General features: G+C 55.3%; 50 protein-coding genes and 1 pseudogene (1 of these 51 running past the window's edge). 27 read left to right on the forward strand and 24 right to left on the reverse strand.

Annotated features, from left to right (window positions below; genetic code table 11):
- Positions 1–246: 246 nt before the first annotated feature.
- A pseudogene (locus ACMV5I_RS13355) lies at positions 247–378 on the forward strand (transcriptional regulator); the annotation flags it as partial.
- Between the two features lie 89 nt (positions 379–467).
- Here the strand turns inward: ACMV5I_RS13355 and ACMV5I_RS13360 are convergent.
- From ACMV5I_RS13360 to ppiA, 4 genes are all read right to left on the reverse strand, one after another.
- A complete protein-coding gene (locus ACMV5I_RS13360; RefSeq protein WP_024482720.1) occupies positions 468–1,994 on the reverse strand; it encodes a helicase HerA-like C-terminal domain-containing protein in 1,527 nt (508 codons plus the stop codon).
- 211 nt (positions 1,995–2,205) lie between these two features.
- Complete coding sequence (gene btsR, locus ACMV5I_RS13365; RefSeq protein ID WP_414824561.1) at positions 2,206–2,931, reverse strand: two-component system response regulator BtsR; 726 nt, start codon at positions 2,929–2,931, stop codon at positions 2,206–2,208.
- Positions 2,931–4,616 (reverse strand): LytS/YhcK type 5TM receptor domain-containing protein, encoded by a 1,686-nt coding sequence (locus tag ACMV5I_RS13370; protein WP_414824562.1) that lies wholly within the window; start codon positions 4,614–4,616, stop codon positions 2,931–2,933. Before ACMV5I_RS13370 ends, btsR begins: the two co-directional genes overlap by 1 nt.
- 296 nt (positions 4,617–4,912) lie before the next feature.
- Positions 4,913–5,482: a peptidylprolyl isomerase A gene (gene ppiA, locus ACMV5I_RS13375; RefSeq protein WP_021181682.1), complete on the reverse strand. Its 570-nt coding sequence runs from the start codon at positions 5,480–5,482 to the stop codon at positions 4,913–4,915.
- A 311-nt stretch (positions 5,483–5,793) separates the two neighbouring features.
- Here ppiA and ACMV5I_RS13380 point away from each other — a divergent pair, with 311 nt between their 5' ends.
- The 6 genes from ACMV5I_RS13380 (at position 5,794) to tsgA (ending at position 11,600) form a co-directional block, all read left to right on the forward strand.
- Positions 5,794–6,099, forward strand: coding sequence for a PTS sugar transporter subunit IIB (locus ACMV5I_RS13380; protein WP_024482723.1), 306 nt, complete (start codon positions 5,794–5,796; stop codon positions 6,097–6,099).
- Between the two features lie 16 nt (positions 6,100–6,115).
- A complete protein-coding gene (locus ACMV5I_RS13385) occupies positions 6,116–7,441 on the forward strand; it encodes a PTS sugar transporter subunit IIC (protein ID WP_202671856.1) in 1,326 nt (441 codons plus the stop codon).
- 25 nt (positions 7,442–7,466) lie between these two features.
- Positions 7,467–7,805: a PTS lactose/cellobiose transporter subunit IIA gene (locus ACMV5I_RS13390; RefSeq protein ID WP_037411230.1), complete on the forward strand. Its 339-nt coding sequence runs from the start codon at positions 7,467–7,469 to the stop codon at positions 7,803–7,805.
- On the forward strand, positions 7,802–9,112 hold the full coding sequence (locus ACMV5I_RS13395; protein ID WP_261461325.1) for a 6-phospho-beta-glucosidase: 1,311 nt from the start codon (positions 7,802–7,804) through the stop codon (positions 9,110–9,112). Before ACMV5I_RS13390 ends, ACMV5I_RS13395 begins: the two co-directional genes overlap by 4 nt.
- 89 nt (positions 9,113–9,201) lie before the next feature.
- Positions 9,202–10,182 carry a LacI family DNA-binding transcriptional regulator gene (locus ACMV5I_RS13400; protein ID WP_121608431.1) on the forward strand — a complete coding sequence of 327 codons (981 nt, stop codon included), beginning with the start codon at positions 9,202–9,204 and terminating at the stop codon, positions 10,180–10,182.
- Between the two features lie 233 nt (positions 10,183–10,415).
- On the forward strand, positions 10,416–11,600 hold the full coding sequence (gene tsgA / locus ACMV5I_RS13405) for an MFS transporter TsgA (RefSeq protein WP_024482728.1): 1,185 nt from the start codon (positions 10,416–10,418) through the stop codon (positions 11,598–11,600).
- Between the two features lie 119 nt (positions 11,601–11,719).
- On the opposite strand, the gene ACMV5I_RS13410 is transcribed toward tsgA, so the two are convergent.
- Positions 11,720–13,003 carry a cytosine deaminase gene (locus ACMV5I_RS13410; RefSeq protein ID WP_021181689.1) on the reverse strand — a complete coding sequence of 428 codons (1,284 nt, stop codon included), beginning with the start codon at positions 13,001–13,003 and terminating at the stop codon, positions 11,720–11,722.
- Positions 13,004–13,290: 287 nt separating this feature from the next.
- Between ACMV5I_RS13410 and nirB the strand changes: the two genes are divergently transcribed.
- From nirB to cysG, 4 genes are all read left to right on the forward strand, one after another.
- Positions 13,291–15,840 (forward strand): nitrite reductase large subunit NirB, encoded by a 2,550-nt coding sequence (gene nirB / locus ACMV5I_RS13415; RefSeq protein ID WP_024482729.1) that lies wholly within the window; start codon positions 13,291–13,293, stop codon positions 15,838–15,840.
- Positions 15,837–16,166 (forward strand): nitrite reductase small subunit NirD, encoded by a 330-nt coding sequence (nirD, locus tag ACMV5I_RS13420; RefSeq protein ID WP_024482730.1) that lies wholly within the window; start codon positions 15,837–15,839, stop codon positions 16,164–16,166. Before nirB ends, nirD begins: the two co-directional genes overlap by 4 nt.
- A gap of 252 nt (positions 16,167–16,418) precedes the next feature.
- Complete coding sequence (gene nirC / locus ACMV5I_RS13425; protein WP_414824564.1) at positions 16,419–17,219, forward strand: nitrite transporter NirC; 801 nt, start codon at positions 16,419–16,421, stop codon at positions 17,217–17,219.
- 53 nt (positions 17,220–17,272) lie between these two features.
- Positions 17,273–18,676 (forward strand): siroheme synthase CysG, encoded by a 1,404-nt coding sequence (cysG, locus tag ACMV5I_RS13430; protein ID WP_414824565.1) that lies wholly within the window; start codon positions 17,273–17,275, stop codon positions 18,674–18,676.
- A 122-nt stretch (positions 18,677–18,798) separates the two neighbouring features.
- Here the strand turns inward: cysG and trpS are convergent, their stop codons facing one another.
- The 12 genes from trpS to pilM all read right to left on the reverse strand — a co-directional run bounded on the left by trpS (position 18,799) and on the right by pilM (position 29,123).
- Entirely contained in the window at positions 18,799–19,803 is a 1,005-nt protein-coding gene (gene trpS / locus ACMV5I_RS13435) for a tryptophan--tRNA ligase (protein WP_414824566.1), read from the reverse strand.
- 2 nt (positions 19,804–19,805) lie between these two features.
- Entirely contained in the window at positions 19,806–20,504 is a 699-nt protein-coding gene (locus ACMV5I_RS13440) for a phosphoglycolate phosphatase (protein ID WP_121608426.1), read from the reverse strand.
- Positions 20,497–21,174 (reverse strand): ribulose-phosphate 3-epimerase, encoded by a 678-nt coding sequence (rpe, locus tag ACMV5I_RS13445; protein ID WP_024482734.1) that lies wholly within the window; start codon positions 21,172–21,174, stop codon positions 20,497–20,499. The genes ACMV5I_RS13440 and rpe overlap by 8 nt, the downstream gene beginning before the upstream one ends.
- 26 nt (positions 21,175–21,200) lie before the next feature.
- The gene (gene dam, locus ACMV5I_RS13450; RefSeq protein WP_021807471.1) at positions 21,201–22,022 is read right to left on the reverse strand and encodes an adenine-specific DNA-methyltransferase; all 822 of its coding nucleotides are present in this window, start codon (positions 22,020–22,022) and stop codon (positions 21,201–21,203) included.
- A gap of 84 nt (positions 22,023–22,106) precedes the next feature.
- Positions 22,107–23,099, reverse strand: a complete 993-nt coding sequence (locus tag ACMV5I_RS13455; protein WP_414824568.1) for an SPOR domain-containing protein — start codon at positions 23,097–23,099, stop codon at positions 22,107–22,109.
- A gap of 281 nt (positions 23,100–23,380) precedes the next feature.
- The gene (gene aroB, locus ACMV5I_RS13460; protein WP_414824569.1) at positions 23,381–24,478 is read right to left on the reverse strand and encodes a 3-dehydroquinate synthase; all 1,098 of its coding nucleotides are present in this window, start codon (positions 24,476–24,478) and stop codon (positions 23,381–23,383) included.
- Positions 24,479–24,572: 94 nt separating this feature from the next.
- Positions 24,573–25,094 carry a shikimate kinase AroK gene (gene aroK, locus ACMV5I_RS13465; protein ID WP_005271698.1) on the reverse strand — a complete coding sequence of 174 codons (522 nt, stop codon included), beginning with the start codon at positions 25,092–25,094 and terminating at the stop codon, positions 24,573–24,575.
- A gap of 552 nt (positions 25,095–25,646) precedes the next feature.
- Complete coding sequence (gene hofQ / locus ACMV5I_RS13470) at positions 25,647–26,894, reverse strand: DNA uptake porin HofQ (protein WP_202728358.1); 1,248 nt, start codon at positions 26,892–26,894, stop codon at positions 25,647–25,649.
- Positions 26,894–27,250 (reverse strand): hypothetical protein, encoded by a 357-nt coding sequence (locus tag ACMV5I_RS13475; RefSeq protein WP_414824570.1) that lies wholly within the window; start codon positions 27,248–27,250, stop codon positions 26,894–26,896. Before ACMV5I_RS13475 ends, hofQ begins: the two co-directional genes overlap by 1 nt.
- A complete protein-coding gene (locus ACMV5I_RS13480) occupies positions 27,243–27,752 on the reverse strand; it encodes a hypothetical protein (protein WP_414824571.1) in 510 nt (169 codons plus the stop codon). The genes ACMV5I_RS13475 and ACMV5I_RS13480 overlap by 8 nt, the downstream gene beginning before the upstream one ends.
- The gene (locus ACMV5I_RS13485) at positions 27,745–28,281 is read right to left on the reverse strand and encodes a PilN domain-containing protein (protein ID WP_414824572.1); all 537 of its coding nucleotides are present in this window, start codon (positions 28,279–28,281) and stop codon (positions 27,745–27,747) included. The genes ACMV5I_RS13480 and ACMV5I_RS13485 overlap by 8 nt, the downstream gene beginning before the upstream one ends.
- Positions 28,281–29,123 carry a type IV pilus biogenesis protein PilM gene (gene pilM, locus ACMV5I_RS13490; RefSeq protein ID WP_414824573.1) on the reverse strand — a complete coding sequence of 281 codons (843 nt, stop codon included), beginning with the start codon at positions 29,121–29,123 and terminating at the stop codon, positions 28,281–28,283. Before pilM ends, ACMV5I_RS13485 begins: the two co-directional genes overlap by 1 nt.
- 121 nt (positions 29,124–29,244) lie before the next feature.
- Here pilM and mrcA point away from each other — a divergent pair, with 121 nt between their 5' ends.
- Positions 29,245–31,803, forward strand: a complete 2,559-nt coding sequence (gene mrcA, locus ACMV5I_RS13495; RefSeq protein WP_414824574.1) for a peptidoglycan glycosyltransferase/peptidoglycan DD-transpeptidase MrcA — start codon at positions 29,245–29,247, stop codon at positions 31,801–31,803.
- A gap of 104 nt (positions 31,804–31,907) precedes the next feature.
- Here mrcA and nudE read toward each other — a convergent pair whose 3' ends face one another.
- The gene (gene nudE, locus ACMV5I_RS13500) at positions 31,908–32,462 is read right to left on the reverse strand and encodes an ADP compounds hydrolase NudE (RefSeq protein ID WP_021807462.1); all 555 of its coding nucleotides are present in this window, start codon (positions 32,460–32,462) and stop codon (positions 31,908–31,910) included.
- Between the two features lie 448 nt (positions 32,463–32,910).
- Here nudE and ACMV5I_RS13505 point away from each other — a divergent pair, with 448 nt between their 5' ends.
- The 5 genes from ACMV5I_RS13505 to pckA all read left to right on the forward strand — a co-directional run bounded on the left by ACMV5I_RS13505 (position 32,911) and on the right by pckA (position 38,936).
- Positions 32,911–35,043: an intracellular growth attenuator family protein gene (locus ACMV5I_RS13505; RefSeq protein WP_414824575.1), complete on the forward strand. Its 2,133-nt coding sequence runs from the start codon at positions 32,911–32,913 to the stop codon at positions 35,041–35,043.
- 84 nt (positions 35,044–35,127) lie between these two features.
- Positions 35,128–35,808, forward strand: coding sequence for a GMP/IMP nucleotidase (yrfG, locus tag ACMV5I_RS13510; protein WP_021807460.1), 681 nt, complete (start codon positions 35,128–35,130; stop codon positions 35,806–35,808).
- On the forward strand, positions 35,805–36,212 hold the full coding sequence (gene hslR / locus ACMV5I_RS13515) for a ribosome-associated heat shock protein Hsp15 (RefSeq protein WP_024482747.1): 408 nt from the start codon (positions 35,805–35,807) through the stop codon (positions 36,210–36,212). Before yrfG ends, hslR begins: the two co-directional genes overlap by 4 nt.
- 25 nt (positions 36,213–36,237) lie before the next feature.
- Entirely contained in the window at positions 36,238–37,116 is an 879-nt protein-coding gene (gene hslO / locus ACMV5I_RS13520; protein ID WP_024482748.1) for an Hsp33 family molecular chaperone HslO, read from the forward strand.
- 200 nt (positions 37,117–37,316) lie between these two features.
- Entirely contained in the window at positions 37,317–38,936 is a 1,620-nt protein-coding gene (gene pckA / locus ACMV5I_RS13525) for a phosphoenolpyruvate carboxykinase (ATP) (protein WP_261288934.1), read from the forward strand.
- A gap of 186 nt (positions 38,937–39,122) precedes the next feature.
- On the opposite strand, the gene envZ is transcribed toward pckA, so the two are convergent.
- Together envZ and ompR are read right to left on the reverse strand one after the other, a co-directional pair.
- Positions 39,123–40,493, reverse strand: coding sequence for a two-component system sensor histidine kinase EnvZ (gene envZ / locus ACMV5I_RS13530; RefSeq protein ID WP_024482751.1), 1,371 nt, complete (start codon positions 40,491–40,493; stop codon positions 39,123–39,125).
- Positions 40,490–41,209: a two-component system response regulator OmpR gene (gene ompR, locus ACMV5I_RS13535; protein WP_004709363.1), complete on the reverse strand. Its 720-nt coding sequence runs from the start codon at positions 41,207–41,209 to the stop codon at positions 40,490–40,492. The genes envZ and ompR overlap by 4 nt, the downstream gene beginning before the upstream one ends.
- 378 nt (positions 41,210–41,587) lie before the next feature.
- On the opposite strand from ompR, the gene greB reads away from it, so the two are divergent.
- From greB to ACMV5I_RS13555, 4 genes are all read left to right on the forward strand, one after another.
- Positions 41,588–42,070, forward strand: coding sequence for a transcription elongation factor GreB (gene greB, locus ACMV5I_RS13540; RefSeq protein WP_021181715.1), 483 nt, complete (start codon positions 41,588–41,590; stop codon positions 42,068–42,070).
- Positions 42,071–42,195: 125 nt separating this feature from the next.
- A complete protein-coding gene (locus ACMV5I_RS13545; protein WP_202810005.1) occupies positions 42,196–44,526 on the forward strand; it encodes a Tex family protein in 2,331 nt (776 codons plus the stop codon).
- A 171-nt stretch (positions 44,527–44,697) separates the two neighbouring features.
- Positions 44,698–45,405 carry a DUF1266 domain-containing protein gene (locus ACMV5I_RS13550; protein WP_121608416.1) on the forward strand — a complete coding sequence of 236 codons (708 nt, stop codon included), beginning with the start codon at positions 44,698–44,700 and terminating at the stop codon, positions 45,403–45,405.
- On the forward strand, positions 45,402–48,125 hold the full coding sequence (locus ACMV5I_RS13555) for a DUF805 domain-containing protein (RefSeq protein WP_414824576.1): 2,724 nt from the start codon (positions 45,402–45,404) through the stop codon (positions 48,123–48,125). The genes ACMV5I_RS13550 and ACMV5I_RS13555 overlap by 4 nt, the downstream gene beginning before the upstream one ends.
- 51 nt (positions 48,126–48,176) lie before the next feature.
- On the opposite strand, the gene ACMV5I_RS13560 is transcribed toward ACMV5I_RS13555, so the two are convergent.
- Positions 48,177–49,868 (reverse strand): Hsp70 family protein, encoded by a 1,692-nt coding sequence (locus ACMV5I_RS13560; RefSeq protein ID WP_414824577.1) that lies wholly within the window; start codon positions 49,866–49,868, stop codon positions 48,177–48,179.
- A gap of 300 nt (positions 49,869–50,168) precedes the next feature.
- Here ACMV5I_RS13560 and ACMV5I_RS13565 point away from each other — a divergent pair, with 300 nt between their 5' ends.
- From ACMV5I_RS13565 to ACMV5I_RS13580, 4 genes are all read left to right on the forward strand, one after another.
- A complete protein-coding gene (locus tag ACMV5I_RS13565) occupies positions 50,169–50,711 on the forward strand; it encodes an RNA 2'-phosphotransferase (RefSeq protein ID WP_414824579.1) in 543 nt (180 codons plus the stop codon).
- Positions 50,712–51,312: 601 nt separating this feature from the next.
- Positions 51,313–51,537, forward strand: a complete 225-nt coding sequence (feoA, locus tag ACMV5I_RS13570; RefSeq protein WP_024482757.1) for a ferrous iron transporter A — start codon at positions 51,313–51,315, stop codon at positions 51,535–51,537.
- Between the two features lie 75 nt (positions 51,538–51,612).
- Positions 51,613–53,925 (forward strand): Fe(2+) transporter permease subunit FeoB, encoded by a 2,313-nt coding sequence (feoB, locus tag ACMV5I_RS13575; protein WP_121608413.1) that lies wholly within the window; start codon positions 51,613–51,615, stop codon positions 53,923–53,925.
- Complete coding sequence (locus ACMV5I_RS13580; protein WP_024482759.1) at positions 53,925–54,164, forward strand: FeoC-like transcriptional regulator; 240 nt, start codon at positions 53,925–53,927, stop codon at positions 54,162–54,164. Before feoB ends, ACMV5I_RS13580 begins: the two co-directional genes overlap by 1 nt.
- 43 nt (positions 54,165–54,207) lie before the next feature.
- Here the strand turns inward: ACMV5I_RS13580 and ACMV5I_RS13585 are convergent, their stop codons facing one another.
- Positions 54,208–54,492 (reverse strand): YdgH/BhsA/McbA-like domain containing protein, encoded by a 285-nt coding sequence (locus tag ACMV5I_RS13585; protein WP_021181721.1) that lies wholly within the window; start codon positions 54,490–54,492, stop codon positions 54,208–54,210.
- Between the two features lie 300 nt (positions 54,493–54,792).
- A complete protein-coding gene (gene bioH / locus ACMV5I_RS13590; protein WP_414824580.1) occupies positions 54,793–55,563 on the reverse strand; it encodes a pimeloyl-ACP methyl ester esterase BioH in 771 nt (256 codons plus the stop codon).
- An 86-nt stretch (positions 55,564–55,649) separates the two neighbouring features.
- Here bioH and gntX point away from each other — a divergent pair, with 86 nt between their 5' ends.
- Both gntX and nfuA read left to right on the forward strand, forming a co-directional pair.
- Entirely contained in the window at positions 55,650–56,333 is a 684-nt protein-coding gene (gene gntX / locus ACMV5I_RS13595; protein ID WP_414824581.1) for a DNA utilization protein GntX, read from the forward strand.
- Positions 56,334–56,391: 58 nt separating this feature from the next.
- On the forward strand, positions 56,392–56,967 hold the full coding sequence (nfuA, locus tag ACMV5I_RS13600) for a Fe-S biogenesis protein NfuA (protein WP_414824582.1): 576 nt from the start codon (positions 56,392–56,394) through the stop codon (positions 56,965–56,967).
- Between the two features lie 72 nt (positions 56,968–57,039).
- On the opposite strand, the gene malQ is transcribed toward nfuA, so the two are convergent.
- A protein-coding gene (gene malQ, locus ACMV5I_RS13605) for a 4-alpha-glucanotransferase (protein WP_202728345.1) crosses the window boundary here: on the reverse strand, positions 57,040–57,671 show its 3' portion. The gene runs 1,450 nt beyond the window's last position; the window shows 632 of its 2,082 coding nt (coding positions 1,451–2,082); the start codon falls outside the window, past its right edge — the gene reads right to left on this strand; it ends in the stop codon at positions 57,040–57,042.

Consider the following 57,671-nt stretch of genomic DNA (forward strand, 5'->3'; position numbering starts at 1 on the left):
AAAAACGTTTTTTGCCAAGTCGATACCAAGAGTCGATACTTTCATTTGGACGCTCCTGCTGTTGAGGTTAGACACTCAAATTGTGGCACATTGCGATGCCGTGGTAGGAGCGTCCATCTCATTATCCCTGCGCTCAACGGTCGGTTAACCTGCAAGACTCCCACCAGCCTCAAGCTTAGGATGGGGCTGTGAGGAACACCATGATTGAGTACCTACATTAGAATTACGGATCACTGGAGATTTGTTATGGCCGCAAAAAGCAAATTCAAAAGTCCTGCGCTTGAGGCGATCCATAGTGCCGCTTCCGGGTTACTCAGCGTTGGAGCTATCTCGCAGGAAGCAATGCGTAGCTTCGATCAAACCTGCGTTAGTCGTGTCAAGAAGGCTTGAGACTGCTGACAAGCCTCAACCGACTCACAATGTAGGGGGGGCTGCATGTGCTACACCCCCACAAAAGAATCACAGACCTACTTCTTACGGCCACCCATGATCGAACCTAAAACGCCGCGCAAGATCTGGCGGCCCAGATCGCGCGCCATGCTCTTGGCGGCGGTCTGTACGATGCCGTCGTGTTTACCGCCGCGTGGACCGGTGGAACCAAACAGGATCTCGTTCAAGCCGCCCATCAAGCCACCACCACTTTCCTGCCCTGCAGCCGGTTTCTGAGCCGGTTGCCCAGGCTGTGGCGTACCCACAGTGGCAAAACCGCCTGCGGCCAGTTTTTCATAGGCAGATTCACGATCCACCATATCTTCATAACGGCCATAGAGCGGAGATTTATTGATAGCGCTGTTCATCCCTTCCGCCCCCAGCATGCCCATTTTCGATTCCGGTGCGATCACCATCGCACGCTCCACCACGTTCGGCCGCCCTTTCTCATCCAGGAAGGAGACTAGTGCCTCGCCCACGCCCAATTCGGTGATTGCCGTTTCCGCATCAAATTCTGGATTGGCGCGCATGGTTTGTGCCGCCGCCTTCACCGCTTTCTGATCGCGTGGTGTAAAGGCCCGCAACGCGTGCTGGACACGGTTACCCAACTGCCCCAGGACACTGTCCGGGATATCCAATGGATTCTGGGTGACAAAGTAGATGCCCACGCCTTTGGAACGGATCAGGCGAACCACCTGCTCAATTTTGGTCAGCAATGCCGGTGGCGCATCGTTAAACAACAGGTGGGCTTCGTCGAAGAAAAATACCAGCTTTGGCTGTTCCGGATCGCCTACTTCCGGCAAATGCTCAAACAGCTCCGCCAGTAGCCACAGCAAAAACACCGCATACAGCTTCGGCTGGTTAATCAGCTTATCCGCCGCCAGCAGGTTGATGATGCCGTGCCCGTTGGCATCGGTTCTCATCAGATCGTTGATATCCAACATCGGCTCGCCAAAGAACTGATTGGCACCCTGCTGTTCCAGCGTTAGCAAACCACGCTGTATCGCCCCGACTGAGGCCGAAGAGATGTTGCCGTACTGAGTTTGGAACTGTTTGGCGTTATCCCCGACGTACTGCACCATCGCCCGCAGGTCTTTCATATCCAACAGCAGTAAGGCGTTGTCATCGGCGATCTTGAACACCAACTGCAGCACACCGCTCTGCACCTCATTCAGATCCAGCAGGCGGCCAAGCAGCAGCGGGCCAAGATCGGAAATGGTGGCACGGATGGGATGGCCCTTTTCGCCAAAAATATCCCAAGGGATCATCGAACAGGCTTGAGGCTGCCAGTCGGTAACGCCAATCGCCGCCAGCCGCGCCTGCAGCTTCTCGGAGGGAACCCCTTCGGCCGCAATACCCGACAGATCGCCTTTAACGTCCGCCAGGAAGACCGGAATGCCAATGCGCGAGAACTGTTCCGCCATCTTTTGCAGGGTGACGGTTTTACCCGTACCGGTCGCCCCGGTGATCAACCCATGGCGGTTGGCCAGGGCGGGTAAAATGACCAGATCCTGCACCGGTTTCCCGTCTTTCATCGCTTTGGCAATAATCCGTGCTTCGCTCATTTTCTGTTCCTATGACCCAGTACGGCGCGAATGCGCCCGTTGATGTAATCAAGGCTATAAGCGCGACGTAAACCCGTCAAGGACAAACAAAAAAGGCACCGCGAAGGTGCCCTCAGATTGATGAAAAAATGGCGATATTGCTGAATGGATTTGAATGGGCGCAGCATGCAGCGCCCCTACGTGCCGCACTGATTGCAGTGTATCAAAAACGTTATCCGCGTAAGCCCAGCTCTTCTTTCAGCGATTTGAGATAGCGGCGGCTGACCGGTACCGGCTCCCCCACCGACATAATCATTTCCGCCGTGCCACTTTCTTCAAAACGGATCTCTTTGACCTGCTCAAGGTTCACCAGATATTGCCGGTGGCAGCGCACCAATGGCGTGCGGCTTTCCAGCGTGCGCAGCGTCAGTTCGGTGAAACACTCCATGCCGTCATTGCGTACCACATACACCCCGGTCGAGCGTGAGCGGATGGCAATCACCTCGTCGAAACGCAGCAGGTAAATCCGGCTGTGGCCGGTGCAGGGGATGTATTTCAGGTAGCCCGCGCTTTCATCCAACACCGCAATATTCTGCGGAGCACGGCGCTGATGCAGGCGCTGCAGGGTTTTATTCAGCCGAGTCGGCTCCGCCGGTTTCAGCAGGTAATCAAACGCATGCTGCTCGAAGGCCTGCACCGCGTATTCGTCATAGGCCGTCAGAAACACGATGTGGGGCATACGGTTCGGATCGAGCATGCCAACCATTTCCAATCCGCTGATACGCGGCATCTGGATGTCCAGAAACACCACGTCCGGTTGCAAGCGGTGGATTTGGCTGATGGCCTCAATGGCATTGGCGCATTCACCAATAATGGTGATGCCCTCTTCCTCTTCCAGCAGGTGGCGCAGGTTATCGCGGGCAAAGGGCTCGTCATCAACAATCAGTACGTTCAACATCAAGCAGCCCTCGCCAAGGGAACGTTAAGGGTGATGCAAGTATAGGCTTCAGGTTCGCAGGTGACCTGCACGCCATAATCTTCACCATAGCGCACACGGATACGCCGATCGACCAGGTTCATCCCCAACCCGCTGCCACCGGTTTGTTGACGGAACAGCCCTGCATTATCCGTTACCTGCAACAGCAAGTGATCGCCTTCCAGGCGGGCACCAATATCGACACGGCCAATCCCTAACAGATGGGAAGTACCGTGCTTGATGGCATTTTCCACAATAGGCTGCAGCGAGAACGCAGGTAAACGCACTGCCAACAACTCTTCCGGCAGCGAAACGGTGACCTCCAGCCGATCGGCAAAGCGGGCCTTTTCGATCTGCAGATAGGCGTTCACATGTTCGATCTCGTCCGCCAGGCTCACCTCATCGTCGGAACGCTTGAGATTTTTGCGGAAAAAGGTCGACAGATACTGCACCAGTTCGCAGGCACGGTCGCCATCACGGCGGATCACCGCCACCAGCGTATTCAGGGCGTTGAACAGGAAATGCGGGTTCACCTGCGCATGCAGCAGTTTGATTTCCGACTGGGCCAGCAGCTGTTTATGGCGCTCATATTGCCCGGCCATGATTTGCGCCGACAGCAGGCTGGCAATCCCTTCCCCCAGCGTGCGGTTGATGGTGCTAAACAGCTTGGTCTTGGGTTCATACAGTTTGATGGTGCCAATCACTCGCTGGTTTTCACCACGCAGTGGGATCACCAGTGTCGAACCTAGTTTGCAATTGCCGTTGATGGAGCAGCAGTAAGAAAGCTCATTGCCGTCGGCATACACCACCTCGTTGTTATCGATGGCACGATGGGAGTGGACCGAGGAGATCGGCGTGCCCGGCAGATGGTGGTCGTCACCAATGCCGATAAAAGCCAGCAGCTTGTCACGATCGGTGATCGCCACGGCACCGATGCCCAGCTCCTGATAAACCACCCGCGCCACCTTCATGCTGTTTTCCTGGTCAAACCCCTGGCGCAGAATACCCTCGGTACGTTCGGCAATCTTCAACGCCTTGGAGGAGAAGGCACTGGTGTATTTCTCAAACATTGCCCGCCGATCCAGCAGGATCTGCATAAACATGGCGGCGCCGACGGTATTGGCGATCAGCATCGGCAGGACGATATGCTCCACCAACAGCACCGCTTCGGGGAACGGACGTGCAACGATCAGGATAATTGCCATTTGCAGCACTTCTGCCACCAGCGCAATCCCAGCGACAAACAGCGGGTTGAACAGCAGATCGATACGCCCGCGCCGCATGGCAATACTGTGCACTATGCCGCCAACCAGCCCTTCAGCCACCGTGGAGATCGCACAGGCGACGTCTGTCATGCCCCCCAGCGTATAACGATGCAGGCCACCCGTCAGGCCAACCAGAAAACCAACGGAAGGCCCACCCAGCAGCCCACCCAACACGGCGCCGATGGCGCGGGTATTGGCGATGGAGTCCTGAATATGCAGGCCAAAGTAGGTGCCCATAATGCAGAACACCGAGAAAATGACGTAGCACAGCAGCTTGTGCGGCAGACGGATGGTCACCTGCATCAGCGGAATAAACAGCGGCGTCTTGCTCAGCAGATAGGCAATGACGAGGTACACGCACATCTGCTGTAGCAGCAGTAACACCTGGTTAAATTCGTACATAAAAACGGCTCATCCTGAACAACGGGGGCGATCAAAAAAGTGCCGGATATCCGGTCTGGTTATATTCCCGTCGTCTTTCAAGCTGCAGCGTTGTTACCTGCACTTACTCACCCCAGTCACTTACCCAAAAGTAAGCTCCTGGGGATGAGTAAGTTTGTCGCCTAGCTGCAACTTGAAATCCATAGGGTATAAAAGCGGGCAATTAAATCACGTGGGATCGAAAAAAACAGTGATGCAGGCAAACATTCAGGAGGGAAAAGCAGGCCGGCCCCCAGCTAGAGACCGGCTTGGGTGATTTATGGCAGCACTTTGGCCGACAGGATCACGATAGGTTTGCTCGGGACATTCTGGTAAGGACCGACGTTGCCGGTGGGTACCTGGGAGATTTTATCTACCACGTCCATCCCTTTAACGATCTTACCAAATACCGCGTAGCCAAAATCACGCTGGCCATGATCGAGGAACGCATTGTCTGCCACGTTCAGGAAGAACTGGCTGGTGGCGCTGTCTTTATCGGCGGTACGCGCCATGGAAATGGTGCCACGCAGGTTACGCAGGCCGTTGTCGGCTTCGTTCTTGATCGGTGCATTGGTGGTTTTCTGCTGCATATCCGCAGTAAAACCGCCGCCCTGAACCATGAAACCTGGGATCACGCGGTGGAAAACGGTGTTGTTGTAGTAACCGCTGTTCACGTAGTCAATGAAGTTCTTGGTTGAGACCGGTGCCTTCTGACTGTCGAGCGCCAATTCGATATTCCCTGCCGAGGTAGTCAGCATGACGTGGGTTTCACCGGCGGCTAATGCGGCGGGTGCCATGGCTGTCAGGGAACACAGCGCAACGAAGGTCACTAAAGTACGTTTGAACATGAACGGGTCCTTTCTTTGAGATACAAACAACGGAAAGCGCTTTGATTCTAAAGAGCTGCGCCCGGCAGCGCCAGCCATTTACCTATATTTACTCAATTGCCGGACGTTTCTGACTGCGCCCGGTTTTTTCCTGCCGACAGTATGATCCCCGTACTGATTTTTGCCAAGCCGATCACGCATTATTTGCCCATTTTCGCCCTTCATCGTTTTTTGCGACACAAATCCCGGTTTGGATCTGCAATCCAGCTAGGCTAAATAAATGAGAGCGCTCTCATTTGCGCTGATAAACATAATAATACTGGAGAGCAATGATGAAGAAGATAGTGCTGTGCTGTGCCGCGGGGATGTCTACCAGCATGCTGGTCAAACGCATGCAAACCGAAGCGCAAAAGCGCGAACTGGCCGTGGAGATTGTGGCGGTACCGGCTGCGGATTTTGAAGCCGAGCTGCCAACCGCCAGCGTGGTGCTGTTGGGGCCACAGGTGAAGTACGAACTGGCCCGCTTCAGCCAGCTTGCCGGGCCGCATGGCCTGCAGGTCGCCGTCATCGACATGATGGATTACGGCACCCTGCGCGGTGACAAGGTATTAGACCAAGCCCTCAGCCTGATCGCCTGACGCCGCGGAGAACCCCATGAGCCTATACGCTTCCCTGATGCGCGTGGTCGAAAGCCATATCGCGCCACTGGCTGGCCGGATCGGTAGCCAGCGCCATATTATTGCCATTCGTGACGGTTTTATCAGCGCCATGCCGTTTTTGATCGTCGGCAGTATCATGCTGATCGTCGCCAACCCGCCGTTTGACGCGACCACTACTTCCAGCTTTGGGCAAGCCTGGTTAGGGTTCGCCAAGAAGCACTGGGACACCATCACCATGCCGTTCTTTATGACCATGGGGTTGATGAGCGTATTTGTCTCTATTGGTACCGCCTACAGTCTGGCAAAACACTACAAAATGGACGCCCTGACCGCGGCGCTGCTGTCGCTGATGGCATTCCTGCTGGCCTCTGCGCCACAGGTCGACAACAAGATGTCCCTCGATTTTCTAGGTGGCCAGGGGGTATTCACTGCCCTGATCTGCGCCATTTGGTCGGTCGAACTGATCCGCCTGCTGAAAAAGTACAACATCACCATTCGCATGCCGGAACAGGTTCCTCCTGCCATTGCCCGTTCGTTTGAACTGCTGTACCCGGTGGTGGGCATTCTGTTGACGGTCTACCCCGTCAGCCTCCTGATGCAGAGCGAATTCCAACTGCTGCTACCTGCCGCGATTATGCAGGTGTTCCAGCCGCTGATTTCCGTTGGCGATACGCTGCCAGCCATCCTTTTGGCGGTGCTGATTGCCAACCTGCTGTGGTTTGCCGGTATTCACGGCGACAACATCGTGACCGGCCTGCTGAACCCGATCTTTATGGCTAACCTGGCCACTAACGCCGCGCTGGTCGCCAACGGTGCAGCCATGACCCAAACGCTGACCGCGCCATTCTGGTCTTTCTATGTCTGTATCGGCGGCTCTGGCTCCACGCTGGTGTTGGCCTTCCTTTATCTACGCAGCCGCTCCATTCATCTGCGCACCATCGGCAAGCTGAGCGTGGTCCCGGCGGCCTTCAATATCAATGAACCGCTGCTGTTCGGTTCGCCGGTGGTGATGAACCCAACGCTGTTCATCCCATTGATTGTGGTGCCGATGGTTAACGCCACTCTGGCTTATTTCGCCCTGCACTGGGACATGGTGGAGAAAATGGTGGCGATGGCCCCCTGGACCGCTCCGGCACCGCTGGGAGCGATGATCTCCGCCTCCTGGGATATCCGTGCCGCCGTATTGGTGCTGGTGCTGATGGTGATAGACCTGGCGATCTGGCTGCCGTTCTTCAAAGTGTATGAAAAACAACTAGTGGCGCAGGAACACGAGCAAGCCGAGGCTGAACGCGAAGCCAGCAACGCAGCCGCCGCACAGTAACAGGAGAGATAACGTGACTGAACTGATGGCTGAAGTCAGCCAGGATTTTGAAAGCACCATTATGGAGCTGCTGGTATTTGCCGGTAGCGCCCGCAGCAGCGCGCTGATGGCTTTGCAACAGGCCCGTGCCGGTGATTTCACCGGTTCCGCCGAGCATATGGCCGAATCCAAGCAGGCGGTGAAGCAGGCGCATCGCATTCAGACCCAGCTGATCGGCATGGACGAAGGCTGCGGCAAACTGGCCATCACCCTGATCACCGTACACGCGCAGGATCACTTGATGAACGCCATGGTCATTCAGGATCTGGCCGATGACATGATCGAACTTTATCGCCGTCAGGTACAATTGGAGGCCCGCTCATGAGCGCATTAAAAGTTGCCATTATTGGCGGCGGTAGCAGCTACACGCCGGAACTGGTGGAAGGCCTGATCCTGCGAATTGAAGAGTTGCCGGTGACCGAGCTGGCGTTGGTGGACGTTGAGCCTGGCCGGGAGAAGGTCGAGATCATTGCCGCATTAACCCAGCGTATGCTGGCCCGTAACGGCCTGGAGCAGGTAAAGGTCAGCGTGCATTTCAACCTGGACGAGGCCATTCGCGGTGCCAGTTTCGTCCTCACCCAGTTCCGCGTGGGTCAGTTGCCTGCCAGAGCAGCCGACGAACGCCTGGGCCTGAAATACCAACTGATCGGCCAGGAAACTACCGGCGTTGGCGGTTTTGCCAAGGCGCTGCGCACCATTCCGGTGATGCTGAATATCGCCCGCAAGGTTGAACAGCTGGCACCCGATGCCTGGATCATCAACTTTACCAACCCGGCCGGTATCGTGACCGAAGCCGTTTCGCGTTATACCAAGGCGAAAATTATCGGCCTGTGTAACGTGCCGATCAGCATGCATCACATGATCGCCAATATGCTGAAGGCCCCTTACGCCGAGGTACAGCTGCAATTCGCCGGGTTGAACCACATGGTGTGGGTCCACCAGGTGCTGCAAAACGGCAAGGACGTGACCGGCAAAGTGATCGACATGCTGTGTGACGGTGCCGCGCTGACCATGAACAACATCAAGGAAGAACCTTGGCCGCCGGAATTCCTGCGCGCCGTTGGGGCGATCCCCTGCCCTTACCACCGCTACTTCTATCAGACCAAAGAGATGCTGGCGGAAGAGATTGCCGCCGCAGCCGAACGCGGTACCCGTGCCGAACAGGTGATGAAAGTAGAGAAGGAGTTGTTCGAGCTGTATGCAGACCCACATCTCGACAGCAAACCTGAGCAGCTAAGTTTCCGTGGCGGTTCCTTCTACTCCGAAGTGGCGCTGGAGCTGATCCGTGCCATTCACAACAATCTCGGCACGCAATTAGTGGTCAATACCGCAAACCGTGGCGCTATTCGCGGTTTGCCAGACGATGCTGTGATAGAAACCAATTGTATCGTCGATGCTCAGGGCGCCCATCCGCTGACGTTTGGTCAACTGCCGGATTCGATGCATGCGCTGACCCAGCAGGTTAAAGCCTATGAACGCCTGACGATCGAAGCCGCCGTGCATGGCGATCGCCGCAGTGGGCTGCTGGCACTGGTCACCAATCCTCTGGTCGCCAACGCCCAAATTGCCCAGCCGCTGCTGGAAGAAGTGCTGGAGGTGAATAAAGCCTATTTGCCGCAGTTTAACGCATAACCATCAACATTGGGTTCGGCTCGCCGGACCCACTTATCTCCTGTAATCTGATCAAGTGGGGGGATAAGCCCCTAATCAGGAGCAGTAACATGGTGACACTGGAAGATGTCGCAGCGATAGCGGGCGTATCCCGCGCGACTGTGTCACGAGTGGTCAACGGCGATAACAAGGTCAAAGCGCTCACCCGCGAGAAGGTCAAACGGGCGGTGGCCGAACTGGGCTATACCCCCAACCCGGCAGCCAGGGCGTTGGCGTCCAGCCAAAGTAACACCTTGGGCCTGGTCACCACCTCATACCGAGGGGGCTTCTTTGGCGCCCTGATGGATTTCGTCCAAACCGAAGCCGAGTCCAACGGTAAACAGCTGCTGGTGACCCAAGGCCGTAACAGTGCGGAAAATGAACTGCTGGCGATCCAACGCCTGTTCAGCCTGCGTTGCGACGGCGTGATCCTGCACGTGCGCTGCCTCAGCGATGATCGGCTACGCCAGTTGGCTGCTGAACAGCGCTCCTTTGTGCTACTGGATCGCCTGGTCCCTGGCCTGGAAGATCGCTGTGTCACCTTCGATCACGTTTACGCCAGCCAGCTTGCTACCCAGCAGCTGATCGACGCGGGCCATCGGCGCATTGCCTGTATCAGCGGCCCAGCCCAGCGAGCCTCCAGCCAACAGCGATTGCAAGGGTTCCTCAATGCGATGCAGGCCGCCAATCTGCAACCGCTAGGCTGCCCGGAAGGGGTGTATGACCTGGAAAGCGGCTACCAGTGCGCTGACCAGTTGCTACGCAGCAAAACGCTGCCTACGGCGATCTACTGCTGCAACGAAGAAATGGCGATGGGTGCCCTGCTGGCGATTAATGAACGACATCTGCGCGTACCGCAGGATATCTCATTGATCTGCTATGACAGCGGCGAGCGGGCGCCTTTTGTCCGCCCGGCGCTCACCAGCGTGCATTTCCCCATTACCGAGATGGCGCAATATGCCGCTCGTCTGCTGATAGATCCACTGACCGCACCGGTGAGCTTTGAGCCGACCATCATCCAGCGCGATTCGATCGCCACACCCGGTAGTTGATCACATAAAAATCTAAAAACCTTTCATCCCTTGCATCAAAAAATCGATGCTCGTCACATAAACTCCCGTTGTCTATGCTAGGATCCGCCTCCTGGTGGCCTGATCGGGATCTTTTCCAGTTTTTACCAGGAAAAACCTGCGGCCTTATGCCAGCTTTAAACCCTAGGGATTTCAGGTTACAGCCTGACAGCCCACGGGTATAAACCACAACAAAGATAATCAGGCCTATATACATGAATGACAGCAACCGCATCCGGCTAACCTGGATCAGCTTCTTCTCTTATGCGCTGACCGGTGCATTAGTGATCGTCACAGGGATGGTGATGGGAAACATTGCAGAGTATTTCAATCTGCCAGTTTCCAGCATGAGCAATACCTTTACCTTCCTTAACGCGGGTATTTTGATTTCAATCTTCCTTAATGCCTGGCTGATGGAAATCATTCCGCTGAAACGTCAGTTGATCTTTGGCTTTATCCTGATGCTGCTGGCCATCGCCGGGCTGATGGTGGGCAAAAGCCTGACCCTGTTCTCGCTGTGCATGTTTGTGCTCGGCGTGGTCAGCGGTATCACCATGTCGATCGGCACCTTCCTGATCACCCATATGTATGCTGGCCGCCAACGCGGTTCACGCCTGCTGTTTACCGACTCCTTCTTCAGCATGGCCGGGATGATCTTCCCAATCATCGCCGCAATGCTGCTGGCGCGTAGCATTGGCTGGTACTGGGTTTACGCCTGCATTGGGGTGCTGTACCTGGCCATCTTCGTGCTGACGCTGTGTTCCGAGTTCCCGGTTCTGGGTGACAAAGGGGAGAAAAGCAGCGAGCCGGTGGTGAAAGAGAAATGGGGCGTCGGCGTACTGTTCCTGGCAATCGCCGCGCTGTGCTACATCCTTGGCCAGTTGGGCTTTATCCAATGGGTGCCAGAATACGCCACCAAAACCTTCGGCATGAATATCGACCAGGCGGGCAAGGTGGTCAGCAATTTCTGGACTTCTTACATGATCGGTATGTGGGTGTTCAGTTTCGTGCTGCGCTTCTTTGATCTGCAACGCATCGTCACCGTGCTGGCTGCGCTGGCAACAGGTGCCATGTACCTGTTTATCAGCACCGATAATCCTGAGTACCTGAGCTACTACATCATGGCTCTGGGCTTCGTCTCCAGCGCGATCTACACCACGCTGATCACGCTCGGCTCGCAGCAAACCAAGGTTTCCTCACCGAAGCTGGTCAACTTTATCCTGACCTGCGGCACCATCGGCACCATGCTGACCTTCGTGGTCACCGGCCCGATCGTTGCCAGCAGCGGAGTCCATGCCGCGCTGACTACGGCCAACGGCCTGTATCTGGCGGTGTTTGTGATGTGTCTGCTGCTCGGTTTTGTGACCAAGCACCGCAACCATGGGCATACCACGCATTAATTATACCAGGGGCGAACATATACTGCCGTAGGGGCGCCGCATGCTGCGCCCATTTATTGGTCGATTAAGGTTTGTCATCAATCCGAGGGTTCTGCCAACGCAGAACCCTTTTTTTATGTCTAACGCCTGAAGTCGACCTGCTCTTCCTGCTCCAGATACAGCGTGGTTTGCGCAGGCTGGGTGGCCGCGATGACCGCACCAGCACGGATCGAATAGCGTACCGGCGTCTGGCGGCGTACTGCGTCAAAACCGCTGTCTGCGGGTAAGATCACCAAATCGGCACTATTGCCTGCACGCAAACCATAATCCGTCAGATTCAGGGTTCGTGCGCTGTGGGTGGTGATCAGATTCAAACCGTCATCGATCTGGCCATAGCCCATCAGTTGGCAGACGTGGAGCCCCATATGCAGCACCTGCAACATATTGGCGGTGCCCAGCGGATACCAGGGGTCAAACACGTCGTCATGACCAAAGCAGACGTTGATGCCTGCTTCCAGCATCTCTTTCACCCGGGTGATGCCACGCCGTTTAGGATAAGTATCGAAACGTCCTTGCAGGTGAATATTCACCAACGGGTTGGCCACGAAGTTGATACCGGACATTTTCAGCAGCCGGAACAGTCTTGAAGTATAGGCTCCATTGTAGGAATGCATCGCGGTGGTGTGGCTGGCGGTAACCTTGGCGCCCATCTCCAGCTTCAACGCCAGCGCGGCCACGGTCTCCACAAAGCGGGACTGCTCGTCGTCAATCTCGTCGCAGTGCACGTCCACCAGCCGATCATATTTTTGCGCCAGGGCAAAAGCCTTGTGCAGCGATTCCACGCCGTATTCGCGGGTGAATTCAAAATGCGGGATAGCCCCAACCACATCCGCCCCGAGCCGTAACGCCTCCTCCAGCAAGGCTTCCCCATTGGGATACGACATGATCCCTTCCTGAGGGAAGGCCACAATTTGCAATGTGATCCAAGGAGCGACTTCCTGCTTGACCTCCAGCATCGCACGCAGCGCGGTCAGTGTAGGATCAGAGACGTCGACATGGGTGCGCACATGCTGCACGCCGTTGGCGATTTGCCACTTCAACGTCTGCCACGCGCGTTGCTTCACGTCTTCATGGGTGAGCAGTGCTTTGCGCTCTGCCCAGCGTTCAATGCCTTCAAACAGCGTGCCGGACTGGTTCCATGCAGGCTGCCCGGCGGTTTGCGTGGTATCCAAGTGGATATGCGGCTCGATAAACGGCGGCAGCGCCAGCCCGCCTTCGGCATCCAACACGTCGCTGCGCCACTCCAGCCCCTCAGGCTGTGGAATGATATGCGCGATCCGCCCTTGCTCAATGGCCAACTGCCATAGCCCTTCATGCCCGCTCAGGCGCAGGTTATCGATAAACTTGACCGGATTGTTCGCCATTTTTTACCTCTGCTCGGCTCACCATTTCTTTCATCATACTGGGCAATGACGAGCTGACAAAATCGCCGCTTGGCGCCTCTCCCCTTTCGCTACTCCCCAAGGAGTACGTTTTCCATTAACTGTCTCGATTCAGCTAAAGTTGAGTAAAAACCGCAACTTATCAAATATCGATATAAATCATAGATATACCACCTTAGAGGTATATGGGGGCTAGCTTGACCTGTATCAATAAATTGCCTTCTGGGAGGAATAAGGTACATCCAGGAAATCAGAATTTTGAGGCAATAATGAGCAGAGTCCAACTCGCGGTTATCGGCAACGGCATGGTCGGCCACCGCTTTATCGAAGATCTGCTGGAAAAGGCAGACAAAGACCAGTTCGACATCACCATCTTTTGTGAAGAACCACGCATCGCCTACGACCGCGTGCATCTCTCCTCCTATTTCTCCCACCACACTGCCGAAGAGCTTTCGCTGGTCCGCGAAGGCTTCTACGAAAAACAGGGCGTCAAAGTACTGGTGGGCGAGCGCGCGATAACCATTAACCGCGCAGAGAAAGTGATCCACTCCAATACCGGCCGCACGGTGTATTACGACAAGCTGATCATGGCGACCGGCTCCTACCCGTGGATCCCGCCGATCAAAGGTTCAGAGACTCAGGACTGCTTTGTTTACCGCACCATTGAAGATCTCAACGCTATCGAATCCTGCGCCCGTCGCAGTAAACGTGGCGCGGTAGTCGGCGGTGGTCTGCTCGGCCTGGAAGCGGCTGGCGCACTGAAAAGCCTGGGCGTGGAAACCCACGTGATCGAGTTCGCGCCGATGTTGATGGCAGAACAGCTCGATCCGATGGGTGGCGACCAGCTGCGCCGCAAGATTGAGCGCATGGGTGTCAAAGTCCACACCGGCAAGAACACCACTGAAATCATCAACGGCGGCAAAAGCGCACGCAAAACCATGCACTTTGCCGACGGCAGCGAGCTGGAGGTCGACTTTATCGTCTTCTCCACCGGCATCCGCCCGCAGGACAAACTGGCTCACCAATGCGGGCTGGCTACCGCCCCACGCGGTGGCATTGCGATTAACGATAACTGCCAGACCTCCGATCCGGACGTTTACGCCATTGGCGAATGCGCCTCCTGGCAGCAGCGCACCTTTGGCTTGGTAGCGCCGGGCTACAAGATGGCTCAGGTCACCGCCGACCATCTGCTGAGCCGTGAAAACAGCTTCCAGGGTGCCGATATGAGCGCCAAACTGAAGCTGCTGGGGGTCGATGTTGGGGGCATTGGTGATGCGCACGCGCGCACCGAAGGTGCCCGCAGCTACGTCTATCTGGATGAAAGCAAAGAGGTGTACAAGCGCCTGGTCGTCAGCGCAGACAACAAAACGTTACTCGGCGCGGTGCTGGTTGGCGATACCAGCGACTACGGCAACCTGCTGCAGCTGGCCCTCAACAACATCGAACTGCCGGAAAACCCAGACAGCCTGATCCTGCCAGCCCATGCCGGCAGCAAGCCTGCCATCGGCGTAGATTCACTGCCAGAAACCGCACAGATCTGTTCCTGCTTCGACGTCAGCAAGGGCGATATCATCAAAGCGGTGAATATGGGCTGTCATACCGTGGCGGCGATCAAGTCCGAGACCAAAGCCGGTACCGGCTGCGGCGGCTGTATTCCATTGATCACCCAGGTGCTGAATGCCGAACTGAGCAAACAGGGCATTGAGGTTAACCATCACCTATGCGAACACTTTGCCTATTCCCGCCAGGAGCTGTATCACCTGATCCGGGTTGAAGGCATTAAAACCTTCGACGAGCTGTTAGCGAAATACGGCAAAGGTTACGGCTGTGAAGTGTGTAAACCGACCGTCGGTTCACTGCTAGCCTCCTGCTGGAACGAGTATGTGCTCAAGCCGCAGCACACGCCGCTGCAAGATACCAACGACAACTTCCTGGGCAACATCCAGAAAGACGGCACTTATTCGGTGATCCCACGCTCTGCCGGTGGTGAAATCACGCCGGAAGGTCTGATCGCCGTCGGCCAGATTGCCAAAGAATACAACCTGTACACCAAGATGACCGGCTCGATGCGTATCGGCATGTTCGGTGCGCAGAAAGACGATCTGCCCGCCATCTGGAGCAAGCTGATCGCCGCCGGCTTCGAAACCGGCCACGCCTACGCCAAGGCGCTGCGGATGGCGAAAACCTGCGTCGGCAGCACCTGGTGCCGCTATGGCGTGGGTGACAGCGTTGGCTTCGGCGTACAGCTTGAACACCGTTACAAAGGCATCCGTACCCCGCACAAGATGAAGTTTGGCGTTTCCGGCTGCACCCGTGAGTGTGCCGAGGCGCAGGGTAAAGACGTTGGCATTATTGCCACCGAGAACGGCTGGAACCTGTATGTCTGCGGCAACGGCGGGATGAAACCGCGCCATGCCGATTTGCTGGCCGCCGATCTCGACAACGAAACGCTAATGCGTTACCTCGACCGTTTCATGATGTTCTACATCCGCACCGGCGATAAGTTGCAGCGTACCTCGGTCTGGCTGGAAAGCCTGGAAGGCGGCATCGATTATCTGCGCAAGGTGATTATCGACGACAAGCTGGGCATTAACGCACAGCTGGAAACCGAAATTGCCCGCCTGCGCGAAGCGGTGATCTGCGAATGGAAAGCCACTGTCGAAAATCCTGCATCGCAGGTGCGTTTCGCTCACTTTATTAACAACAGCCAGCGCGATCCTAACGTCCAGGTCGTGGCCGAGCGTGAGCAACATCGCCCAGCACGCCCGGATGAACGCATTCCCGTTACTTGGCTTGCAACCGAGGAGAACAACGCATGAGCCAGTGGATCACCGTTTGCCCCATCGCCGATATTCTGCCCGCGACCGGCGTGTGTGCGCTGATCGGCACCCAGCAGGTGGCGATATTCCGCCCTTATGCCGACGAACGGCTGTTTGCCATCAGCAATATCGACCCGTTTGCCCAGGCCAGCGTGCTTTCTCGCGGCCTGATTGCCGAACATCAGGGTGAATTGTGGGTCGCCAGCCCGCTGAAAAAACAGCATTTCCGCCTGCACGACGGTTTCTGTCTGGAAGATGAGAGCCGCTCCGTGGCCAGCTTCGCCAGCAGGGTAGTCGACGGCCTGGTTCAGGTGGCGGCCAAGTAATCCTTTGCCCCTCACCCCAACCCTCTCCCACAGGGAGAGGGAGCTGTCCAGAGCACGTAGTTAGCCCATGCAGCTGCGGAAAGTAGAGAGTAGAAACAACAAAGGCAAGGTAAAACGCTAAACAATCAACTAGCTCGATCGGTCCCCTCTCCTGGGGGAGAGGGTTAGGGTGAGGGCGTTTCTTTTTGCCTAACTGACCAGCATTACCCTTATTACAAACACACTTTTTATTATTCATTTCCAGGGAAATTTATGTTCGCCGACACCATCAACAAATGTGCTGCCAACGCGGCACGCATCGTCAAACTGGCCAAAGAGAGTCCGCTCGGCTTCTGGATCAGTTCCGCTATGGCCGGGGCCTACGTCGGCCTTGGCATCATCCTGATCTTTACCCTCGGCAACCTGGTGGATCCATCCATCCGTCCGTTGGTCATGGGTGCCACCTTCGGTATCGCACTGACGCTGGTGATCATCGCCGGTTCAGAGCTGTTCACCGGCCATACCATGTTTCTGATGCTGGGTGTCAAAGCCGGTACCATCAAGCACCGCCAGATGTGGGCCGTCCTGCCACAAACCTGGCTGGGTAACCTGCTCGGTTCGGTGCTGGTCGCGCTGATGTATTACTACGGCGGAGGTAGCCTGCTGCCGATGGATACCAGCCTGGTGCATACCGTGGCGCTGGCCAAAACCACCGCCCCGGCAGAAGTGCTGTTCTTCAAAGGCGTGCTGTGTAACTGGCTGGTTTGCCTGGCGATCTGGATGGCACTGCGTGTTGAAGGCGCGGCCAAATTCATCGCCATCTGGTGGTGTTTGCTGGCATTTATCGCTTCCGGTTACGAGCACTCGGTAGCTAACATGACGCTGTTTGCCCTGTCCTGGTTCGGCCACCACAGCGAAGCCTATACCCTGAGCGGTATCGGTCATAACCTGCTGTGGGTGACTCTGGGCAATATGGTCTCTGGTGCCGTCTTTATGGGCCTCGGTTACTGGTATGCCACGCCACGTGCCCAGCGTCCACAGGCTGAGATTGCTGCTGCTCGCCAAAACGCATAATGATTTTGGGGGTGAGCGATCGCCCCCGTTTACCACTTCCCCGAGGATTGCCGATGGATTACTTACCCATTTTCTGCCAACTGCAACACAAAGCCTGCCTGCTGGTCGGCGGCGGGGAAGTCGCTGAACGTAAGGCTCGCCTGCTGCTAGACGCAGGTGCGCAGTTGACCGTCAACTCGCTCGAATTCAGTGAGCAATTCCTGATCTGGGCCGAACAATGCCAGGTGACGCTGGTAGAAAGTGAGTTTTCTGCCGACTTGCTGGCAGAGAAATGGTTAGTGATTGCCGCCACCGATCGGGTGGAAGTCAACGCCCTGGTCTATCAGTGCGCCAACCAACGGCAGGTGTTCTGCAACGTGGTAGACGACCCCAAACGCGCCAGCTTTATCATGCCTTCGATTATCGATCGTTCGCCGATTATGGTGGCCGTTTCTTCCGGGGGCAAAGCCCCGGTGCTGGCACGTCTGCTACGGGAAAAGCTGGAAGCCATTCTGCCGCAGCATCTGGGTCAACTGGCTCAGTTGGCGGGTTCATTGCGCCAGCGGGTGAAGCAGGAGTTTGGCAGCATTGGCGCTCGTCGCCGCTTCTGGGAAAGGTTGTTCGTACACGACAGGCTGGCGCAATCCCTGGCCAACGGCGATACCCCGCAGGCCAACCAGCAGGTTGAAAAGCTGTTCGCCGACCGGCCTGAAGAACGGGGCGAAGTAGTGCTGGTAGGTGCAGGTCCCGGTGATGCTGGCCTGTTGACGCTGAAAGGTCTGCAACAAATCCAACAGGCTGACGTGGTCGTTTACGACCGCCTGGTCTCTGAAGAAATTATGGCCCTGGTGCGCCGCGATGCCGAGCGTATCTTTGTGGGCAAGCGTGCTGGATACCACTGCGTACCACAGGAACACATCAATCAGATCCTGGTGGAACAGGCCAGGCGAGGCCTGCGCGTTGTCCGACTGAAAGGGGGCGATCCCTTCATCTTTGGCCGTGGTGGCGAAGAACTGGAAACGCTGGCCGAAGCGGATATTCCCTTCTCGGTAGTGCCGGGGATCACGGCGGCTTCGGGTTGTTCGGCTTACAGCGGCATTCCCCTCACCCACCGCGATCACGCGCAAAGCGTGCGTTTGGTGACGGGCCACGCCAAGGCCGACGGCGGATTGGACTGGGCACAGCTTGCCGCCAAGCAGCAGACGCTGGTGTTCTATATGGGATTAACCCAGGCGGCAGAAATCCAGCAGCAGTTGATCGCTCACGGTATGGCGGCCTCAATGCCCGTGGCGCTGGTCGAAAACGGTACCTCAACTCGCCAGAAAGTGATCGAAGGCGAACTGGCACAGCTAGGTGAGTTAGCCAAACAGGCAGCCAGCCCAAGCCTGATTATCGTTGGCAGCGTCGTCAGCCTGCGCAGCAAGCTGAACTGGAATGCCTGCCGGGAAACACCGGCAGACCTGAGCAAAATAGCATAAAAAAAGCGACCCTTTGGCCGCTTCAGATTGCTAGCAATGTTGCTAAGCTTGTAGTTTCGATCCTAGGGGCGCGCATGCTGCGCCCCTAGCTGGCGAACTGACTGAGATGATGTCTGCATCCATTAAGGATGCGGTACAAAACCTACGGCTTCATATACCTTCGCCAAGGTTTCCTGCGCACGAGCACGGGCTTTCACCGCGCCATCACGCATCACCTGCTGTAACAGAGCCTCATCGTTGCGGAAACGGTGATAACGCTCTTGCAGCTCGACCAACATACCAGACACGGCCTCTGCTACGGCGCCCTTCAGGTGACCATACATCTGGCCCTCAAACTCGGCTTCCAACTGGGCAATGCTCTTGCCGGTCACACCGGAAAGGATATCCAGCAGGTTGGACACCCCCGCTTTATTGGCAACGTCGTAACGAATGACCGGCGGATCCTGGGAATCGGTCATTGCGCGTTTGATCTTCTTGGTCACCGCCTTCGGATCTTCCAGCAGGCCGATCACGTTGTTACGGTTATCGTCCGACTTGGACATTTTCTTGGTCGGCTCTTGCAGCGACATCACGCGCGCACCGGATTTCGGAATAAACGGCTCCGGCACTTTGAACACGTCGCCGTACAGCGCGTTAAAGCGCTGGCCAACGTCACGGCTCAGTTCCAGATGCTGCTTCTGGTCTTCACCGACCGGCACCTGATTGGTCTGGTACAGCAGAATGTCTGCCGCCATCAGTACCGGATAGCTGAACAGACCGGCGTTGATGTTTTCCGCATAGCGCGACGACTTGTCTTTGAACTGGGTCATGCGGCTCAGTTCACCGAAATAGGTGTAGCAGTTCAGCACCCAGCTCAGTTGCGTATGTTCTGGCACATGAGACTGCACGAAGATGGTGCTTTTCTCTGGATCGATACCACAGGCCAGGTACAGCGCCAACGTATCCAGGGTGGCTTTACGCAGCTGTTGTGCATCCTGACGCACGGTGATGGCATGCAGATCGACTATGCAGTAGATGCAATCAAACTCGTCCTGCAGCTGCACCCACTGGCGCAGCGCCCCCATGTAGTTGCCGATAGTCAGTTCACCGGACGGCTGCGCGCCGCTGAAAACGATGGGCTTACTCATAGTTAAATTTCCCGATCTTCTAAAGATGACAGCCCAAGTGCGGGCAACAAATCGGCGAAGCGCTCCAACACGCGGTCGGGGTGGCTCAGGGCGATCGCTTCACCGTAGTTATATCCGTAAGTCAGACCGACGCTCGGGCAACCTGCCGCCTGCGCCGCCTGAATATCATTGCGTGAATCACCGACGAACAGCACTTCACCGGCCCGCAGGCCAAGCTTGCCGAACACCAGATACAGCGGGGCAGGATGTGGCTTTTTCTCCACCACGTCGTCACCGCCGATAATCAGCGAGAAAAAGTCGATAATGCCGAGCGACGTCAGCAAAGGGGCCACAAAGGGTGTCGGTTTGTTGGTGACCAGCGCTAGCGGGTAGCCAAGCTTGGCCAACTGGGCCAGCGTCTCTATTACCTGTGGAAACAGGCGGCTGCCGCTTTCTACGGTTTGCCCATAGAAATGGTCGAAACGTTGACGCATTTGCAGGCACAGCTCTGGCGTGGCTTCCACCTCTGCCCAGCGCAGCGCACGCTGGACCAGCACATCGGCACCGTTACCAATCCAGGTGCCAACACGGGCCTCACCGGCCTGCGGCAGACCCATTTCAGCCAACGCCATATCGATGGCCGCCGCCAATCCCGGTGCACTGTCTACCAGCGTGCCATCGAGATCGAAGGCCAGACCACGGATAGCGCTAAAATCAGCCATGACTCACCTTTGCCAGCTCGCTGCGCATCTGATCGATCACCGCGCGGTAATCCGGTTTGCCAAAGATGGCCGAGCCTGCCACGAACATGTCCGCGCCCGCTGCAGCGATCTCGGCAATGTTGTCTACCTTCACGCCGCCGTCCACTTCCAGGCGAATGTCGCGGCCGCTTTCGTCGATCAGTTTGCGAACCTGACGCAGCTTGTCTAACGTACCGTGGATAAAGGATTGACCACCAAAACCAGGGTTGACCGACATCAGCAGGATCACGTCGATCTTGTCCATCACATAATCGAGATAGCTCAACGGGGTCGCTGGGTTAAACACCAGGCCCGCCTTGCAGCCGTTCTCTTTGATCAGTTGGATGGTACGGTCAACGTGTTCGGAAGCTTCGGGATGGAAAGAGATGTAGGTTGCCCCAGCCTTGGCAAAGTCCGGCACGATGCGATCGACCGGTTTTACCATCAGATGGACGTCAATCGGTGCGGTAATGCCGTAATTGCGCAAGGCTTCGCACACCATTGGCCCGATCGTCAGATTAGGCACGTAGTGGTTATCCATCACGTCAAAATGCACCACGTCAGCACCGGCAGCCAACACTTTGGCAGTATCTTCACCCAGGCGGGCAAAATCTGCAGACAGAATGGACGGGGCAATCAAAAACTTTTTCATCCGCTTCTCCAAACGTAGGGGTCGAGTTATTCAGCTTTTTTATACAGCGCCAGAAGTTCGTTCACTTTACTGCGGCCTAAAATATTGCGGCTGATGGTGCGACGAGCCTTCACCACATGCAGCGAAGCATGCTGATACCAGTCACGCGTCAGCTCGGTGTCATGGTTGGAAATCAACACCGGCACCTGGCTTTCAACCGACAGCTGATGCGCTATGCGCGCCAGCCCTTGCTGATCGGCCAGGCTAAAGCTGTTGGTGTGATAAGCGGTAAAATTCGCCGTTGCCGACAGAGGAGCATATGGCGGATCGCAATAGACCACCGCACCTTGGGTCGCCTTCACCATGGTATCGTGATAGTGCTCGCAGACAAAAGTGGCATTGCGTGATTTTTCAGCAAACCAATACAGCTCTTCTTCCGGGAAGTAGGGCTTCTTGTAACGCCCAAACGGCACATTGAACTCACCACGCAGGTTATAGCGGCACAGGCCGTTATAGCAGTGGCGGTTCAGATACAGGAACAGCAGCGCACGCCGATACTCATCGGCAGTGGTGTTGAACTCTTCGCGCAGCAGGTAGAACTGCTCTGAGTTATTGAATTCGTCGGTGAAAAGCAAGCGGGCATCGCGCACGAAATCACTCGTGCGCAGCTTAACGATGTTATACAGGCTGATAAGGTCGCTGTTGATATCGGCGAGAATATAAGCCTCGTACTCTGTGTTCAGGAAGACTGAACCCGCGCCCACGAAGGGCTCGATTAAGCAGTTACCCTCTGGTAAATGACGACGGATCTCGTCTATCAGCGGGTATTTTCCACCAGCCCATTTTAAAAAAGCGCGGTTTTTCTTCATGCCGTCAGTTAGCTACTTATTACAATTCAGAGCGGCGGATATGTACTCTGCTTCAGACAGCACATCAGCGCACAAAATTAATGATTATTTTTTCAGGTCTTGCTGTACTTGCTGTACAGGACGGACCCATGGTTTTTTCGCCTGAACTTCCGCCGGCAGCGTGGCGATGGCACGCTTGGCCTCCGCCGAAGAAGCGTAGTTGCCGCTCACTAACACATACCAGGGCTTACCATCACGCTTGGTCTCGTACACCATAAAGTCTGGCAAATTCTGTTGCTTGGCAAAGGCATTCAACGTATCGGAGCGTGAGGCACTGCTCAACTGCAGCGTGTAATGGCTACCCGGTGCGGTTTTCAGTGAGCTTCCGCTGCCGCTCACCACACCACTCTTGCCTTTGGCCGGTGGGGTGTAAACCGTGGTGGTGGTCGCAGAAGGTTTGACCGATGCTGTCGGCTTGGTGGCTGCTGGCTTGGTGGCAGGCGTTTTATGCGGCTGCGTCGCAGCGGTTGCATTGCCATTCGCCGCCGGACGCGCGGTAGCACCGTTCATCACGGTCGCCGGAGCGGTTGGTAAAGCGGAAGCTGGGGCATTAATATTTTGCGCGGCAGCTGCATCAACCTGACCTTGCTGTGATGACAAGGCATCGGCCATGTTGCCAGGTAGATCGACACGCTCACCAGCACCGCCCTGTGGCGCTACAGGTTGTGCTTCGGTCGGCGTGCTGGAGATAGGTGGGACGCTAACAGTTTGAGGCTGAGAGGTGCTGACACCGTTGTTATCGTTGGTATCCGTAGTGCCGCCCGCAACGCCGTTGTTGCTGGTGGTCAGCGACGAGGAGCCCGACAGATTGATGTCGCGGGTTGCCCCTTGTTGCGCAACCTCGTGCTTGGTGGGGGCCTTCAGCGCCGAACCGATACCGATGATCAGCAACAGCAGCACCAAAATGCCAATCCCAATCATCATATGCTGACGTGAAACGGCAAAACGCGGCCCAGTTGCGGCTGGCCGACGTGAACGCGAAGGACGGCGATCGCTGGTATCAGGCCTGAGATCGTCTTCTGGTTTAAATTCATCCATCTGAAACCCTCCAACTAGAGGCAAAATCTCGCCACCCAGGTGGTTCGAGACTATTAACCCGATGATGGCAAAGCGACATCTGTCTCGCCCTGCGCACAATTTTTATAGAGTCTAACAGCAGCCAAGCTACTGTTATAGCCCGCAAGCTCAAGCACTGTCGACCTGCGTCAAATTACGCCATCCATGGAATTGCCCGGCGGGCAAGGTTCAGCCCGGATAGCAGCAAAGAAACGGCTGCATATCAACCTGGCGAAACGTTAATGCTATTGAGTGTAACCGACTTACGCGCGCTGTGTTGGTAAACAGTCGGCGATAGATGCCAGCACCAGCTCATGGGCAACACCGCCACGAACTTCTGCTTCACCAATGCCCTTCGGCAATACCAAACGCAACGCCCCCGCCAACACTTTTTTATCACGCAGCATGTGTGGCAGATAGGCCTCAGGCGTCATTTCCTGCGGCCCGCAAACCGGCAACCCGGCGCGCAGCAGCAGCGCCTTGATCCGTTCGATATCGTCAACCGAGAACTGGCCCAGACGACGTGCTGTTTCAGCAGCCATCACCATGCCAGCCGCCACGGCTTCACCGTGCAGCCAGACACCGTAGCCCATTTCGGCTTCGATGGCATGGCCGTAGGTATGGCCCAGGTTGAGCAGCGCCCGCAGACCGTTTTCACGTTCATCGGCAGCCACCACTTCGGCCTTCAATTCGCAACAGCGGCGGATACAGTACGCTAACGCGTCCATATCCAGCGCAACCAGCGCATCAATATTATTTTCCAGCCAGACGAAAAAATCACCATCGAGAATAATCCCGTATTTGATCACTTCCGCCAGACCAGAGGAGAGTTCACGCGCCGGTAAAGTACGCAGGCAGTCCAGATCTACCACCACCGAAGCCGGTTGGTAGAAGGCGCCGATCATATTTTTACCGAGCGGATGATTGACGGCGGTTTTGCCGCCAACGGAGGAGTCCACCTGCGAGAGCAGCGTGGTAGGAACCTGGATAAAACGCACACCGCGTTGATAGCACGCTGCGGCAAAGCCGGTCAGATCGCCAATCACGCCGCCGCCGAGGGCAATTAGCGTGGTATCGCGACCGTGGGGCTTTTCCAGCAGCGCCGAGAACACCTGCTCGAGTACGGCCAGAGATTTATACTGTTCGCCATCAGGTAGAATCACCTGATCCACCACTACGCCGCCCTGTTCCAGCACCGACCGGATTCGCTCCAGATACAACGGTGCCAAAGTCTGGTTGGTGACCAGCATGACCTGTTCACCCGCCTTTAGCGGCATAAAAGAAGCCGGATCGTCAAACAATCCGGCGGCTATGGTAATCGGGTAGCTACGCTCCCCAAGCGTTACGGTAATTCTCTCCATGTCGCGCTCAGTTCTCGGTGTGGTTTATCCCCGCCAACGCGGGGAACACAATCAGAATTTCCGCATTTGCCCGCGGCCAACACGGAACCCGCTATCAGTTACTTTCCAGCATGTTGATAATCTGGTTGGCAACCACTTTAGCGCTTTGATCGTCGGTGCGGATAGTGACATCTGCAATTTCTTCGTACAACGGATTACGCTCTCTAGCCAGCGCTTCCAGCACCTCACGCGGAGGAGAGTCTACCTGCAGCAGCGGACGCTTCTTGTCGCGCTGTGTACGGGCCAACTGCTTCTCGATAGTGGTTTCCAAATAGACCACGACACCACGCGCCGACAGGCGGTTACGCGTTTCACGCGACTTAACCGAGCCCCCGCCGGTAGCCAGCACAATCCCTTGCTTTTCCGTCAGTTCATTAATGACTTTTTCTTCACGATCGCGGAAACCTTCTTCCCCTTCCACGTCGAATACCCAGCCCACGTCAGCTCCGGTACGTCGCTCAATTTCTTGATCGGAGTCGAAAAACTCCATATTGAGTTGCTGAGCTAACTGACGGCCAATAGTGCTTTTGCCGGCACCCATAGGCCCAACCAGAAAGATATTGCGTTTCTCTGCCATGTTTTTCGGTATTACTAAGACAATTCGTTAATGATAACCCGCCCCGCCAATCAAATTAGCGGCGGGACCTAAACTGAAACCTCATGAGCGATAGTGCGAGATCAGACGAAAAATTATCTCAACACTCTTGGTAGTTTGGCAACCGAATAAATCACTATCCACGCCGCAGGAGGGAAACCATACGTTTTTAACGGCGTCTTATACCCTATGGATCCCAGGTTTCAGCCTGGAAGACGACGGGTACAGCATTAACAAAAAAACCTCGGTGCTCAATTCGGTAACCCTTGTAAGCTAAATCGGCCGCAGCGTCAAACTCAGATGCCTCTAAGGCACGAAAAAAAGTGCATTTGCTTGCCAACTTTTAAGCGTTTTCAACGGCTAGGATTTTGGACTAAGACCTCGTGAACCGAGCATTGCAGCGAGATCTCCGCCTGGAGTTTATCTGAAAAAGTCTCGGGATGTCGTGATTTGGCAGATTAACAGCAACTTTCGTCGGTTTCCCTAATTTGGCCTTGGCGTCATCACCGTGCCCAACATCAAGATCGGGACAATTTAGACCTTAACCAGTGTGGGCGTGATGAAAATCACCAACTCGCGCCTTTTATGCTGTTGGTTGCTGTGTTTGAACAGCGATCCCAGCAAGGGGATATCGCCCACGCCAGGGACTTTATCGGTCGCCTGGTTGCGCTGACGCTGAAAAATGCCCCCTAAGACGATGGTTTCACCATCTTTCACCGTCACTTGGGTTTTAATCTCCTGCTTGTCGATCGCCAGCGCCTCTCCTTCGCCCTGTTTGATCGAACGCCCGGGCATATTCTGGCTGATCTGTAACGTCAGGGTGATGCGGCCATTGGGCAAAATCTTTGGCGTGACTTCCATGCCCAGCACCGCGTCCTTGAACTCGATCGAGGTGGCACCGCTGGAACCGCTCGACACCTCGTAGGGGATTTCCGTGCCCTGTTTAATGCTGGCGGTTTGCAGATGTGCGGTGAGCAGGCGCGGGCTGGCGATAATCTCCACCTGATTTTCCTGCTCCAGCGCCGACAGTTCCAGATCCAGGATGCGCCCGCTGATGCGTGCCAGGTGGAAACCGGCCGTTATGGCGCTGTTCTCTACCGGCAGACCAACGCTGAAATTGTCTATCCGCAGCTTTTTGGCTGGCCTTTCTTCTGCCGCCAGCCCCCACCTTACGCCAAGCTCCCGCAAATTCTCGCTGCTGATGGTGACAATATGGGCAGCCAGCTGCACCTGTTCCAGCGGGGTATCCATCTCTGCCACCCAGGTTTTCAACTGGGCCAGCGCCTGAGCGGTGTCACGCAGCAGCAACGCGTTGGTACGTTTATCCACCACGACGCTGCCACGCTCGGTCAATAATTTGCCACGTTGGCTATCCAGGCTCTGCGCTATCTCGCTGGCCTCCGCGTTTTGCAGCGTGATCGTCAAGTTGTGCAGCGGCTCCTGCTGCGCCAACGCCCGCTGCCGACGAAGCAGCTCCTGCTCATCCGGCAGTGGGAAAACCATCATCACATTGCCCTCCAGCGTCATCGTCAGCTTGCCCATGCGTAACACCACTGCCAACGCCTGCTGCCAGGGAACATTGTCCAACCGCAGCGTCAGATTGGTGTCGACCCCCTCGGCTGCGACCAGGTTCAAGTCTTGATACTCCGCCAGCGCCTGTAAAATCAGACTGACCGGGGTATCATGGAACGCCAGCGACACCGGTTTTTCCTGCTGCACACCCGCCATCACCGCTAGAGGGAGAGCCAGCCACCCCACAAAAAGCCACTGATATCCTTTCATCACTTTTCCTTACGGTTTTTTCCCAACGTGAGCACCACACTGCCCGTGCGTGGCCGACATGCTTCTGCCCTATCCTGCGCAACGAGCTCAAGCTGCCGGGGCTGGATCTGTATCACTTGCCAATCCCCATCCAGCACCCGCTGCCGGGGCAATAACCCCAACCACTGCCCCTGTGGGGTGACCACCCAGCCATAGCGCAAATCCGGTGTGCCAATAATCCCTTTCAGCCGCCAGCCCTCCGGTGAAACGGCAGGATCGGCACAGGCCGCCATTAGCGGTGGCTGGAACGGATCGCGATACTGTTCAGCCCAAAGCGGGGCCGAGAATAACAGCCAAAACCACCACGCCTTATTCATCCAACGCCTCTTCTGAGCTAATCAGAGTCAGTTGAGTAGTTAACCCTTCGGGCTGCCTCTCGATTTTCATTTGCCCAATCCTGCGGGTGGATGGCAGCACCTCCAGCAAGTGCAGCAAACCCTCGAAATCTAGCTGTAACCTTATCTTTTGCTGGGCTGATTTCTCCTGCTGCTGGAAACGTAGCAGCCGCCCCCCAAGCTGATAGAGCTGAGTACCCAAATCCTCCGGCTCATCAGGCACGATCAACACCTGCTGCCCTAACCGCTGTTCAAGCTCTGCTAACGGCGGTAGCTGGCTCAGCTGCTGCTGACGCTCGGCAATCTGGTGTTCCAACTGCTGACGCTGCTCATCCAGCCTTTCCCACCGTTGCCATTCCCTCGTGATCACCCCACTGCAGGCCAACAGCCCAACCCCGGCTAATACCAGCCATTGAGCCGCCAGCAGTTGCCAGCCAGGCCGGGCGAGCCAGGGGATCAACCAGTCTGGCAGGGGCTTATCCATCCTGCCCCCAGCGTGCCGTGACAGTGAACGCCAGCCCTCCCTCCTTACGCTGTGTGACTTCAACCAGGCGACAACCCTGCAACAAAGGTAGCGCGGCCAACCGCTGTTCAAAGGTGACAATCTCCCCATACGCCCCACCTTGCCCCCGCAGCAAAATCCCCCTGGCGTTCTCTTCAAAATCCGTGAGCCACAAAGTGTCCGGCAGTGCTACCGAGAGCTGTTGCAATAGCGACAGGTAACGCAGGTTGCGCGCTCGATTATGCTGGTAACGGGTGCTTTCTGCGGCCAAACGGGCCAATTCGGCCATCTTTTGCTGCGTCTGCTGAATACGCCCAACCAGCTCAGTGTGTTGCTGCGTTACGCCCTGCAATATCGACCGTTGCTTGGCCTGTTGGTAGAACAGCAAAAAGTAGGCTGTCGTGAGCGTAGCCAGCACCAGCAGTAATTGAGCAACGAAGCAGCGTAACCAGAAGGTGTAGCGTTGCCGCTGCCGTCTGAGGCGCCAGGGCAACAGATTGACCTGATACATCAGGCATCCTCGCGGCGCAGAGCCAACCCGCCAGCCAGAACAAACGCCATCGGCTGAGTAGGCAGCGGTGGGTATAAGCGGCTGAAAGCCGTGAACGGTGACCAGGGCATGGCACCTTCTGGCGCGGCCTCGTCCAGCACGCTGCTGTAATACACCTCTTTAGCCCCCATGGCTGGGCAAGCTGAACGCAGGGCTGCCAACGCCTGCTTGACGCCGACGGCTTCCCCCGCAGGCAAGACGCCATAAGCAAAGGACATTGCTCGCGGTGCTACCCATAGCCATTCCGACTCCAGGCGATGCAGCAGCCCGGCATCGGGAGCCAAGCCGGCAAATGCGGCCATCATGCTTAGCGCATTAGGGGCGATATCGATCACCTGGGGATGCAAATCCGCCTGTTGCAGGCAATGCAGCCATTGTTGCAGCTCCTGCTGGCGGGCCGCGGTGAGCAGCAACTGATGGGTATTGGGCTGCGCCTGGCGGTAATCCATTGCTAACGTCTGGCTGTCTAACGGGAACTGTTTCAGACCCTGGGTGGTGATGTAGTCATGGCGAACCGGCTCCTGCAAGCGCAGATCCGGCAGGGGTAACGTCTGCTGTAAAACCCGCTGCGCGGGTAAAGCAATGCGTAAGGAAATATGTCTTGGTAACCGGCTACGCCACTGCTTGAGTACCGCCACCAGCATCGCAGAACTCTCTAAATGCCCCGCCCGCAGGGCCGAATAGGGCAATGCCTGTTGCCACCAGTGGCGCAATTGCCAACCGTTACGCCGACGCTGCGCAGCCAGCGCTCTGATGCTGTGATCCTGGATATCCAACCCCACCTGCCACGTTTGAGAAAACATATTTCACCCCACCTCCGTACCCTCAGATAACAAAAGAACATATCCATGTTGCAGGCTTGCCTTTATACTACCGCGCGGTTGTTTATAAACTGCCCAATTGACATGAAATGGGAAATCTCAGGTGAAGTTCGTAAAGTATCTTTTAATCCTTGCAGTGTTTTGCATCGTGCTGGGAGCAGCCTCGATTTTTGGCTTGTACAAATATGTCGAGCCACAGCTGCCCGATGTCGCAACGCTGAAAGACGTGCGGCTACAAATCCCGATGCAGGTTTACAGCGCGGAGGGCGAACTGATCGCCCAATATGGTGAAAAACGCCGTATACCTCTCAAGCTGGACCAAATCCCACCGGTGATGGTGCATGCCTTCATCGCCACGGAGGACAGCCGTTTCTATGATCATCACGGGGTCGATCCCGTTGGTATCTTCCGTGCCGCATCGGTCGCGCTGGTTTCCGGCCATGCTTCGCAGGGGGCCAGTACCATCACCCAGCAGTTGGCCAGAAACTTCTTCTTGAGCCCGGAACGCACCTTGATGCGCAAAATCAAGGAAGCCTTCCTGGCTATCCGCATTGAACAGATGCTGACCAAGGATGAAATTCTTGAGCTGTATCTGAACAAAATCTATCTCGGTTACCGCGCTTATGGCGTGGGTGCTGCCGCGCATGTCTATTTTGGTAAGGATGTTAGCCAACTGACGCTGAGCGAAATGGCCACTATTGCCGGATTACCCAAGGCACCGTCCACCTTTAACCCGTTGTACTCCCACGATCGCTCCGTAGCGCGTCGTAACGTAGTGCTATCGCGGATGCTGGATGAGCGCTACATCACGCAGGCGCAGTACGATCAGGCACGCAATGAGCCTCTGGTCGCCAATTACCATGCGCCGGAAATCAGCTTCTCCGCCCCTTATCTTTCAGAGCTGGTGCGTCAGGAGATGATCAAGCGTTACGGTGAAAACGCCTATACCGACGGTTACAAGGTCTACACCACCATCACCAAGCGGCTGCAACAAGGCGCGCAGGAGGCGGTACGTAACAACATCCTCAACTACGACATGCGCCACGGCTATCGCGGCCCGTCAAACGTGCTGTGGAAAGTGGGTGAGCCTGCCTGGGATCAGAAACAGATTGTCGATTCACTGAAGAACCTGCCGAACTACGGCCCGCTGTCTCCTGCGGTGATCCTGCAGGCGGATGCCGAACAGGCTACCGCCATGCTGGCCGATGGCAGCCGCATTGCGCTTCCCATGTCTGGCATGCGCTGGGCACGTGCGTTCAAGAGCGATACGCTGCAAGGCCCTACGCCGAAGCGCGTCACCGACGTGGTGCAGCCCGGCCAACAGATCTGGGTGCGTAAAGTTAACGACAACTGGTGGCTGTCACAGGTGCCGGACGTGAACTCGGCGCTGGTGTCGCTCGATCCTAACACCGGCGCTATCAAGGCGTTGGTCGGCGGCTTCGATTTCAACCAGAGCAAGTTCAACCGCGCAACCCAGGCTCTGCGCCAGGTGGGTTCCAACATCAAACCGTTCCTGTATACCGCGGCGATGGATAAGGGCCTGACGCTGGCCACCATCCTCAACGATCTGCCGATCACCCGTTGGGATGCCGGTGCCGGTACCGACTGGCGGCCGAAAAACTCGCCACCTACTTACGACGGTCCTATCCGACTACGCCAAGGCCTAGGCCAATCGAAAAACGTGGTGATGGTGCGGGCAATGCGCGCCATGGGCGTGGACTATGCCGCTGAATATCTGCAACGCTTTGGTTTCCCAGCGCAAAACATCGTGCATTCGGAATCGCTGGCGCTGGGTTCGGCTTCGTTCACCCCGCTACAGGTGGCTCGCGGCTATGCCGTGTTGGCCAACGGTGGCTATCTGGTTGACCCGTACTTCATCACCAAGATCGAAGACGATACGGGTAAAGCGGTATTCGAAGCCAAACCGAAAGTGGTCTGCGATAGCTGCAACCTGCCGGTGATCTACGGCGATACGCATCGTTCAGCCATGCTTTCCGATGATAACGTCGAGAACGTGGCGGTCTCGCAGGAAGGCAACAATGCCAACGTCCCGATGCCACAGCTTGAGCAGGTAACCCCGGCCCAGATGCAGCAGGATAACGACCAGCAGTATGCACCACATGTGATCAGCACCCCGCTGTCGTTCCTGATCCGTGATGCTCTAAACACCAATATCTTCGGTGAACCGGGCTGGATGGGTACCGGCTGGCGCGCAGGCCGCGATCTTAAACGCCATGATATCGGCGGCAAAACCGGTACCACCAACAGTTCGAAAGATGCCTGGTTCTCCGGCTACGGCCCAGAAACAGTGACATCGGTGTGGATCGGTTTCGACGATCACCGCCGCAATCTTGGCCGGGCCTCCGCTTCGGGTGCCATCCCGGATCAGATTTCCGGTGGTGAAGGTGGGGCGAAGAGTGCTCAACCGGCTTGGGATGATTTTATGAAGGTGGCGCTGGAAGGCCTGCCAGAGCAGAAAGTCACTCCACCACCGGGGATTGTCAGCGTGACCATCGACAAGAGCACCGGCAAACTGTCCAACGGGGGCGGGGGTAGCCGTTCCGAGTACTTTATCGAAGGCACTCAACCCACGGAGTTCTCGGTACATGATGCCGGAACCACCCTGACAGACCCTGGTGGCGAAAGTCACGAGCTGTTCTAAAAACGACAATGGCCAGAGCAATCTGGCCATTTTTTTATCTTAACCGGCGGGCGCCGTATGTTGTGAGCCCAGGCGGATTTGTCAGCAGATGAATCGATGGAGGGTTAGCGTGAACCGCGCAGGAATGCCTCTGCCAGGAACAATGCGCTGACATTGCGCGCCTCACGAAAGTCCGGTTCCGCCAGCAGTGCCATCATGTTGGCTATCGGCCAACGTACCTGGGGTAACGGCTCTGGCTCGTCCCCCTCCAGGCTTTGCGCATAGAGGTCGTGTGCCAGCACGATATTCATCTGGCTGGAAAAATAGGAAGGTGCCATCGTCAGTTTGCTGAGGAAATCAAAGCGCCCGGCCCCAAAGCCGACCTCTTCCATCAGTTCGCGGTTAGCGGCTTCCAACACCCCTTCGCCAGGATCGATCAGCCCTTTGGGGAAGCCCAGTTCATAGGATTCGGTGCCCACCGCATATTCACGGATCAGCAGCAAATCATCCCCTATCACTGGCACAATCATCACCGCTTCGCGTTCCGAAGGGCGCATACGCTCATAGACCCGCCGCACACCGTTACTGAACTCCAGATCGACCGACTCAACGTTAAACAAACGCGAGCGCGCGACCGTTTCTACTTTCAGAATTTTAGGTTTTTGCAGCTGTTTATCCATGATTGCCTCAAATAGGTTAACCGCCTAATACACTGAATACTCAGTACTCTCAGGCAGGTAACCAGGATAATAATATGCGCGTTGTGGCAGACAGCATAAGGGTCAACCACTGGCTAAACTCGATCTTGATCACATTGTGCGTTAATGGGAACCATTTCCGCAACGAGCTTAGCCTGTAATTTACTTTTTTTTAACAAACCTGACCAGCAGCTACCCCGGTGGATAAAAAAACAGGTAGGCAAATAGGATAATCCTGATATCCGGACACCATGAGGATTGCTATGCTCGTGCAGGTTAAAAAATCGTACGGTAAATGCCTAACGATAGCCACGAATGAGAGCCGGATAACAACTAAACGGTGGGTCATTCTATCTCTGGGCGGTTAACTCCGTATAATGTCTGGCTTTGCGTAAGATTGGCGGTTTCATGGGTGTAGGACGAGAATAGCATGAGCACAATAGCGTTGATATTGGCCTTAGCGCTAGCCTGCCTGATCGCTGCTGGCCTCTACTTGTGGTTTAAATTCCGCCCCCAGCCAGCCTTGGCAGGTATCCTGCCGTTCGTCAAACCTAACCACCGCAAACTGACCGCGCCAGAGCGGGCAGCTATCGAGTATTACCTCAACCAACAGAACCACCTGGGCAACAAACTGCTGTCGGGTTCCACTTCCCTGCCTTCTGCCAGGCTGGCGTTGACCGCACAGAGCGACAACGTTTACCCGATCACCCATGCCATCACCCGCTATGGTCTGGCCAGCGATGAACCCAACAACTGGCGCTACTACCTCGACTCGGAAGAGATCCATCTGCCTCCGTTCTGGGAGCAGTACATCAGCGCCGATAACCATGTCGAAGTGATCAAAACCCAGACGCTACCGCTGGTGATCTCACTCAACGGCCATTCGCTGCTGGATCATATTTACGACAGCCCACCTTCGCCGGTAGTGACTACAACCCCGACAAGGAACGCCTCCATCCGCAAAGAAGAGAGCGAACATATTGAGTTGGTGAACATTCGCAAGGAAACCCGCGAGGAACATGAGCTTAACCGGCCGAACGGCATCAAGGAAGCGGCCCTCATCTCTGCTGCCCTACTGCTGCTGTTCTTTAGCCTGATCAGTCCGGTGGTAGTGATCCCCTGGATCATTCTGGTGGCGGTGCTGATGATCGTCTGGGGCTGCTGGCATCTGTTGCGCCGCCCGAGCGAAAAAGAGCTGAAAGAGGTGCACTGTCTGCGCGGCACGCCAAAGCGCTGGGGGTTATTCGGTGAGTCCAATCAGGGGCAAATCAGTAATATCTCTTTTGGCATTATCGATTTGATCTACCCCCCGCACTGGCTGCCTTACCTGAATGCGGACCTGGGTAAAACCACCAATGTGGATATCTACCTCAACCGGCAGGTGGTACGTCAGGGGCACTATCTTTCCCTGCATGACGAAGTGAAGAACTTCCCCTTGCAGCATTGGGGCAAGAACGCCGTATTAGCGGCCAGTTCGCTCGTGGTGCTGTTGTTACTGTTAATCTACATTCCACTCAGCCTACCCGCTAAATTAAGCACCGCGTGGTTACAGGGCACACAGAAAACGGAAGTCACCAGCGTTCAGGCGCTGGAGGCCATTCCACTGCATATCGGCGATAGGCTGAAAATTCAGGGCAACGGCATGTGCTACGTTCCTTCGGGCAACAACAGCGCCACTGCGCCGAGCTTTATGCCTTTCGATTGTTCGGGGATCTACTGGAATACGGCTACCCCGCTGCCACAGCCCGAATCAGAAGTGATCGATAAAGCTGCTGCGCTGATGGCCACCATCAACCGGCAACTGCATCCAAGCGGTGCCGAGCAGAAAGTGAACCCGCAGTTGGCCAGTGCCATTGAAAAGTCAGGCATGATCCTGCTGGATGACTTTGCGGATATCGTATTGAAAACGCAGGACCTGTGTGGCACGGAGGCCGACTGTGTGCGCTTGAAGAACGCATTGGTCAATCTGGGCAACGTCAAGAACTGGGCCAACCTGGTGAAACGGGCCAAATCCGGGGCGCTGGAAGGCGTTAACGTTCTGCTGCGTCCGGTCAGTGCTGAATCGCTGGAAAACCTGAGTAACGCGGCTACCTCTGCCTTTGTGGTGCGGGAAACCCGTCAGGCCGCTGCGGCCCTCAACAGCCCACCGCCGGGCGGTTTTTTGATTACCAGTGACGAAGGCAAGCAGTTGGTGGATTATCCCTTGCCCACACAGCCGCTGAACGAATACAACTCACTCGACCAATGGAAAGAACTACAGCGTCTTAGCAGCATGTTGCTACATACGCCGTTCCGGGCAAACGGGGTGATCACCAATATCTTTGTCGATGCCAACGGCACTCGGCATATCGCCCTGCATAGTGAACCAGATATCGTGACCCTGTGGCGCTATCTTGGCACCAGCCTGCTGTTGCTGGTGTTGGTCGTCGTGCTGGGTTACAACTCCTGGCGGTTGGTACAACGCAGGCGCAAAAACCAACATCGCCTCGCCGATATCCAGCGCTATTACGACAGTTGCTTCAACCCGCAGCTCACCCCGATGTCCATACGCCCGATGGCGTAGCCTCCAACCTGCCATCCGCCTATACTAGGCTGTATGTTTTTTATCATCCGCGGGATACCGCTATCCCGCCTATGGAGTTGGTACATGGTTCCTGAGTTTGACTGGCACGATATTGATACCGTACTGCTGGATATGGACGGCACCCTGCTGGATCTTGAATTCGACAGCCATTTTTGGCTAACGCTGGTACCGCAGGCGTTGAGTGAGCAACGAGACATTCCCTTCGACGACGCCAGCAAAATCATTCACCAGGAATACCTGGCCGTGCAACACACCATGAACTGGTATTGCTTTGATTACTGGAGCGAACGCCTAGGGCTGGATATCTACCAAATGACCAGCGAAGTCGGTAACCGCGCTCGGCTGCGTGAAGATACCCAGCCGTTTTTGCAGGCGTTACGCGATGCCGGGCAGCGCACCATCCTGCTCACCAACGCGCATCCACACAGTCTGGCGGTGAAGGTTGAGCACACCGGTTTGGATCGACACCTTGATTTATTACTTTCCACCCACACATTTGGTTATCCAAAGGAAGATCAGCGTCTGTGGCAGGCCGTGCAGCAGCAAACCGGCTTTGACCCGCAGCGCACGCTGTTTGTGGATGATGGTGAACCCATTCTGGATGCCGCAAGCAAGTTTGGTATCCGCTACTGCCTTGGCGTGCAGAACCCGGATTCCAGCATGGCGAGTAAAACTTTCCAGCGTTATCCGTCGATGAGCGACTACCGCCAGTTGATACCGGCCTTGGAACGGAGGGAGCAATGAAAGCCAAAGCAACACCGGATGAGGCCGTCCGCCTGGATAAATGGCTGTGGGCCGCCCGATTTTACAAAACCCGCGCACTGGCCCGTGACATGATCGACGGCGGCAAGGTGCACTACAACGGGCAGCGCGGCAAGCCGAGTAAAGCCGTTGAAATCAATGCCGAAATCAAGCTGCGTCAGGGCAACGACGAACGCATTGTCATCGTGCTGGCCATCAATAGCCAACGGCGTGGAGCCGATGAGGCGCAACTGATGTATCAGGAAACCGAGGCCAGCATTGCCAACCGCGAGAAAGTGGCACTGGCACGCAAGATGAATGCGCTGACCATGCCGCATCCGGATCGTCGTCCGGACAAGAAAGAGCGGCGCGATTTGATTAAATTTAAATTTGGCGAGCAGGAATAATCCCTCGCCTCACTGAGAGAAAACTATGTCCAACCATGACCAATTGCACCGTTACCTGTTCGAAAACTACGCGGTGCGCGGTGAGCTGGTTACCGTCAGCGAAACCTATCAGCACATCCTGACCAACCATGATTATCCGGCACCGGTACAAAAACTGCTGGGCGAGTTGCTGGTCGCCACCAGCCTGCTGACCGCCACGCTGAAGTTCGACGGTGACATTACCGTTCAGGTGCAAGGTGACGGCCCGCTGAAACTGGCAGTGATCAACGGCAACAATCGCCAGGAGATGCGTGGTGTAGCCCGTGTCGAAGGCGAGATTGTGGCCGACAGCACCCTGCACCAGATGCTGGGTAACGGCATTATGGTGATCACCATCAGCCCGTCTGAAGGTGAACGCTATCAGGGCGTGGTGGGTCTGGAAGGTGAAACGCTGGCCCAGTGCCTGGAAGGGTATTTCCGCCAGTCCGAGCAGCTGCCAACGCGCCTGTTTATCCGCACCGGCGAAGCCGAAGGTAAACCAGCGGCTGCCGGCATGCTGCTGCAGGTGCTGCCAGCTCAGGACGGCAATGCCGATGATTTCGACCATCTGGTACAGCTGACCGCCACCATCAAGGATCACGAGCTGTTCACCCTGCCGGCCAACGAAGTACTGTATCGCCTCTATCATCAGGAAGAGGTTACGCTGTACGAACCCCAGGACGTGATCTTCCGCTGCACCTGTTCACGCCAACGCTGTGCCGATGCCTTGATCACGCTGCCAACGGAAGAAGTGGCCGATATGCTGGAACAGGATGGCAACATCGATATGCACTGTGATTACTGTGGTAATCATTATGTATTCGATGCGTTAGACATCGCCGCCCTTCACAACGGCAATGCCGACAGCAGCACCCAACTGCATTAAGCAACACCGCGGTGTGACGTGCGTCGAGTTGTGACGCACGTCAGGCCCCACCGTTTGCACGCTTGCTTTATTCCGTGGTCTACATCTCATAACGTAACTAAAAAACGTTTAATACGTTAAATATTTGATACCTATCGCGGTTACATCTCCATGGATCCCTACAATTGTCGCCAGAAATTCTGTGATCAAGGAGTAGTGACATGCGTGTTAATGGTATAACCCACCAGGATCTTGCCGCTTATGGAATTCATAACGTTGGTGAAATCGTTCACAATCCGAGTTATGAATTACTGTTTAAGGAAGAAACGGACCCTTCACTGCAAGGGTTTGAGCGTGGTGTAGTAACCAATCTGGGTGCCGTTGCCGTCGATACCGGCATCTTCACCGGCCGTTCGCCAAAAGATAAGTACATCGTTCGTGACGATATCACCCGGGACACCGTCTGGTGGGCCGATCAAGGTAAAGGCAAGAACGATAACAAACCTCTTAGCCCTGAAGTCTGGGCAGATTTGAAAAAACTGGTCACTGAGCAGCTTTCCGGCAAGCGCCTGTTCGTGGTCGATACCTTCTGCGGTGCTAACGCAGATTCCCGCCTGAAAGTCCGCTTTATCACAGAAGTGGCCTGGCAAGCGCATTTCGTCAAAAACATGTTTATCCGCCCGAGCGATGAAGAACTGCAAGGCTTTGAGCCTGATTTCGTGGTGATGAACGGCGCCAAGTGCACCAACCCGAACTGGCAGCAGCAGGGAATGAACTCGGAAAACTTCGTGGCATTCAACCTGACCGAGCGTATGCAACTGATCGGCGGTACCTGGTACGGCGGCGAAATGAAAAAGGGTATGTTCTCCATCATGAACTACCTGCTGCCGCTTAAAGGCATTGCCTCCATGCACTGCTCGGCCAACGTGGGCGAGAAAGGCGACGTGGCAGTGTTCTTCGGCCTGTCCGGCACCGGTAAAACCACGCTGTCCACCGATCCGAAACGCCAACTGATTGGCGATGACGAACACGGCTGGGATGACGATGGCGTCTTCAACTTCGAAGGCGGCTGCTACGCCAAGACCATCAAGCTGTCGGAAGAAGCCGAGCCAGATATCTATCACGCCATCAAGCGTGATGCGCTGCTGGAAAACGTCACCGTCCTGGCCGACGGTACCGTGGACTTCAACGACGGCTCGAAAACCGAGAACACCCGCGTTTCCTATCCGATCTACCACATCCACAACATCGTCAAGCCGGTATCCAAAGCGGGCCACGCTACCAAGGTGATCTTCCTGACTGCGGACGCCTTCGGCGTACTACCGCCGGTATCACGCCTGACGGCCAACCAGACCCAGTACCACTTCCTGTCCGGTTTCACCGCCAAGCTGGCCGGTACCGAGCGCGGCGTTACCGAGCCAACGCCAACCTTCTCTGCCTGCTTTGGCGCGGCATTCCTGTCACTGCACCCAACCCAGTATGCAGAAGTGCTGGTCAAGCGCATGCAGGCAGCCGGAGCCCAGGCTTACCTGGTCAATACCGGCTGGAACGGCACCGGTAAGCGTATTTCGATCAAAGACACCCGCGGCATTATCGACGCCATCCTCAACGGTGAAATCGATAAGGCTGAAACCATCACGCTGCCAATCTTCGATCTGTCGATGCCAACTGCCCTGCCAGGCGTTGATCCGGCCATCCTCGACCCACGAGCCACCTATGCCAGCATAGAGGAGTGGGAAGAGAAGGCGCACGATCTGGCGAACCGCTTTATCACCAACTTCGACAAATACACCGATACCCCGGCAGGCGCTGCACTGGTCAGCTCGGGTCCGAAACTGTAATAGCGTTGATTACCCCCTAAGCCAAGGCGCGGAATTCCGCGCCTTTTCTATTTGTGGCTGATTTGCACTTGAGGTTGATTTGAATTCGTGGCGGACTTGCACTTGTGGTCAATTTGTAGGGGCGCTGCATGCTGCGCCCGTTAATATATTGACCAGGCCACAATGCTGCGGCCTTAAGTCAGGATATCAGGCGTTCTCTTTGGCTGGCGGATTCCCGCTGGAAGTTTCTTTCTTCTCGATCGGTATTGGGAGATAGGCTCGGATACGCAGCCCACCGCGCTCGCTGGTGCCGATATCCAGCACGCCAGCATGAGCGTCAATGATGCGCTGCACGATCGCCAACCCTAACCCGGTGCCGCTGGTGCTACGCGCACTGTCGCCGCGCACAAAGGGTTGGAACAGATGCTTCAGCTCTTCCGGCTTGATACCAGGGCCATCATCCTCCACCTGGAACCAGCCGCGCTGCAGTTCTCGCCCGCTGCTGACCTTGATCCAGCCGTTGCCATAGCGCGCCGCATTCACCACCATGTTCACCACCGCACGTTTGATCGAGAGCGGATGCACATTCACCATCAGCTCACCCGGCAGAATATCGGTTTCAATCACCCGTTCGTAGCCACTTTCTGTCGCCACCACTTCGCCCAGAATGGAATTTAAATCGCAAATTTCGGTTTGCATCTCCTGGCCGGTACGCAGGTAATCAATAAACTGTTCGATGATGGCATTACATTCTTCGATATCTTTATTGATCGACTCCGCCAGATAACCGTCTTGCTCGCTCATCATTTCCGTCGCCAGACGGATACGCGTCAACGGCGTGCGCAAGTCATGACTGACCCCCGCCATCAGCAGCGTGCGATCGTCGGCCAGTAACTTCACCCCAGAGGCCATTTGGTTGAAGGCCCGGGTTACCGAGCGCACCTCAGAGGCACCATACTCACGTAGCGGCGGCGGAATAATGCCTTTGCCTACCTGTAAGGCAGCATGCTCAAGCTCCACCAGAGGGCGGTTCTGAATGCGGATAAACAGCCAGGCGCCACCTATCGCCAGCAACATAATCGCCAGGGTGTAGCGGAACAGCGGCGAGAAATCGCCTTGATGGATTTCGGTCAGCGGGACGCGCACCCAGATATCCGGCTGCAACCAGGTTTTCAGCCAGACCACCGGGGAGTTTTTATTCACCTCGACGCGGACATCGGTCGGGCCACCCAGTTGCTGCGCCATCTGCTGGCTAAGGAATTGGTAGTGTTGCGCCCAGCGCAGGCCGCTCTCTTCCGCAGCCGCGTTGGTATAAAGCGAAATGCCCAGCTCGCGGTAGATCTCGCGGCGGAACGCTGGCGGCACCTCCAGCAATGTACCGTCCTCCAGTTGCAGCCGATCGGTCATCAGCATACGAACTTCGTACGCCAATACCTTATTGAACTGCTGCAGACTGGGCAGGATGGCGAAGTTAAGCACCACCAGATAGGTCGTCACCAGGCTGACAAACAGCAAGGTGACGATCAACAGCAAAGTTCGGGCAAACGAGCTACGCGGTGAAAAGCGTAATCGCCTCATGCCTTACTGCCGTCCGGGACGAAGACGTAGCCAAGACCCCAAACGGTCTGGATATAGCGTGGATGTGCCGGATCTTCCTCAACCATGCGGCGCAGGCGCGAGATCTGCACGTCGATGGAACGCTCCATCGCACTGTATTCGCGGCCACGGGCCAGGTTCATCAGCTTATCGCGCGACAACGGTTCACGTGGGTGGCTGACCAAGGCTTTCAGCACGGCGAACTCACCGCTGGTTAATGGCATAGGTTCATCTTCACGGAACATCTCGCGCGTGCCGAGGTTCAGTTTGAATTTACCAAAGGCGATCACCGCCTCTTCCTGAGAAGGCGCACCCGGCAGTTCGTTGGCCTGGCGGCGCAGCACGGCACGGATACGAGCCAGCAGTTCACGCGGGTTGAACGGCTTAGGGATATAGTCATCGGCACCGATTTCCAGCCCGACGATACGGTCCACTTCTTCACCCTTGGCGGTCACCATAATGATCGGCATCGGGTTGCTTTGACTGCGCAGGCGACGGCAAATGGACAGCCCGTCTTCACCCGGCAACATCAGGTCTAATACCATCAGATGGAAAGACTCACGCGTCAGCAAACGATCCATTTGCTCAGCGTTGGCAACGCTGCGAACCTGGAAGCCCTGTTCGGTTAAGTAACGCTCTAAAAGCGCACGCAGGCGCATGTCATCATCGACGACCAGAATCTTGTGATTCTCTTGCATTGTCTGACTCCCAAAGGCTGTATTGCCTGATTCTAGACTGTGGCCCGCACTTATGCATTGGCACCGCTGGCGGCTATTTGGCAACAGCCTCGTATTGTTCAAAAACTCCATCATTACTGACAGCGTTTAATGGTATATATTCTAGACGAAATTGTTACAAAGCTTATTCTTTTGCCCAAATATCAACAATTTTCACTTAAACCGGAGCCGCAGATCGGTAAAAAACTTCCCGCTGCGTATGATGTACACTCTTGGCAGAAAACCGCAAGAATGGCGAATTGGCAGTGTACCTCAGGTTTATAAAAAAAACGCCAACGGATATGGTGGCCGCTTTATGCGAGAATACCCACTGCTCCTGTGATTCGATGATGGATGACAATGAAAACATTGCTGATCACCCGTGAGGGTTACAACAAGCTCAAAAAAGAACTGGATTTCCTGTGGCGTGAAGACCGCCCGGAAGTGACCAAGAAAGTCACCTGGGCCGCCAGCCTGGGCGACCGTAGTGAAAATGCCGATTACCAATACAATAAAAAGCGGCTGCGTGAGATCGATCGCCGGGTGCGTTATCTCACCAAGTGCCTTGAGCAGCTGAAAATTGTCGATTATTCGCCACAACAGGCGGGCAAGGTGTTCTTTGGTGCCTGGGTAGAGATCGAGAATGACGATGGTGATACCAAACGCTTTCGCATCGTGGGTTACGACGAAATCTTTGGCCGTAAAGATTACATCTCCATCGACTCACCAATGGCTCGCGCCTTGCTGAAAAAAGAGGTGGGGGATACGGCTACGGTTGAGACCCCGGCAGGTATTGCCTACTGGACGGTCAACGAGATCGAATATATCAAAGACGAAGAATAGTTGAGACCGTAGGGGCGCTGCATACTGCGCCCGTCAAAACCTCGGCCCTCTGGACTGGCATTTTCCCCCTGCAAAACGTATAACTATCCCCCTATCGATTATCGCTGCTAACAGATACCTGACTTATGACTGATCCACTGAGCCGCATTATTGCAACCGAACTGCAGGCCCGCCCGGAGCAAGTTGACTCCGCCATCCGTCTGCTGGATGAAGGTAATACCGTGCCGTTTATCGCACGCTATCGTAAGGAAGTCACCGGGGGCCTGGATGATACCCAACTGCGTCAGTTGGAGACTCGTCTGGGCTATCTGCGTGAACTGGAAGATCGCCGCCAAACCATCCTCAAGTCCATTGAAGATCAGGGTAAACTGACCGAACAGTTGGCGGGGGCAATCAACGCCACGCAAAGCAAAACCGAACTCGAAGACCTTTACCTGCCCTACAAACCGAAACGCCGCACCCGTGGGCAGATCGCTATTGAAGCCGGTCTGGAGCCGCTGGCAGACTCCCTGTGGCAAGATCCGCAACAGCAGCCAGAACAGCTGGCCGAAGGATTTGTCGATGCCGAGAAAGGCGTGGCAGACGTCAAAGCGGCGCTGGACGGCGCACGCTACATCCTGATGGAACGCTTTGCCGAAGACGCGACCCTGCTGGCAAAGGTGCGTGACTACCTGTGGAAAAACGCCCATCTGGTATCCAAGGTTGTCGAGGGCAAAGAAGAGGAAGGCGCGAAATTCCGCGACTACTTCGATCACCACGAACCAATTGCGCAAGTGCCTTCGCACCGTGCGCTGGCAATGTTCCGTGGCCGCAATGAAGGCGTGCTGCAGCTGGCGCTGAACGCCGATCCGCAGTTTGAAGAAACCCCGCGTGAAAGCCAGGGCGAGCTGATTATCACCAACCATCTCAACCTGCGCCTGAACAACGCGCCGGCAGATGCCTGGCGTAAATCCGTGGTTAACTGGACGTGGCGCATCAAGGTGTTGCTGCATCTGGAAACCGAGCTGATGAGCACCCTTCGTGAGCGCGCGGAAGACGAAGCGATCAACGTTTTCGCCCGCAACATGCACGATCTGCTGATGGCAGCCCCGGCCGGTATGCGCGCTACCATGGGCCTGGATCCTGGCCTGCGCACTGGCGTTAAAGTGGCGGTGGTGGATGCCACCGGCAAGCTGGTTGCCACCGATACCGTTTATCCGCACACCGGGCAGGCAGCCAAAGCCGCTGCGGTCGTTGCCGCACTGTGCATCAAACACAAGGTTGAGCTGGTTGCCATCGGTAACGGCACCGCATCACGCGAGACCGAGCGTTTCTTTGCCGAGCTGCAACAGCAGTTCCCGGACGTTAAAGCCCAGAAAGTGATCGTCAGCGAGGCCGGAGCTTCGGTGTATTCCGCTTCCGAGCTGGCCGCGTTGGAGTTCCCGAACCTGGACGTTTCGCTGCGCGGTGCGGTTTCCATCGCCCGCCGTCTGCAAGATCCGTTGGCCGAGCTGGTTAAGATCGATCCGAAATCTATCGGTGTGGGCCAATACCAACACGACGTCAGCCAAAGCCAGTTAGCCAAGAAGCTGGACTCGGTGGTGGAAGACTGTGTGAACGCCGTTGGCGTTGATCTGAACACCGCCTCCGTGCCGTTGCTGACCCGCGTAGCTGGTCTGACGCGCATGATGGCGCAGAATATCGTCACCTGGCGTGATGAGAATGGCCGCTTCAGCAACCGTGAACAGCTGCTGAAAGTGAGCCGTTTGGGGCCAAAAGCCTTCGAGCAGTGCGCGGGCTTCCTGCGCATCAACCACGGCGATAACCCGCTGGATGCGTCAACCGTTCACCCGGAAACCTACCCGGTGGTGGAACGCATTCTGGCCGCAACCCGCCAGGCTCTGCAAGATTTGATGGGCAACCCGAGCGCGGTACGCAGCCTGAAAGCCAGCGACTTTACCGATGATAAATTCGGCGTACCAACGGTCACCGACATCCTGAAAGAGCTGGAAAAACCGGGCCGCGACCCACGCCCGGAATTCAAAACGGCTACCTTCGCCGAAGGGGTGGAAACCCTCAACGACCTGCAGGTGGGCATGATCCTGGAAGGTTCGGTCACCAACGTCACCAACTTTGGTGCCTTTGTTGATATCGGCGTTCATCAGGATGGCCTGGTGCACATCTCGTCATTGGCGGACAAGTTCGTTGAAGATCCACATACCGTGGTGAAAGCCGGCGATATCGTCAAGGTGAAGGTGATGGAGGTCGATCTGCAGCGTAAGCGTATCGCACTGAGCATGCGCCTGGATGAGCAGCCGGGTGAAGGTTCACCACGCCGTGGCGGGGGCAATAATAACGCTCCAGCTCGCGATAAAAACTCACGCCCTGCAGCTAATAAGCCTAAACCACGCAACAGCACCCCGGCAGGTAACAGTGCCATGGGTGACGCGCTGGCCGCTGCATTTGGCAAGAAATAATGAGCTGAGGGGATAAACCCTTATCCCCTCCTTCGGCTGTCTCTTGGACAAACCTCCTGTTCAAGAGACATCGCTGGCTTATAGATCGTCTCTCCGTTCGGGCCCCCTACCTGACTTAATCGGCAGGCCGCTGATGCCGGTATAAAACAGGGATTTATTGGAACTTGATTGATGGAACAACAATATCAGCAATGGCTAATGGCTCTTTCAGCCCCCATGGTCGCGATAAATGCTCATACCGGCTGCACCTTTGACTCGCTAAAATATTACCCCTTCGACACCACTTTCGATTTAAAAGAAAGCTGGGGGATCACCTCGCGCTCTGGTGTGATCAATATGATATTACGCATGGTGGATGCAGGGCATGCGAGAGAGCTGGCACATTACTATTCTCTCTGGCATCGTCTCAGTCCAACGCAATGGCAGGAGCATGTGGAACAACAGTCAGTTGAAGAACAGGTGTTGATGCAAATAGTCGCTGATACGGCGGTTATTTGTGGTGATGGAGGCATCCGTTCCTGGGACCTGGGGCGGCTGAGTTTTCTTTGTCGCGTTGCTCAGCTCCATGGCTGGTTTACCGCTGAGGAAAATCTGTGGTTCCATACTCGGCTAGCACTGCGTGCCCGCCACTATTACGCGAATTGGGAAAGCTATTACGCCGCGTTTTTCGTTGGCCGAGCCTATTGGCAATCATTAAATCAGGAGACCCCTGAACAACAGCAATATGCTTTTTGCCATTACAGTGGAACGGAAAACTATATTCAGATGCAACAGCACCTCTATTGCCACGCAGATAGCCCCTTAAAAAATCTGGCCTGGCACATTGACTGCCATGAAATGGAGAAACCGGCGTCTCTGGAAGAGGTTGATTGGTCATGAATCAACGTTGCTGGCAAATATTAGGCATTGAGCCAACGGAAGATCAACAAGCCATTCGCGCCGCCTATCGCAGTAAGCTCCCCGACCATCATCCTGAAAATGACCCGAGCGGTTTTCAGCTATTACGTCAGGCTTTTGAGCACGCGCGAAAACTGGCCGAGACCCCGTTTATGCTGCGTTCTGCACAGAGTACTGAAGATGATGGTCCTCATGATGTGGGAACAGCTCAACTCGAGCAGGCCCCCGAGCCGCCGCCATCCGCTACAGAACCATTATTCGAGAGCATGCTGGCCCAATTTGATGCTCTGTTGAATACCCCCGAAACACGTTATCAGCCACAAAGCTGGCATCGCTATATCGCTCAGTTGGATCAGTACGATATTGCACTCATTGACCGGCTACGCTGGTACTTGCTCGATCGTGTTTACCACTCACCATGCATCTCTACCGACTGCGTCAGACTATTAGCAGACCGTTTGAACTGGCGGCATCGCCTGAATGAACTGGAGCAGGACGACGCTGCCCGGATGGATGATTATTTAGACTATATCGCCCGCGCCGATATCTTCGATCTTTCCACACTGTCGTCAATCAGCCTGCCTGCCCAAGTAGAAACCGTTGCCTTCTTCCGCCATGCGTATCATCTGTACTGGAATGAGCCAGAGTGGATGCTGCGTTTACTGCTGAGTAATCCATCAGTGATTTACTGGCCTGATTGCCCACGGTTGATGAAACAGCTGGCGCAATGGTACAGCCTGGCAGAAGTTCCCAGCGAAACGTTGCGGGATCACTGTTTGGCACAGCTGGAGCTGGACGCAGAGAATAGCGATTGGTTGTACCTGGCTGCCCGGCATTGTGCTTTGCTGCAGGATAATCAGCGGGCGTTTGATTATTGGCTACAGCTATATCGGTTAGAGCAACATGCGCAGGCCGAGCAAGGGTTATTGGATTGGTGCCGTGAACAACATCCAGCTTATCTACCGCTGTTGATCCAGGCTTTTGATCGGCCGGTTTACCCTGCGGCGGCAGGGATAGCGGCAGATGATGAGATGCAAGATTTCCTGACCCCGACCCAAACGGTACAGACCTTGGTACGTTGGGGAGAGGCCGCTCAGTTAAACTGGGCAGAAGTGCCGATTGCCCAGGCTTATATCTATTGGAAATCCGGTAACGGTCATGTCGGTGTGATGTATGACCAGCTAATGCTTGATGATGGTTCCGACCCACTGCGATTACTCTACCGCCACGCCTGCATGCTAACCTTGGGTAATGAAGGCCTGTTGCAGCAAATTATTGACCAACCCACACCGGCCGCTCCCCTAGAGGCCCTGATCCTGCAAGGGCTGCAATCTCAGGCGGCACAGCGGCTGGCATGGTTGAATGATTCGAGCGTCATTGCCAACTTCATTCAGTGGCTGGATGGCCCAATTGACCACCATCTGCCAGAGAGATACACCGATACTGACTCCGCTAGCTGGCATCAAGCCGTCTTCTGGCTGCGGCAATGGCGTTACCTGTCACCAGCACGATTGAACCGCTTGTATCAGGAACCGGCGTTTAGTGCACAGCTTGGCACCATCAATGACTGGTTGAATTATTTAGCTGCCGTGGACCAGATTGAGATCCCACCGTTTAGCGACGCTACCGCACCCTGGGATCAATACCGGCAAACCTGTTTACTGGTGCTATTACTCAATGGGGCGGCCGGGCATATCGATACTGTCCGTCAGATAAACCGCTTAACGCTCAGTGAACAACATCCCGTCTACGAACTGTATCCATTAATCCGGCAACTCGACCCGGCAAAGGATGACCTGGTCTGGCAGCTTGAGCAACAACTGCGGTTGGATAACCGTCTGCACTACCTTTGCTGGTTGGAATTACCCGTATCTATTAACCCGTTTTTGCTCCGCGTACAGAGCCAGTCAGAGCTGTGCAACTGCACTAATGTCGATCATTTCTATCATCGTGTTGCCAGTTGGCCTGATGAGATAGAACAGGCTCCGATAGCCGAGCAAGCCTTGCTTCACGCATTTTTACTGCGCCATGGCGACCAGTCAATACAGGACAGAAGCCGGGAGGCGCTTGAACGGTTAGACTGCGGCAATCAGGGGGAAGCGGAGCTACGGCAGGCATTGCTTAACGGTAAAAAGCCCAAAGCCCTGGGGAACTCAACGCTGTTTGCCCGGGACTCATTGCTGACCAAAATAGCTCAGGTTGGCTATCGCCTGTATGACTACGATTGGGATAAGTTGGATCAAGATGAACGTCAGCAGCTGATGGCCTGCCTGGCAGATAACCGCCTCTCCCCCATTCTGCGATTGAATGCCGGGTTATTAGTGCAGCTATCGGAGCAGCGCGTCATTGAAAAACAGCGTGCGAAAGAACAAAGACCAGACACTCGCTTCTGGCAGTTCTGGCAATTTGACCGACGCATCAACCGCCTGGGCCTGCTGGCTCAGCTGACGCTAGTACCGCTGGTGATGGTTGCGGTTTACCTACTGCTCATCAACGTGCTTTCGGCCTGGGTCATTATCGGGTTACTGCTGCTCAATACGTTCAGCGCACTGCTGCGGCGCAGTCATGATTTAAACCGTAAATACCCGGTCTTTGAGGCTGTGTTGCTGATATGCATGCCTTATCTGATCCTGCTGTATCTGCTGATCCCCGGCGTGAAGCACGCGAACCAATATGGCCCGCCGCCAGGAGAAAAACGCTGAGGATTGTGGCGTGAGGAACTGCCCCCAACGTTTTATGGGGGCAGTTGACGTTCAGAAACTCATCTCGTCCAGAAAACGTTCCAGCCGCAGGCGTATGGGCTGGATTTTTTGCTCCTGCTGGCTAACCAACACCGCTTCAAACTCCTGCAACCACAAACCGATCTGCATACGCTCATCCCCCAGTGACTGCGCCCAGGCTTTTTCCAGCCGAGCCTGCAAGGTACGGTTAGACAGCGTATCGCGTGGATGCACTTTTAGCTCCTGCAAACGCTGCTGACTTTGTTTTCGCTGTTCCGGGCTCAGGCCAATGGGGCTGTGGTCGATCACTTTTGAGAAGGAATCACCACTGTCTGGCAGATGGACATCAACCTCTAACAGCCCATTGATATCGTAACTGAAACGAACGTCCAGTGATTGAATATGGCCGTTAGGCTTTACCGGCACGGTAAACTCATCCACCAGGATATTGTTGTCAACATGTGGGCTTTCACCCTGATAGATCGCTATCCGGATCGCCTTTTGCTCCACATGCGTCGTGGTGAAACTTTCAACCCGTGAAGTCGGGACCACGGTATTACGTTCCAGAATTGGTGAGAAAATCCCATGTCGATCCGCATTCGAGGTAGCGATGCCCAGCGTATAGGGGCAGACATCCGTCAGGATCACTTCGTCGATATTCTGATCGCGCAGGCGGCAGGCGGCATGTACTGCGGCACCTAGCGCTACGATGGTTCTGGGATCGAGGTGCTGATGCGGCAACTGACCAAATAGCTTCACCACCAGTTTTTGGATGGTGTTCAGCTTAGTGGCTCCGCCGACCAATACCAGGTGATCCATCTGCTGCGGTTGCAAACGAGCATCGTGCAACACCTGTTCAATCGGTGCGCGCAGGCGATTAAGCAGCGGCAGCCAGATCTCCCCTGCTTTACGTTCATCCAGCTCTATTTCCCATTGCCGGTCCTGCCATTGCCAATGCAGTTGATGCGAGCCCTGTTGCTGATTAAGTTGGCATTTCCACTGCTCGACGCAATCATACAACCGTGCCATATCATGGGGCGCGATCTGCGAGGCGTTCAGTTGCCATTCGTTGAGGCAGGCTTTAATGATTGCCTGGGTAAAATCTTCACCGCCAAGATAGTTATCACCCGCCGAAGCGTGCACCTCAATCAGCGGCAGATCATATTCCAATACCGTGACGTCAAAAGTGCCCCCGCCCAGGTCAAACACCAAAGTACGGCCAACCCCTTGAGTGTGCAGGCCATAGGCCATTGAAGCCGCAGTCGGTTCATTAATCAGCCGTACCGCATTTAAACCGGCCAGTTCGGCGGCAAAGCGGGTCTGCTTGCGTTGCTCATCGCTAAAATAGGCAGGTACCGAAATCACCACGTCGCGGATCGGCTGGCCAAGAAAACTCTCTGCGTCAGATTTCAGTGATTTCAGCACGATGGCCGATAGCTCTGGGGCGTCAAACGTCTGTTGATCCAGTTTGAATTTCTTCTTGCTACCCATGTAACGTTTAAACAGCGCTGCCGTCTTTTGTGGGTGGGTCGTCAGGCGAGATAACGCAGAGCGGCCAACCAATATTGCCCCATCTTCATCAATGCTGACGACAGAGGGGGTAAGAAATTCATTGAGCGCGTTGGGGATCAAGCGCGACTCCCCGTCTTGCCAGACACTGATCAGGCTATTGGTGGTGCCTAAATCGATGCCGATTGCCGGGGTAGCGTCATGCTGCTGTAACATCGTCCTGACCTCGTAGAGAAGGATGCTTGTCGCGCCTGATGCTGTTAGTAAAATCGTATTAAGCGCGACAACGTAGTCCATGATGGGTTTTTTATATCGTTTGATATTAGCATGATGGTATTAGGTAGCTCATCGCCATGGAATTTATTTGCTTGAAAGTCATGTTCTACTTTAGCCAATCAATGCGCTAGCTCGGGGATGACATCCCGCCTAACGTGGCTTTACCAAAATTGCTCCCTTCATTGACACCAGCCATAGAATACCCAGTAATATGCGGATACCAACAACAGGGAATGTAAAATGAATAGTCAAAATCAAGACGTAAGTAAGTTTTTAAGCTATGTATTACGCCACCAACCAGAATCTATCGGTTTAACGCTGGATAGTGAAGGATGGGCAAACATCGACTCGCTTATCACCTGTGCAGCTAAAAAGGATAGGATACTTGACCTGCCACTAATAAGATCGGTTGTAGAGAACAGCGACAAGAAGCGCTTCTCTATTTCTGATGATGGTGGTTATATCCGCGCGGTACAGGGGCACTCCGCAAAACAGGTTGATATCAACTACGAGGAACAGACCCCGCCACAGTACCTTTACCATGGCACGGCAACACGTTTTATCGATTCAATTCATCAAGACGGATTGCTCGCAGGCTCCCGTCAATATGTGCATCTATCCGCCGATATCACTACAGCGACCGCCGTTGGCCAACGGCATGGCAAGCCTGTTGTGTTAACCATCGATGCTTTGGCAATGTACCAAAATGGCTTTAAATTTTATCAGGCTGATAACGGAGTCTGGTTGACGGCAACTGTGCCGGTGAAGTTTATTGGTGAGTGATGGTGGATATGAAAGCATTTTTGCCAGTTGCCCTTCTAGCGCCACTGGTAGCGGCGCACGACAATTTTGACCTGCCGCAATAAAATGGCGATTTTTTTGTCACCCTGTTTCGCGTCATCGCTTCCAGCCCCCATACCGGTAAAAATGCCCCGTTGTTAACACCCTTATTAACACCGCCCTTTCAGGCCGTCGATTGTGCCGTAAACACAAATACTTACCCCTCTCATTTACAGCAGGCGATGTTGCCAGATCTGCGCCACAAAACTTTCAGCCACGCCAATAGAGCTACAACTGTTTCATTACCGCAAGGAAATGCACAAATTTGCAACTTAATTAACCTTTTGCACTCATTTGCAGTACGTTTGGCTTAGTGCTAAAACTAGGGCTGGCAAGGCGTCCATTGCAGATATGACAGCATTTACAATTGCCCATACATTCCGTATTGAATACGATAATTGTTATCACTATGATTCTGTGTATTCATGGCTCTGTTTTTGGCTCGGCTCTCCTGGCCCCATACACCTTTTCGCAGGTAGTCTGGGCAGCAAATGTTCTGAAGGTGGCATTCCCGTGGGAATTCCCAACTCATTGAGAAGGCAATATGCAGCTGCTTCCTAAACATACCTATAAAATCACCGGCTTCTCCAGCGAGATCAGCCCGGCCTACCGCCAGAAATTGCTGTCGCTTGGCATGCTGCCCGGCTCGCAGTTTGACGTAGTCCGCGTGGCACCGCTTGGCGACCCGATAGAAATAAAGACTCGCCGCGTTAGCCTGGTACTGCGGAAAAAAGATTTAGACCTGATCCTGCTAGATAGCCAACCGTAACGCGCTGTCCCCGCCTCAGGCAGTTGCCGTGTGCAAACGCGGCCGATACTTAATTTACTGATATCACGTTGGTTTATGAAAAAAATCACTATTGGCTTAATCGGTAACCCGAACTCGGGCAAGACGACGCTGTTCAACCAGCTCACCGGGTCGCGCCAGCGGGTCGGTAACTGGGCTGGGGTGACGGTTGAGCGTAAAGAAGGCCAGTTCACGACGCCGCAGTCACAGGTCACGCTGGTGGATTTACCTGGCACCTACTCACTCACCACCATCTCCGAACAAACCTCGCTGGATGAGCAGATCGCCTGTCATTACATCCTGAGCGGCGATGCGGATATGCTGATCAACGTGGTCGATGCCTCCAACCTGGAACGCAACCTCTACCTGACGCTGCAACTGCTGGAGCTGGGTATTCCGTGCATCGTGGCCTTGAACATGCAGGATATTGCCAAGAGCCAGAATATTGAGATCGATGTCGCCGCCCTGGCCGAGCGCCTTGGCTGTCCGGTGGTATCCATGGTTTCTACCAAGGCCGACGGCATTGGCCTGCTGAAACAGACCATCGATAATCATCGCTTCAATCAGTTAAAAGCGCTGGTGGCCTATCCGCCGCTGCTGCTAGACGAAATCACTACGCTGACCGAGGCCATGCCTCAACAATTGCCCACCGAACAGCGGCGCTGGCTGGCCCTGCAAATGCTGGAGGGCGACATCTACAGCCATCAGTTGGCCGGGAAAGCCACCGAGCTGCTGGCACATTCCAGGTTAGCGCTGCAACAGCAGCAGCAGGAAGATCCCGCGCTGGTGATTGCCGATGCCCGCTACCAGTCGATCGCCACTATCTGCGATGCGGTCAGCAACGCCAAGCTGGCGTTGCCAAACCGCCTGACGGAGGTACTGGATCGGGTGATCCTCAACCGCTGGCTGGGGGTGCCAATCTTCCTGCTGGTGATGTACATCATGTTCGTATTGGCGATCAACATCGGCGGCGCACTGCAACCAATCTTCGATCTCGGTTCGGCGGCCATCTTTATTCAGGGCATCCAGTGGGTCGGTTATACCCTGCATTTCCCGCAGTGGCTGACCGTCTTCCTGGCGCAGGGCGTGGGCGGCGGTATCAATACCGTGCTGCCGCTGGTTCCCCAGATCGGCATGATGTATCTGTTCCTGTCATTCCTGGAAGACTCCGGCTATATGGCTCGTGCGGCATTTGTCATGGACCGCCTGATGCAGGCGCTCGGGTTGCCGGGTAAATCCTTTGTGCCGCTGATCGTCGGCTTTGGCTGTAACGTGCCATCCATTATGGGCGCACGCACCTTAGATGCCCCACGCGAACGCCTGATCACCATCATGATGGCCCCTTTTATGTCTTGCGGTGCACGTTTGGCAATTTTTGCCGTATTCGCCGCGGCCTTCTTCGGCAAGGATGGCGCGGGGGTGGTGTTCTCACTGTATATGCTTGGCATCGTGGTGGCGATCCTCACCGGTCTGGTGCTGAAATACACCATCATGCGCGGCGAAGCATCGCCGTTTGTGATGGAGCTGCCGGTTTATCACGTGCCGCATCTGAAAAGCCTGCTGCTGCAAACTTGGCAACGCCTGAAGGGCTTCGTGTTACGCGCCGGGAAAGTGATCGTTATTGCCAGCATCTTTATTGGCGGCTTGAACAGCTTCTCGTTCAGCGGCCAGCCGGTAGACAGCATCAATGATTCAGCGCTGGCCTCAGTCTCCAAGGTGCTGACTCCGCTGTTGCAACCCATGGGCGTACACAGTGATAACTGGCAGGCGACCGTCGGGCTGGTGACAGGGGCGATGGCCAAAGAAGTGGTAGTTGGAACGCTCAACACGCTGTACACCGCAGAGAACATCACCAATGAGCACTTCGATGCCGCCAACTTCAATCTGCTTGATGAACTCGGTGCCGCCGTCAATGAGACCTGGCAGGGCCTGAAGAACACCTTCAGCCTGAGCGTACTCTCCAACCCTATCGAAGCCAGCAAGGGCGATGGTGAGATGGGCGTGGGCTCAATGGGTGTCATGAGTAGCAAATTTGGCACTTCAATCTCTGCCTACAGCTATCTGATTTTCGTGTTGCTGTACGTTCCCTGCGTCTCAGTGATGGGAGCCATTGCACGTGAATCCAGCCGGGGTTGGATGACCTTCTCCATCCTGTGGGGACTGAACGTGGCCTATTCGCTGGCAACGCTGTTCTATCAGTTCGCGACCTTCAGCCAACATCCGCAATACAGCGCGACGGCGATCCTGATCGTGCTGCTGTTCAATGCGCTGGTGCTATTGGGCTTGCGCAAGGCACGGAGCCGCGTAACGATCCGCTTGCGTAGCGCCGCCTCGGCGTCCTGTTGTCAAAGTTCGGGTGACTGCCACTAATGGCCAGCCTGCTGCAAATCCGTGATGCGCTTGCCCTACGGGGCAGCGCTCAGGCACAACAGCTGAGTCAACAGTTGGCAACACCCTTGCCATTGGTAGAGGCAATGCTGCAACGTTTGGCCGCGATGGGGAAAGTTGAACGTATTGAGCTCGATAGCAGTGAATGCCTGAGTGGCAGCTGCAAAAGTTGTCCGGAAGGGCTGGCTTGTCAAACGGTGATTTATCGTTTGAAGGAGTGAATACAGGGGCGCAATAGTTTGCCTGCGCCCCCGCACTTGAAGATTATTGCTTGTCTTTATACACGTCAGCTACGGCGCTGAACTTGCCATGCTCACGGGCAGCCAGCACGACATAATATTGGCCCCCTTTCTCATCGGCCAGTTTGGACAATTCATCTTTCAAGTCCATCGGATCGGTGGCCTGTGCAGTTGAAGACACGGTGCCAATTTTCTCATACTTGCCTGGGTTCTTATCCAGCTCGTCCTTAGTTAGCAAGGTTGCAGCCATCGAACCGAAAGACACTGAACCTACAATCAACGCCGCAACGATCATCTTCAATGATTTCATGACAATACCTCTCAATGGATAAATTGGATTTTTATGAAAGCGACTAACAACAAATGCGTCATCGAGCTTGGCTACTGCGACGTCTAACAGCTTCGTTGCTTTCCCTGACGAAGCTCCCTCTGCCCAGAAACAAATCGCCAAGGTGAAGATTGATAAGCCCACATTCACCTTGTAGCCACGCATTTACCCCTTCAAGTATCGAACAGGTTTAGTTTTTATCCACTTATTGGTTAAAAATTTACCGCCGTTTTGTGCTTTTATAATCTGTAATCAATGAGATATCGCCGCAAGACCGCGCCATTACTCGGTTGCAACAAATTGATTAATAATGTTAGCGAATGCTTCGGGGTGAGAGATAAACGGCGCATGGGCCGCTTTGGCGATCACCTCCGAGGTGGAGTTCGGCCACAATTCGTCCAGCAGGCTAGCCACTTTGCGCGGCACCAGCCCGTCGAGGTAACCATAAATACGCAGTACCGGCATCGTCAGTGTCGCCATGGATTGGCGTTGATCTACTGTGCGTAGCATCTCTAGGCCGCCGTTAAGCACCTCAACGCCCGGCATCGGCTGATTGAGCACTACGGCTTTCAACTGGCGTGCATCCTGACGAGCGCTTTCCGTGCCCAGCGTTTGCAGTGCCAGAAAGCGTTCCACGGTGCGCTGGAAATCATGGCTGAGCTGCTGCTGGAAGCCACTGAGCACCTCAGGGCGGATCCCCGGCCACGGATCGTGTGCCGTAAAGCAGGGCGAAGAAGCCACGGTGATCAGCCCGGTTACCCGCTCAGGCTGCATAAGGGCAATCTGCCCGGCGACCAGCCCACCAAGGGACCACCCCAGCCAATACGCATGCTTGGGTGCGGCGGCCAGCAGTATCTCCGCCATCTCCGTTAACGAGACGGCACCATAGCCCTGGCTGCGGCCATAGCCAGGCAAGTCCACCAGGTGTAGGCGAAAATGCGGAGCCAATCGCTCCATCGTGCAACCCCAGACCTCGGCATTCAGTCCCCATCCGTGCAGCAGCACAAGATCGCGATCGCCTTCACCTAAGGTTTGCCAATACAGCTCTGTCATCAGTTATTGTCCTTACTCGTCGCCTTCCAAGCGGTAGCGTTTTGCACGACTCGAAATTCATAGAGTATTAAAAAGGGGAGGTGACTATGCTACCAATCCACAGCCGCTGTTGGCTATGCCGGCAACCATTACGGCTGATGCAGCAGGGCATCTGCAGCTACTGCCTGCGTAAGTTGCCCGCCAAACCTTGTTGCTGCCCAGTTTGCGGTTTGCCCAGTGGCGATCCCCATCAGCCTTGCGGACGATGTCTGCAAAAGGCGCCCCCTTGGCAAGCCTTGGTATTTGTTTCGGATTATCGCCCGCCCATCAGCACCCTGGTGAAAAATTTCAAATTCCAGCAGACACCCGCACTGGCTCCCACTCTGGCTCGTTTGATCCTGCTGCATTGGCTGCAAGCGCACCGAGAGCAACATCTGAACAGACCGGAGGTGATTTTAGCGGTACCCTTGCAGGATAAACGCTGCTGGCGGCGTGGCTATAACCAAAGCGAGCTGTTGGCCCTGCCACTGGCCCGCTGGTTGGGCTGCGAATATCGCCCTGCGGCATTACGCCGCATCAGGGCAACCGCGCCACAACAGCAATTGATAGCGCGCCTACGGCGGCGTAATCTGCGTGGTGCTTTCCGTTGTGATGAGAACCTGGCAGGGAAGCATGTGGCATTGCTGGATGATGTGGTTACCACTGGCAGCACCATGGCAGAAATCGCTACACTATTACAGAAGCAAGGCGTCGCATCGTTGCAGATTTGGTGCGTTTGCCGCACGTTGTAGTACCACGGCAATGGGCGTATTATAACCTACTATAGAAGTCAACTATTGAGCTAATGCTATGATCCGTATAACAGATGCTGCACAGGAACACTTTGCCAAGCTGTTGGCAAGCCAAGAAGAAGGCACCCAAATCCGCGTATTCGTGATCAATCCGGGTACGCCGACGGCCGAATGCGGTGTCTCTTATTGCCCGCCAGACGCGGTGGAAGCGACAGATACCGAACTCAAGTTCGAAAAGCTGTCCGCTTACGTCGATGAGCTGAGCGCGCCTTATCTGGACGACGCTGAAATCGACTTCGTCACCGATCAGCTCGGCTCACAGCTGACGCTGAAAGCGCCGAACGCCAAAATGCGCAAAGTGGACGACAATGCGCCACTGATGGAGCGCGTAGAATACGTGCTGCAATCGCAGATCAACCCGCAGCTGGCTGACCATGGTGGCCGTGTGACGCTGATGGAAATCACCGACGACGCGCTGGCCATCCTGCAGTTCGGCGGCGGTTGCAACGGTTGTTCAATGGTCGACGTCACGCTGAAGGAAGGGATCGAGAAAGAGCTGCTGCAAAAGTTCCCGGAACTGAAAGGCGTGCGCGATCTCACCGAGCACCAGCGCGGCGAACACTCCTACTACTGATAACTATCAGGGCGCAATTCCGTTTTGCGCCCTGCCTATCTCCATCGGGGTCGGTAAACCGCCCCGATGCATTTAGCCTACCGAAACCTTTCTGCGTCGCTTATCCAAATCCTTCAATAAACGGTTGACCTCAGCATCGTCAAACATCGCTTCCAAGGTCTGGCTCAGCTTGCGCCGCCAGTTCGGGTACTGATCGCTAGTGCCGGGAATATTGACCGGTTCCGCCATATCCAGCCAGTCTTCCGGTTGTAGGCCCAGTAACGCGCTGGCGCTGTCTGCCACATAGCGTTGCAAACCCCGGTTCAGCAGCGGGCTCATGTTCAACAACGAGGCTTTCTTGCCGACCTTTTGCGGCACGCAGCCATAGCGATGCAACCCATCCAGTAACCCCTGCTTGGCCCGTTCACGATCGGCAAACAGCTCTTTGAGCACTTCCGCATCCGGGTATAACCCCAGTTGCTTGCCGAGCGTCAGATCGCCGCTTTGCCAATAGCCACGCAGCGTAGGCAGATCGTGGGTGGTAATGGTCGCCATTGCCTGCACCGGATAAGACTGCGGCGCACGGAACTGCTTCTCCGCATCGTGCTCGAAATACAGTACCTTGTAGGAATAGACGCCGCTATCACGCAGTTTGCCGACGATCTCCACCGGCACGGTCCCTAAATCTTCCCCAATCACCATGCAACGATGACGCTGACTTTCCA

Source organism: Serratia sp. T13T92 (genome assembly GCF_047530105.1).
GTDB lineage: Bacteria > Pseudomonadota > Gammaproteobacteria > Enterobacterales > Enterobacteriaceae > Chania > Chania fonticola.

Coding starts and splice junctions, on each gene's coding strand:
- ACMV5I_RS13360 (WP_024482720.1), bottom strand. CDS start 1,994: ATGAGCGAAGCACGGATTATTGCCAAAGCGATGAAAGACGGGAAACCG.
- btsR (WP_414824561.1), bottom strand. CDS start 2,931: ATGTTGAACGTACTGATTGTTGATGACGAGCCCTTTGCCCGCGATAAC.
- ACMV5I_RS13370 (WP_414824562.1), bottom strand. CDS start 4,616: ATGTACGAATTTAACCAGGTGTTACTGCTGCTACAGCAGATGTGCGTG.
- ppiA (WP_021181682.1), bottom strand. CDS start 5,482: ATGTTCAAACGTACTTTAGTGACCTTCGTTGCGCTGTGTTCCCTGACA.
- ACMV5I_RS13380 (WP_024482723.1), top strand. CDS start 5,794: ATGAAGAAGATAGTGCTGTGCTGTGCCGCGGGGATGTCTACCAGCATG.
- ACMV5I_RS13385 (WP_202671856.1), top strand. CDS start 6,116: ATGAGCCTATACGCTTCCCTGATGCGCGTGGTCGAAAGCCATATCGCG.
- ACMV5I_RS13390 (WP_037411230.1), top strand. CDS start 7,467: ATGGCTGAAGTCAGCCAGGATTTTGAAAGCACCATTATGGAGCTGCTG.
- ACMV5I_RS13395 (WP_261461325.1), top strand. CDS start 7,802: ATGAGCGCATTAAAAGTTGCCATTATTGGCGGCGGTAGCAGCTACACG.
- ACMV5I_RS13400 (WP_121608431.1), top strand. CDS start 9,202: ATGGTGACACTGGAAGATGTCGCAGCGATAGCGGGCGTATCCCGCGCG.
- tsgA (WP_024482728.1), top strand. CDS start 10,416: ATGAATGACAGCAACCGCATCCGGCTAACCTGGATCAGCTTCTTCTCT.
- ACMV5I_RS13410 (WP_021181689.1), bottom strand. CDS start 13,003: ATGGCGAACAATCCGGTCAAGTTTATCGATAACCTGCGCCTGAGCGGG.
- nirB (WP_024482729.1), top strand. CDS start 13,291: ATGAGCAGAGTCCAACTCGCGGTTATCGGCAACGGCATGGTCGGCCAC.
- nirD (WP_024482730.1), top strand. CDS start 15,837: ATGAGCCAGTGGATCACCGTTTGCCCCATCGCCGATATTCTGCCCGCG.
- nirC (WP_414824564.1), top strand. CDS start 16,419: ATGTTCGCCGACACCATCAACAAATGTGCTGCCAACGCGGCACGCATC.
- cysG (WP_414824565.1), top strand. CDS start 17,273: ATGGATTACTTACCCATTTTCTGCCAACTGCAACACAAAGCCTGCCTG.
- trpS (WP_414824566.1), bottom strand. CDS start 19,803: ATGAGTAAGCCCATCGTTTTCAGCGGCGCGCAGCCGTCCGGTGAACTG.
- ACMV5I_RS13440 (WP_121608426.1), bottom strand. CDS start 20,504: ATGGCTGATTTTAGCGCTATCCGTGGTCTGGCCTTCGATCTCGATGGC.
- rpe (WP_024482734.1), bottom strand. CDS start 21,174: ATGAAAAAGTTTTTGATTGCCCCGTCCATTCTGTCTGCAGATTTTGCC.
- dam (WP_021807471.1), bottom strand. CDS start 22,022: ATGAAGAAAAACCGCGCTTTTTTAAAATGGGCTGGTGGAAAATACCCG.
- ACMV5I_RS13455 (WP_414824568.1), bottom strand. CDS start 23,099: ATGGATGAATTTAAACCAGAAGACGATCTCAGGCCTGATACCAGCGAT.
- aroB (WP_414824569.1), bottom strand. CDS start 24,478: ATGGAGAGAATTACCGTAACGCTTGGGGAGCGTAGCTACCCGATTACC.
- aroK (WP_005271698.1), bottom strand. CDS start 25,094: ATGGCAGAGAAACGCAATATCTTTCTGGTTGGGCCTATGGGTGCCGGC.
- hofQ (WP_202728358.1), bottom strand. CDS start 26,894: ATGAAAGGATATCAGTGGCTTTTTGTGGGGTGGCTGGCTCTCCCTCTA.
- ACMV5I_RS13475 (WP_414824570.1), bottom strand. CDS start 27,250: ATGAATAAGGCGTGGTGGTTTTGGCTGTTATTCTCGGCCCCGCTTTGG.
- ACMV5I_RS13480 (WP_414824571.1), bottom strand. CDS start 27,752: ATGGATAAGCCCCTGCCAGACTGGTTGATCCCCTGGCTCGCCCGGCCT.
- ACMV5I_RS13485 (WP_414824572.1), bottom strand. CDS start 28,281: ATGTATCAGGTCAATCTGTTGCCCTGGCGCCTCAGACGGCAGCGGCAA.
- pilM (WP_414824573.1), bottom strand. CDS start 29,123: ATGTTTTCTCAAACGTGGCAGGTGGGGTTGGATATCCAGGATCACAGC.
- nudE (WP_021807462.1), bottom strand. CDS start 32,462: ATGGATAAACAGCTGCAAAAACCTAAAATTCTGAAAGTAGAAACGGTC.
- ACMV5I_RS13505 (WP_414824575.1), top strand. CDS start 32,911: ATGAGCACAATAGCGTTGATATTGGCCTTAGCGCTAGCCTGCCTGATC.
- yrfG (WP_021807460.1), top strand. CDS start 35,128: ATGGTTCCTGAGTTTGACTGGCACGATATTGATACCGTACTGCTGGAT.
- hslR (WP_024482747.1), top strand. CDS start 35,805: ATGAAAGCCAAAGCAACACCGGATGAGGCCGTCCGCCTGGATAAATGG.
- hslO (WP_024482748.1), top strand. CDS start 36,238: ATGTCCAACCATGACCAATTGCACCGTTACCTGTTCGAAAACTACGCG.
- pckA (WP_261288934.1), top strand. CDS start 37,317: ATGCGTGTTAATGGTATAACCCACCAGGATCTTGCCGCTTATGGAATT.
- envZ (WP_024482751.1), bottom strand. CDS start 40,493: ATGAGGCGATTACGCTTTTCACCGCGTAGCTCGTTTGCCCGAACTTTG.
- ompR (WP_004709363.1), bottom strand. CDS start 41,209: ATGCAAGAGAATCACAAGATTCTGGTCGTCGATGATGACATGCGCCTG.
- greB (WP_021181715.1), top strand. CDS start 41,588: ATGAAAACATTGCTGATCACCCGTGAGGGTTACAACAAGCTCAAAAAA.
- ACMV5I_RS13545 (WP_202810005.1), top strand. CDS start 42,196: ATGACTGATCCACTGAGCCGCATTATTGCAACCGAACTGCAGGCCCGC.
- ACMV5I_RS13550 (WP_121608416.1), top strand. CDS start 44,698: ATGGAACAACAATATCAGCAATGGCTAATGGCTCTTTCAGCCCCCATG.
- ACMV5I_RS13555 (WP_414824576.1), top strand. CDS start 45,402: ATGAATCAACGTTGCTGGCAAATATTAGGCATTGAGCCAACGGAAGAT.
- ACMV5I_RS13560 (WP_414824577.1), bottom strand. CDS start 49,868: ATGTTACAGCAGCATGACGCTACCCCGGCAATCGGCATCGATTTAGGC.
- ACMV5I_RS13565 (WP_414824579.1), top strand. CDS start 50,169: ATGAATAGTCAAAATCAAGACGTAAGTAAGTTTTTAAGCTATGTATTA.
- feoA (WP_024482757.1), top strand. CDS start 51,313: ATGCAGCTGCTTCCTAAACATACCTATAAAATCACCGGCTTCTCCAGC.
- feoB (WP_121608413.1), top strand. CDS start 51,613: ATGAAAAAAATCACTATTGGCTTAATCGGTAACCCGAACTCGGGCAAG.
- ACMV5I_RS13580 (WP_024482759.1), top strand. CDS start 53,925: ATGGCCAGCCTGCTGCAAATCCGTGATGCGCTTGCCCTACGGGGCAGC.
- ACMV5I_RS13585 (WP_021181721.1), bottom strand. CDS start 54,492: ATGAAATCATTGAAGATGATCGTTGCGGCGTTGATTGTAGGTTCAGTG.
- bioH (WP_414824580.1), bottom strand. CDS start 55,563: ATGACAGAGCTGTATTGGCAAACCTTAGGTGAAGGCGATCGCGATCTT.
- gntX (WP_414824581.1), top strand. CDS start 55,650: ATGCTACCAATCCACAGCCGCTGTTGGCTATGCCGGCAACCATTACGG.
- nfuA (WP_414824582.1), top strand. CDS start 56,392: ATGATCCGTATAACAGATGCTGCACAGGAACACTTTGCCAAGCTGTTG.